53 protein-coding genes and 1 pseudogene (1 of these 54 running past the window's edge) are annotated in these 57515 nt (G+C 54.4%); 19 read left to right on the top strand and 35 right to left on the bottom strand.

Annotated elements, in window-relative coordinates; genetic code table 11:
- The 4 genes in view from gyrB to dnaA are tightly spaced (at most 28 nt apart) and all read right to left on the bottom strand, a layout consistent with a single transcriptional unit that may run on beyond the window.
- Positions 1 to 1011 carry the beginning of a DNA topoisomerase (ATP-hydrolyzing) subunit B gene (gyrB, locus tag FFS28_RS15090; protein WP_006177592.1) on the bottom strand. 1401 nt of this gene lie to the left of the window's left edge, so the window shows 1011 of its 2412 coding nt (coding positions 1-1011); the start codon lies at positions 1009 to 1011; its stop codon lies off the left edge, out of view.
- Between the two features lie 28 nt (positions 1012 to 1039).
- On the bottom strand, positions 1040 to 2113 hold the full coding sequence (gene recF, locus FFS28_RS15085; RefSeq protein WP_137849948.1) for a DNA replication/repair protein RecF: 1074 nt from the start codon (positions 2111 to 2113) through the stop codon (positions 1040 to 1042).
- A complete protein-coding gene (gene dnaN, locus FFS28_RS15080) occupies positions 2113 to 3213 on the bottom strand; it encodes a DNA polymerase III subunit beta (protein WP_137849947.1) in 1101 nt (366 codons plus the stop codon). The genes recF and dnaN overlap by 1 nt, the downstream gene beginning before the upstream one ends.
- Positions 3214 to 3217: 4 nt before the next feature.
- Positions 3218 to 4615 (bottom strand): chromosomal replication initiator protein DnaA, encoded by a 1398-nt coding sequence (gene dnaA, locus FFS28_RS15075; RefSeq protein ID WP_042321253.1) that lies wholly within the window; start codon positions 4613 to 4615, stop codon positions 3218 to 3220.
- 320 nt (positions 4616 to 4935) lie between these two features.
- On the opposite strand from dnaA, the pseudogene FFS28_RS21975 reads away from it, so the two are divergent.
- The 6 genes and pseudogenes from FFS28_RS21975 to mnmE all read left to right on the top strand — a co-directional run.
- Positions 4936 to 4986: pseudogene (locus tag FFS28_RS21975) on the top strand (hypothetical protein); the annotation flags it as partial.
- 228 nt (positions 4987 to 5214) lie between these two features.
- Positions 5215 to 5355, top strand: coding sequence for a 50S ribosomal protein L34 (rpmH, locus tag FFS28_RS15070; RefSeq protein WP_003849659.1), 141 nt, complete (start codon positions 5215 to 5217; stop codon positions 5353 to 5355).
- A 16-nt stretch (positions 5356 to 5371) separates the two neighbouring features.
- A complete protein-coding gene (gene rnpA, locus FFS28_RS15065; protein WP_003861126.1) occupies positions 5372 to 5731 on the top strand; it encodes a ribonuclease P protein component in 360 nt (119 codons plus the stop codon).
- Positions 5695 to 5952 carry a membrane protein insertion efficiency factor YidD gene (yidD, locus tag FFS28_RS15060; RefSeq protein WP_001307474.1) on the top strand — a complete coding sequence of 86 codons (258 nt, stop codon included), beginning with the start codon at positions 5695 to 5697 and terminating at the stop codon, positions 5950 to 5952. Before rnpA ends, yidD begins: the two co-directional genes overlap by 37 nt.
- Positions 5953 to 5954: 2 nt before the next feature.
- On the top strand, positions 5955 to 7598 hold the full coding sequence (gene yidC / locus FFS28_RS15055; RefSeq protein WP_006177585.1) for a membrane protein insertase YidC: 1644 nt from the start codon (positions 5955 to 5957) through the stop codon (positions 7596 to 7598).
- A gap of 107 nt (positions 7599 to 7705) precedes the next feature.
- Positions 7706 to 9070: a tRNA uridine-5-carboxymethylaminomethyl(34) synthesis GTPase MnmE gene (gene mnmE / locus FFS28_RS15050; RefSeq protein ID WP_137849946.1), complete on the top strand. Its 1365-nt coding sequence runs from the start codon at positions 7706 to 7708 to the stop codon at positions 9068 to 9070.
- Positions 9071 to 9277: 207 nt separating this feature from the next.
- Here mnmE and FFS28_RS15045 read toward each other — a convergent pair whose 3' ends face one another.
- Together FFS28_RS15045 and FFS28_RS15040 are read right to left on the bottom strand one after the other, a co-directional pair.
- Positions 9278 to 9529, bottom strand: a complete 252-nt coding sequence (locus FFS28_RS15045) for a hypothetical protein (protein WP_137849945.1) — start codon at positions 9527 to 9529, stop codon at positions 9278 to 9280.
- Entirely contained in the window at positions 9523 to 10650 is a 1128-nt protein-coding gene (locus FFS28_RS15040) for a hypothetical protein (RefSeq protein WP_137849944.1), read from the bottom strand. Before FFS28_RS15040 ends, FFS28_RS15045 begins: the two co-directional genes overlap by 7 nt.
- Positions 10651 to 10857: 207 nt before the next feature.
- Between FFS28_RS15040 and FFS28_RS15035 the strand changes: the two genes are divergently transcribed.
- The 4 genes from FFS28_RS15035 to FFS28_RS15020 all read left to right on the top strand — a co-directional run bounded on the left by FFS28_RS15035 (position 10858) and on the right by FFS28_RS15020 (position 14455).
- Positions 10858 to 12033, top strand: coding sequence for an MFS transporter (locus FFS28_RS15035; protein ID WP_137849943.1), 1176 nt, complete (start codon positions 10858 to 10860; stop codon positions 12031 to 12033).
- A complete protein-coding gene (yidZ, locus tag FFS28_RS15030) occupies positions 12002 to 12964 on the top strand; it encodes an HTH-type transcriptional regulator YidZ (protein WP_006177580.1) in 963 nt (320 codons plus the stop codon). Before FFS28_RS15035 ends, yidZ begins: the two co-directional genes overlap by 32 nt.
- A 141-nt stretch (positions 12965 to 13105) precedes the next feature.
- Positions 13106 to 13852: a 4'-phosphopantetheinyl transferase family protein gene (locus FFS28_RS15025; RefSeq protein WP_102891917.1), complete on the top strand. Its 747-nt coding sequence runs from the start codon at positions 13106 to 13108 to the stop codon at positions 13850 to 13852.
- A gap of 36 nt (positions 13853 to 13888) precedes the next feature.
- Positions 13889 to 14455, top strand: a complete 567-nt coding sequence (locus FFS28_RS15020; protein WP_006177578.1) for an NADPH-dependent FMN reductase — start codon at positions 13889 to 13891, stop codon at positions 14453 to 14455.
- A gap of 91 nt (positions 14456 to 14546) precedes the next feature.
- Here the strand turns inward: FFS28_RS15020 and adeP are convergent, their stop codons facing one another.
- On the bottom strand, positions 14547 to 15884 hold the full coding sequence (adeP, locus tag FFS28_RS15015; RefSeq protein WP_137903482.1) for an adenine permease AdeP: 1338 nt from the start codon (positions 15882 to 15884) through the stop codon (positions 14547 to 14549).
- A 166-nt stretch (positions 15885 to 16050) separates the two neighbouring features.
- Between adeP and yieH the strand changes: the two genes are divergently transcribed.
- A complete protein-coding gene (yieH, locus tag FFS28_RS15010) occupies positions 16051 to 16716 on the top strand; it encodes a 6-phosphogluconate phosphatase (RefSeq protein WP_006177576.1) in 666 nt (221 codons plus the stop codon).
- A 90-nt stretch (positions 16717 to 16806) separates the two neighbouring features.
- On the opposite strand, the gene phoU is transcribed toward yieH, so the two are convergent.
- The 24 genes from phoU to asnC form a co-directional block, all read right to left on the bottom strand.
- Entirely contained in the window at positions 16807 to 17532 is a 726-nt protein-coding gene (gene phoU / locus FFS28_RS15005) for a phosphate signaling complex protein PhoU (protein WP_006177575.1), read from the bottom strand.
- Between the two features lie 13 nt (positions 17533 to 17545).
- The gene (gene pstB, locus FFS28_RS15000; RefSeq protein WP_006177574.1) at positions 17546 to 18319 is read right to left on the bottom strand and encodes a phosphate ABC transporter ATP-binding protein PstB; all 774 of its coding nucleotides are present in this window, start codon (positions 18317 to 18319) and stop codon (positions 17546 to 17548) included.
- 47 nt (positions 18320 to 18366) lie between these two features.
- Positions 18367 to 19257: a phosphate ABC transporter permease PstA gene (pstA, locus tag FFS28_RS14995; protein WP_006177573.1), complete on the bottom strand. Its 891-nt coding sequence runs from the start codon at positions 19255 to 19257 to the stop codon at positions 18367 to 18369.
- The gene (pstC, locus tag FFS28_RS14990; RefSeq protein WP_006177572.1) at positions 19257 to 20216 is read right to left on the bottom strand and encodes a phosphate ABC transporter permease PstC; all 960 of its coding nucleotides are present in this window, start codon (positions 20214 to 20216) and stop codon (positions 19257 to 19259) included. Before pstC ends, pstA begins: the two co-directional genes overlap by 1 nt.
- Positions 20217 to 20344: 128 nt before the next feature.
- A complete protein-coding gene (gene pstS / locus FFS28_RS14985; RefSeq protein ID WP_058609904.1) occupies positions 20345 to 21385 on the bottom strand; it encodes a phosphate ABC transporter substrate-binding protein PstS in 1041 nt (346 codons plus the stop codon).
- Positions 21386 to 21632: 247 nt separating this feature from the next.
- Positions 21633 to 22685 (bottom strand): fimbrial protein, encoded by a 1053-nt coding sequence (locus FFS28_RS14980; RefSeq protein ID WP_137849942.1) that lies wholly within the window; start codon positions 22683 to 22685, stop codon positions 21633 to 21635.
- A 9-nt stretch (positions 22686 to 22694) separates the two neighbouring features.
- Positions 22695 to 25214, bottom strand: coding sequence for a fimbria/pilus outer membrane usher protein (locus FFS28_RS14975; RefSeq protein WP_137849941.1), 2520 nt, complete (start codon positions 25212 to 25214; stop codon positions 22695 to 22697).
- Positions 25214 to 25897, bottom strand: coding sequence for a fimbrial chaperone (locus FFS28_RS14970; RefSeq protein ID WP_137849940.1), 684 nt, complete (start codon positions 25895 to 25897; stop codon positions 25214 to 25216). Before FFS28_RS14970 ends, FFS28_RS14975 begins: the two co-directional genes overlap by 1 nt.
- 90 nt (positions 25898 to 25987) lie before the next feature.
- On the bottom strand, positions 25988 to 26506 hold the full coding sequence (locus FFS28_RS14965) for a fimbrial protein (RefSeq protein WP_088209049.1): 519 nt from the start codon (positions 26504 to 26506) through the stop codon (positions 25988 to 25990).
- Between the two features lie 330 nt (positions 26507 to 26836).
- Positions 26837 to 28666 carry a glutamine--fructose-6-phosphate transaminase (isomerizing) gene (gene glmS, locus FFS28_RS14960; RefSeq protein WP_137849939.1) on the bottom strand — a complete coding sequence of 610 codons (1830 nt, stop codon included), beginning with the start codon at positions 28664 to 28666 and terminating at the stop codon, positions 26837 to 26839.
- Positions 28667 to 29015: 349 nt separating this feature from the next.
- On the bottom strand, positions 29016 to 30386 hold the full coding sequence (gene glmU / locus FFS28_RS14955) for a bifunctional UDP-N-acetylglucosamine diphosphorylase/glucosamine-1-phosphate N-acetyltransferase GlmU (RefSeq protein ID WP_137849938.1): 1371 nt from the start codon (positions 30384 to 30386) through the stop codon (positions 29016 to 29018).
- A 768-nt stretch (positions 30387 to 31154) separates the two neighbouring features.
- Positions 31155 to 31574 (bottom strand): F0F1 ATP synthase subunit epsilon, encoded by a 420-nt coding sequence (locus tag FFS28_RS14945; protein WP_006177560.1) that lies wholly within the window; start codon positions 31572 to 31574, stop codon positions 31155 to 31157.
- Positions 31575 to 31594: 20 nt separating this feature from the next.
- Positions 31595 to 32977, bottom strand: a complete 1383-nt coding sequence (gene atpD, locus FFS28_RS14940; protein WP_137849936.1) for a F0F1 ATP synthase subunit beta — start codon at positions 32975 to 32977, stop codon at positions 31595 to 31597.
- 26 nt (positions 32978 to 33003) lie between these two features.
- On the bottom strand, positions 33004 to 33867 hold the full coding sequence (gene atpG, locus FFS28_RS14935) for a F0F1 ATP synthase subunit gamma (RefSeq protein WP_042321234.1): 864 nt from the start codon (positions 33865 to 33867) through the stop codon (positions 33004 to 33006).
- Between the two features lie 51 nt (positions 33868 to 33918).
- On the bottom strand, positions 33919 to 35460 hold the full coding sequence (gene atpA, locus FFS28_RS14930; RefSeq protein ID WP_006177557.1) for a F0F1 ATP synthase subunit alpha: 1542 nt from the start codon (positions 35458 to 35460) through the stop codon (positions 33919 to 33921).
- Positions 35461 to 35472: 12 nt separating this feature from the next.
- Positions 35473 to 36006 (bottom strand): F0F1 ATP synthase subunit delta, encoded by a 534-nt coding sequence (gene atpH, locus FFS28_RS14925; protein ID WP_006177556.1) that lies wholly within the window; start codon positions 36004 to 36006, stop codon positions 35473 to 35475.
- A 14-nt stretch (positions 36007 to 36020) separates the two neighbouring features.
- A complete protein-coding gene (gene atpF, locus FFS28_RS14920; protein WP_042321232.1) occupies positions 36021 to 36491 on the bottom strand; it encodes a F0F1 ATP synthase subunit B in 471 nt (156 codons plus the stop codon).
- Positions 36492 to 36539: 48 nt separating this feature from the next.
- Entirely contained in the window at positions 36540 to 36779 is a 240-nt protein-coding gene (atpE, locus tag FFS28_RS14915) for a F0F1 ATP synthase subunit C (RefSeq protein WP_000429386.1), read from the bottom strand.
- Between the two features lie 49 nt (positions 36780 to 36828).
- Positions 36829 to 37644 (bottom strand): F0F1 ATP synthase subunit A, encoded by an 816-nt coding sequence (atpB, locus tag FFS28_RS14910; RefSeq protein ID WP_006177554.1) that lies wholly within the window; start codon positions 37642 to 37644, stop codon positions 36829 to 36831.
- A gap of 8 nt (positions 37645 to 37652) precedes the next feature.
- A complete protein-coding gene (atpI, locus tag FFS28_RS14905) occupies positions 37653 to 38033 on the bottom strand; it encodes a F0F1 ATP synthase subunit I (RefSeq protein WP_006177553.1) in 381 nt (126 codons plus the stop codon).
- Positions 38034 to 38649: 616 nt separating this feature from the next.
- On the bottom strand, positions 38650 to 39273 hold the full coding sequence (gene rsmG, locus FFS28_RS14900; protein WP_058610888.1) for a 16S rRNA (guanine(527)-N(7))-methyltransferase RsmG: 624 nt from the start codon (positions 39271 to 39273) through the stop codon (positions 38650 to 38652).
- 107 nt (positions 39274 to 39380) lie between these two features.
- The gene (mnmG, locus tag FFS28_RS14895) at positions 39381 to 41270 is read right to left on the bottom strand and encodes a tRNA uridine-5-carboxymethylaminomethyl(34) synthesis enzyme MnmG (protein WP_137849935.1); all 1890 of its coding nucleotides are present in this window, start codon (positions 41268 to 41270) and stop codon (positions 39381 to 39383) included.
- Between the two features lie 375 nt (positions 41271 to 41645).
- Positions 41646 to 42095, bottom strand: a complete 450-nt coding sequence (mioC, locus tag FFS28_RS14890) for an FMN-binding protein MioC (RefSeq protein ID WP_137849934.1) — start codon at positions 42093 to 42095, stop codon at positions 41646 to 41648.
- Between the two features lie 90 nt (positions 42096 to 42185).
- Positions 42186 to 42644, bottom strand: coding sequence for a transcriptional regulator AsnC (asnC, locus tag FFS28_RS14885; protein ID WP_006177548.1), 459 nt, complete (start codon positions 42642 to 42644; stop codon positions 42186 to 42188).
- A 151-nt stretch (positions 42645 to 42795) separates the two neighbouring features.
- On the opposite strand from asnC, the gene asnA reads away from it, so the two are divergent.
- A complete protein-coding gene (gene asnA, locus FFS28_RS14880; protein ID WP_137849933.1) occupies positions 42796 to 43788 on the top strand; it encodes an aspartate--ammonia ligase in 993 nt (330 codons plus the stop codon).
- On the opposite strand, the gene viaA is transcribed toward asnA, so the two are convergent.
- Both viaA and ravA read right to left on the bottom strand, forming a co-directional pair.
- A complete protein-coding gene (viaA, locus tag FFS28_RS14875) occupies positions 43789 to 45240 on the bottom strand; it encodes an ATPase RavA stimulator ViaA (RefSeq protein ID WP_006177546.1) in 1452 nt (483 codons plus the stop codon). It lies immediately after the preceding gene.
- Entirely contained in the window at positions 45234 to 46730 is a 1497-nt protein-coding gene (gene ravA / locus FFS28_RS14870; protein WP_137849932.1) for an ATPase RavA, read from the bottom strand. Before ravA ends, viaA begins: the two co-directional genes overlap by 7 nt.
- A 222-nt stretch (positions 46731 to 46952) precedes the next feature.
- Here ravA and kup point away from each other — a divergent pair, with 222 nt between their 5' ends.
- The 7 genes from kup to rbsR all read left to right on the top strand — a co-directional run bounded on the left by kup (position 46953) and on the right by rbsR (position 54890).
- A complete protein-coding gene (kup, locus tag FFS28_RS14865; protein ID WP_088208918.1) occupies positions 46953 to 48821 on the top strand; it encodes a low affinity potassium transporter Kup in 1869 nt (622 codons plus the stop codon).
- A gap of 214 nt (positions 48822 to 49035) precedes the next feature.
- Complete coding sequence (rbsD, locus tag FFS28_RS14860) at positions 49036 to 49455, top strand: D-ribose pyranase (RefSeq protein ID WP_006177543.1); 420 nt, start codon at positions 49036 to 49038, stop codon at positions 49453 to 49455.
- A 7-nt stretch (positions 49456 to 49462) separates the two neighbouring features.
- Positions 49463 to 50968, top strand: a complete 1506-nt coding sequence (gene rbsA / locus FFS28_RS14855; protein WP_088208917.1) for a ribose ABC transporter ATP-binding protein RbsA — start codon at positions 49463 to 49465, stop codon at positions 50966 to 50968.
- A gap of 4 nt (positions 50969 to 50972) precedes the next feature.
- Positions 50973 to 51938: a ribose ABC transporter permease gene (rbsC, locus tag FFS28_RS14850; RefSeq protein ID WP_006177541.1), complete on the top strand. Its 966-nt coding sequence runs from the start codon at positions 50973 to 50975 to the stop codon at positions 51936 to 51938.
- Positions 51939 to 51965: 27 nt separating this feature from the next.
- Positions 51966 to 52856 (top strand): ribose ABC transporter substrate-binding protein RbsB, encoded by an 891-nt coding sequence (gene rbsB / locus FFS28_RS14845; RefSeq protein ID WP_006177540.1) that lies wholly within the window; start codon positions 51966 to 51968, stop codon positions 52854 to 52856.
- Between the two features lie 108 nt (positions 52857 to 52964).
- A complete protein-coding gene (gene rbsK, locus FFS28_RS14840; protein WP_137903481.1) occupies positions 52965 to 53894 on the top strand; it encodes a ribokinase in 930 nt (309 codons plus the stop codon).
- 3 nt (positions 53895 to 53897) lie between these two features.
- Positions 53898 to 54890, top strand: coding sequence for a ribose operon transcriptional repressor RbsR (rbsR, locus tag FFS28_RS14835; protein WP_137849931.1), 993 nt, complete (start codon positions 53898 to 53900; stop codon positions 54888 to 54890).
- Here the strand turns inward: rbsR and mdtD are convergent.
- Positions 54856 to 56289 carry a multidrug transporter subunit MdtD gene (gene mdtD, locus FFS28_RS14830; protein ID WP_006177537.1) on the bottom strand — a complete coding sequence of 478 codons (1434 nt, stop codon included), beginning with the start codon at positions 56287 to 56289 and terminating at the stop codon, positions 54856 to 54858. The genes rbsR and mdtD overlap by 35 nt on opposite strands.
- A complete protein-coding gene (locus FFS28_RS14825) occupies positions 56286 to 56993 on the bottom strand; it encodes a FadR/GntR family transcriptional regulator (protein WP_058610890.1) in 708 nt (235 codons plus the stop codon). Before FFS28_RS14825 ends, mdtD begins: the two co-directional genes overlap by 4 nt.
- Between the last annotated feature and the right edge of the window lie 522 nt (positions 56994 to 57515).

Here is a 57515-nt window from a genome sequence, read left to right as displayed (position 1 = left end):
TTTGGTCTGCGAGGAGAACTTCGGATCCGGGACCTTCACGGAGACAACGGCAATCAGGCCTTCACGGGCATCGTCACCGGTGGCGCTGACTTTCGCTTTCTTGCTGTAGCCTTCTTTGTCCATGTAAGCGTTCAGGGTACGGGTCATCGCCGCGCGGAAGCCCGCCAGGTGCGTACCGCCGTCACGCTGTGGAATGTTGTTGGTGAAGCAGTAGATGTTTTCCTGGAAACCGTCGTTCCACTGCAGCGCCACTTCCACGCCAATGCCGTCTTTCTCGGTAGAGAAGTAGAAGATATTCGGGTGAATTGGCGTTTTGTTCTTGTTCAGATACTCAACGAACGCCCTGATGCCGCCTTCGTAGTGGAAGTGGTCTTCTTTGCCGTCGCGTTTGTCTTTCAGGCGGATAGACACGCCGGAGTTCAGGAATGACAGCTCGCGCAGGCGTTTCGCCAGGATGTCGTATTCAAATTCGGTGACGTTGGTGAAGGTTTCGTGGCTTGGCCAGAAGCGTACCAGGGTACCGGTTTTGTCGGTATCACCGGTCACAGCCAGCGGTGCCTGCGGCACGCCGTGGGTATAAACCTGGCGGTGAATTTTACCTTCGCGCTGGATAACCAGCTCCAGCTTCTGCGACAGGGCGTTTACAACGGAGACGCCAACGCCGTGCAGACCGCCGGAAACTTTATAGGAGTTATCATCGAATTTACCGCCTGCGTGCAGAACGGTCATGATGACTTCCGCAGCAGATACGCCCTCTTCCGGGTGAATACCGGTTGGGATGCCACGACCATCATCGGTGACGGATACGGAGTTGTCCGCATGGATCGTCACCACGATGTCTTTACAGTGACCCGCGAGCGCTTCGTCGATAGCGTTATCTACCACCTCGAATACCATGTGGTGCAGACCGGTGCCGTCATCCGTATCGCCGATATACATACCAGGGCGCTTACGCACCGCATCCAGCCCTTTCAGGACTTTGATACTGGAGGAGTCATAAGAATTCGACATCAACGTTTCTCGCTCATTTAAACTTGGGTTAATCCGTTATTTTACCCTTTTCCACGGTAAACATCTTCGAATTTTCGTCCGACATGTCTATAACGTGTTCAGCGCTAATGGCACTGACGAAAACCTGCGACTGCGTGGCTTTTAAGCGGCTGGCAAGCAGCCCGCGCCGCGCGTCGTCAAGTTCCGAGGCAAAATCATCTATCAGATACAGGCAGCGTCGCCCGCTCTCGCGGGTAAGAAACTCCCCCTGCGCCAGGCGCAGCGCGCACATCAGCAGCTTAAGCTGCCCGCGCGACAAGGTATCTTCGACCGGCGCACCGTCTGCACGTATGCGAAAATCCGCTTTGTGCGGGCCGTGCGCAGTGTAGGTCAGCATGCGATCGCGCTCGAAACTTCTTTCCAGCACGTCGGCATAATCCGTCTCTTTCTCCCAGCCGCGCTGGAAGGAGAAGGTAAGAGAAAACTCGGGTAAAAACTGTTTGCAGGTATCAGCCATGTCTTCGGCGATCCCTGCACTGTATTCGGCACGCCAGCGGCTGATTTGTTCCGCAAGAGGAATGAGTTCTAAATCCCACGGACGCAGCTGGGCATAGCGCGTGACCTGACGCAACGCGGCGTTGCGCTGCTTAAGCAGACGCTTCAGGTTGCTCCAGGCGTTAAAGAAACCGACTTCATTGTGAAAGCATCCCCAGTCGAGGAAGGCTCTTCTGTATTTGGGGCCGCCGTTGAGTAAAGTAAACCCCTCCGGCGTGATCAGCTGCATCGGCATTAACAGCGCCAGCTCGGCGACCTTGTGGCCGTCGGTACCGTCGATGCGCACCTTACTGTCGCCCTGCTTATCTTTGCTCAGGCCGATGGCGGTTTCCCGCTCCGCGCCCTGTAAACGCCCGTGCAGAACAAAGGATTCCTGTTCGTGGCGAATGACGCGACCAATCTGCAAACTGCGAAACGCCCGGCCATGGCCGAGCGTATAGATGGCTTCCAGCACGCTGGTTTTGCCGCTGCCGTTCGCGCCAACCAGGAAATTAAAGCCAGGGGATAAAGCGAGATCCGCGCTTTCGATATTGCGAAAGTCGCGGATCAACAGACGGGTGAGCGACATTACAGTCTCATTGGCATAACAACATAAGCCGCGCTTTGGCTGGCCGCATCTTCAATCTGTACGCTCGACACGGAGTCGGTCAGCAGAATGCGAACGTTCTCGCACTTCAGCGCATTCAGCACGTCCAGCACGTAGCTGACGTTAAAGCCGATTTCCATCTCAGCCCCGGCGTAGGTGACGTCCAGAATCTCTTCTGCTTCTTCCTGCTCCGGGTTGTTGGCGGTGATTTTGATCTGGTTTTCGCTCACATACAGACGCACACCGCGGAACTTCTCATTAGAGAGGATGGCCGCACGCGCGAACGCCTGCTTGAGAATATCGCAGCCCGCTTCCAGCGTTTTGTCCGGGTTCTTCGGCAATACGCGGCGATAATCCGGGAAACGACCGTCAACCAGCTTCGAGGTGAAGACAAAATCACCCACGTGTGCGCGGATGTTGTTGCTGCCGATCTGCACGCGCAGCGGGGTTTCGCCGCCGTCGAGCATACGCATCAGTTCAATCACGCCTTTACGCGGCACGATCACCGAATGGTTTGGCAGTGAATCGCCAATCGGCATGGAGCAGACCGCCAGACGGTGTCCGTCGGTGGCGACGGTACGCAGCTCTTCCCCTTCGGTTTCGAACAGCATGCCGTTTAAGTAGTAGCGAACGTCCTGATGGGCCATGGAGAATTGCGTGGCTTCAATCAGACGCTTCATCGTTGCCTGCGGCAGGGTGAATTCAACTTCGCTCTGCCAGTCGTCCAGGTTTGGGAAGTCCGTAGCGGGCAGGGTGGAGAGCGAGAAACGACTGCGGCCAGAGCGCACCAGCATGCGGTCGCCCTCCAGCTGCACGGCGATTTCAGCGCCTTCCGGCAGGCCGCGGCAGATATCGAAGAATTTACGTGCCGGAACAGTGGTCGCGCCCGCGTTATGCGGCTGAGTCAGCGTAACGCGCGCGATCATTTCCATTTCCAGGTCCGTGCCGGTCAGCGACAGCGTACCGTCCGCGACCTGAAGCAGCAGGTTTCCAAGGATAGGCAGCGTTGGGCGACCACCTAATGGGCCACTCACCTGTTGCAGCGGTTTTAATAAATGTTCACGTTCAACGGTAAATTTCATAGCGTCACGATGATAGAGTTCTGATTAAATTGGAAAAATCTTCTTTTATGTCGTGGCTTTCTTCACGCAACTGCTCAATCTTGCGGCAGGCGTGCAGCACGGTCGTGTGGTCACGGCCACCAAACGCATCGCCGATCTCCGGCAGACTGTGGTTGGTTAACTCTTTTGCCAGCGCCATCGCCATCTGACGCGGACGCGCCACCGATCGGGAACGACGTTTAGACAGCAAATCTGCCACTTTGATTTTGTAATACTCGGCCACCGTCTTCTGAATATTATCGATGGTGACGAGTTTTTCCTGCAAGGCCAGCAGATCGCGCAGCGCTTCACGCACGAAATCGATGGTGATAGCGCGGCCGGTAAAGTTGGCATTTGCGATGACGCGGTTCAGGGCCCCTTCCAGCTCGCGCACGTTCGAGCGCAGGCGCTTGGCAATAAAGAAGGCCACTTCGCCCGGCAGACGAATGTCGTTCTCGTCCGCTTTTTTCATCAGGATCGCAACGCGGGTTTCCAGCTCTGGCGGTTCGATCGCCACGGTCAGACCCCAGCCGAAGCGGGATTTCAGACGATCTTCAACGCCGTTGATCTCTTTGGGATAACGATCCGAAGTCAAAATGATCTGCTGATTACCTTCCAGCAGTGCGTTGAAGGTGTGGAAAAACTCTTCCTGGGATCGTTCTTTATTGGCGAAGAACTGAATGTCATCGATAAGCAGGGCATCAACGGAACGGTAGTAGCGTTTAAACTCTTCGATCGCATTGTTTTGCAGGGCTTTTACCATGTCCTGAACGAAGCGCTCGGAGTGCATATACACCACTTTCGCATTGGGCTTGCGCGCCACGATGCCGTTGCCGACAGCGTGCAGAAGGTGCGTTTTACCCAGACCCGTGCCGCCGTAGAGAAACAGCGGGTTATAGGCGCCGCCAGGGTTGTCTGCTACCTGCCGTGCCGCAGCGCGTGCCAGCTGGTTTGATTTACCTTCAACGAAGTTATCAAACGTATGCTTCACGTTCACGTTAGAGCGGTAGGTCTGCTCGGCCGGTGCGGGAACATTGTCCCAGCCCGAACGGGTCGAAGGGAGAACGCGCGGTGCCGGGGCGGGAGTCACCTGAGCAGGTGCCGCAACATTCACGGTTTCGCGAACGGTTTGGGTAACCGGTTTTGTCCCCACTTCAAAGCGCAGTTGTGGGACATCAGAGCCGCAGAAATCATTCAGCAAGCCGTTGATGTTGTTCAGGTACTTATCTCTTACCCAATCGAGCACGAAACGGTTTGGCGCGTACAAAGCCAGCGTGTTATCGCTCAGTTCCGCCTGCAACGGGCGGATCCACATACTGAATTCTGTGGCTGGTAACTCATCCTGCAATCGGGCAAGACATTGCTGCCAAAGCGAAAGTGACACGGCGGACTCCACTCGAACAATAAAAGAAAACTATTGAATATTCATGATTGTTGACACACATCGACAAGACCCGATGTAGAAGGGTGATGTGTGAATTGCTGTCTGCAATTTTCCCCGATCGGGCCACTGGGATCCCGATCAGGACCGCGGATCATAGCGTAAACTGAACCAGAGATCTTCTGTTTCTCACAGATTCTTCCCGATTTATCCACAGGATGATCCGAAACCGGGTAAGTGTAATCGATCCTGGCGTGGGACCCCACGATTTAGCCCGCATATTGGAAAATTTAATGAGCACAGATAATTTTCTGCTTAAATGATCTAACGAAGATCCGGGACGATCCTTGCGCTTTATTGATGAGCCCGTATAATCCTCGACCCGGCGCGTGATGGTCATCTTCCTGCGTCGTCCGCTGCTCATTTTCCACGCGAAAACGTGCGGAAATACGCGGGAAATAAGGAAAGAGAATTGACTCCGGAGTGTACAATTATTACAATCCGGCCTCTTTAATCACCCACGCTGAGGCGTTAGTCGTTCGATATTCGTTCGGGTATACGCGAAAGTCAGTGAATTTATTCAAGTTTAGGTAAAAATCGCCATGAAACGCACTTTTCAACCGTCTGTACTGAAGCGCAACCGTTCTCACGGCTTCCGTGCTCGTATGGCTACTAAAAATGGTCGTCAGGTTCTGGCACGTCGTCGTGCTAAAGGCCGTTCTCGTCTGACCGTTTCCAAGTAATAAAGCTAACCCCTGAGTGGTTAAGCTAGCATTTCCCAGGGAGTTACGTTTGTTAACTCCCACTCATTTCACTTTCGTCTTCCAGCAGCCACAACGGGCTGGCACGCCGCAAATCACCATCCTCGGCCGCCAAAATTCGCTGGGGCATCCCCGCATCGGTCTCACTGTCGCCAAGAAAAACGTTAAGCGTGCGCATGAACGCAATCGGATTAAACGTCTGACGCGTGAAAGCTTCCGTTTACGTCAACACGAACTGCCTTCTATGGATTTCGTGGTGGTGGCTAAAAAAGGGGTTGCCGACCTCGATAACCGTGCTCTCTCGGAAGCGTTGGAAAAATTATGGCGCCGCCATTGTCGCCTGGCTCGCGGGTCCTGATAGCCCTTATAAGGGTCTATCAGCGCCTGATTAGTCCGCTACTCGGGCCGCACTGCCGTTTCACACCGACGTGCTCAAGCTACGGAATTGAGGCCTTGCGCAGGTTTGGAGTGATAAAAGGCAGTTGGTTGACGGTGAAACGCGTATTAAAATGCCACCCTTTACACCCCGGTGGAGACGACCCCGTCCCCCCAGGACCATTTGATACCAGAGAACACTAACGATGGATTCGCAACGCAATCTTCTTATCATCGCTTTGTTGTTCGTGTCTTTCATGATCTGGCAGGCTTGGGAGCAGGATAAAAATCCTCAACCTCAGCAGCAGACCACGCAGACCACGACCACCGCAGCGGGTAGCGCCGCCGACCAGGGCGTACCGGCCAGTGGCCAGGGGAAACAGATTACGGTTAAGACCGATGTGCTTGAGCTGACTATCAACACCCGTGGTGGTGATGTTGAGCAGGCGCTGCTGTTGACCTACCCGAAAGAGCTGAAGTCTACTGAACCGTTCCAGTTACTGGAAACCACGCCTGAGTTTATCTACCAGGCTCAAAGCGGCCTGACCGGTCGTGATGGCCCGGATAACCCGGCTAACGGTGCGCGTCCGCTGTATAACGTCGACAGTGATACCTTTGTCCTGGCCGATGGTCAGAACGAAATCGCCATCCCGATGACCTATACTGACGCGGCAGGCAACACCTTCACCAAAACCTTCACCCTGAAACGCGGTGAATATGCGGTGAACGTGGGCTACAGCGTACAGAACGCCGGTGAAAAACCGCTGGAACTGTCGACCTTTGGTCAGCTGAAGCAGTCCATCAATCTGCCGTCTCACCGTGACACCGGAAGCAGCAACTTTGCGCTGCATACCTTCCGTGGCGCGGCGTACTCCACGCCAGATACCAAGTATGAGAAATACAAATTCGACACCATCGCCGATAACGAAAACCTGAACGTCAGTTCCAAAGGCGGCTGGGTAGCGATGCTGCAACAGTATTTCGCGACGGCGTGGGTACCGAATAACGACGGCACCAACAACTTCTACACCGCGAACCTCGGCAACGGTATTGCAGCCATCGGCTACAAATCTCAGCCGGTTCTGGTTCAGCCGGGTCAAACCGGTAAGCTGGCAAGCACCCTGTGGGTCGGCCCGGAAATCCAGGACAAAATGGCTGCCGTGGCACCGCACCTGGATCTGACCGTCGATTACGGTTGGTTGTGGTTCATCTCTCAGCCGCTGTTTAAGCTGCTGAAGTTTATCCACAGCTTCCTGGGCAACTGGGGCTTCTCGATCATCGTTATCACCTTCATCGTTCGTGGCATCATGTACCCGCTGACTAAAGCGCAGTACACCTCCATGGCGAAGATGCGTATGCTGCAGCCGAAGATTGCGGCGATGCGTGAGCGTCTGGGCGATGACAAACAGCGTCAGAGCCAGGAGATGATGGCCCTGTACAAAGCAGAGAAAGTGAACCCGCTGGGCGGCTGCTTCCCGCTGCTGATTCAGATGCCAATCTTCCTTGCGCTGTACTACATGCTGATGGGTTCCGTTGAACTGCGCCACGCGCCGTTCGCTCTGTGGATCCATGACCTGTCTGCACAGGACCCGTACTACATCCTGCCGATCCTGATGGGCGTAACGATGTTCTTCATCCAGAAGATGTCGCCGACCACCGTGACCGACCCGATGCAGCAGAAGATCATGACCTTTATGCCGGTCATCTTCACCGTGTTCTTCCTGTGGTTCCCGTCAGGTCTGGTGCTGTACTATATCGTCAGCAACCTGGTGACCATCATCCAGCAGCAGCTGATTTACCGTGGTCTGGAAAAACGTGGCCTGCATAGCCGCGAAAAGAAAAAGTCCTGATTCGGTTGTAGGCCGGATAAGGCGAAGCCGCCATCCGGCAAACGGAACGAAAACAAAAGGCGGTCACATGACCGCCTTTTTTTATTGCAACAAAATAGAGACCAACCATGAGCCATAACGACACTATCGTCGCCCAGGCAACCCCACCGGGACGCGGTGGTGTAGGCATTCTGCGTATCTCCGGCCTGAAGGCGCGTGAGGTAGCCGAAGCGGTGCTGGGTAAGCTGCCAAAGCCGCGCTACGCTGATTATCTGCCGTTTAAAGACAGTGACGGCACGCCGCTGGATCAGGGCATTGCGCTGTGGTTCCCCGGCCCAAACTCCTTTACCGGGGAAGATGTGCTTGAGCTACAGGGCCACGGCGGCCCGGTGATCCTCGACCTGCTGTTAAAACGTATTCTGACCCTGCCCGGCCTGCGCATTGCGAAGCCGGGCGAGTTCTCCGAGCGCGCCTTTCTGAACGACAAGCTCGATCTGGCCCAGGCCGAGGCGATTGCCGACCTGATTGACGCCAGTTCTGAACAGGCGGCCCGCTCCGCACTGAACTCCCTTCAGGGAGCGTTTTCCGCGCGTGTGAACCACCTTGTGGAAGCCCTGACGCACCTCAGGATCTACGTCGAAGCGGCCATCGACTTCCCGGATGAGGAGATCGACTTCCTCTCTGACGGCAAAATCGAAGCCCAGCTTAACGAGGTGATGAAGGATCTCGACGCGGTACGCGCCGAAGCGCGTCAGGGCAGCCTGCTGCGTGAAGGGATGAAGGTGGTCATCGCCGGACGCCCCAACGCCGGCAAATCGAGCCTGCTGAACGCCCTGGCGGGCCGTGAAGCGGCGATCGTCACCGACATCGCCGGCACCACGCGCGACGTGCTGCGCGAGCATATCCATATCGACGGAATGCCGCTGCACATCATCGATACGGCCGGTCTGCGCGACGCCAGCGATGAGGTCGAACGAATTGGTATCGAACGCGCCTGGCAGGAGATCGAGCAGGCCGACCGCGTGCTGTTTATGGTGGATGGCACCACCACCGACGCCGTTGACCCAGCGGATATCTGGCCGGACTTTATCGCCCGCCTGCCTGCCAAACTGCCGATCACCGTAGTGCGTAACAAAGCGGATGTTACCGGCGAAACGCTGGGCATCAGCGATGTAAATAGTCACTCACTTATTCGCCTGTCAGCGCGTACCGGCGAAGGCGTGGACGACCTGCGCAACCATCTCAAGCAGAGCATGGGCTTTGATACCAGCATGGAAGGCGGCTTCCTGGCACGTCGTCGTCACCTGCAGGCGCTGGAAGAGGCGGCCAATCACCTTGTTCAGGGTAAAGCGCAGCTGATCGGCGCGTGGGCAGGAGAACTGCTGGCAGAGGAGCTGCGTCTGGCGCAGCAGAACCTGAGCGAGATCACCGGGGAGTTCACGTCGGATGATCTGCTGGGAAGGATTTTCTCGAGCTTCTGTATTGGTAAGTAATATTTGTCCGTGAACGTTCACTCACCCGCATTAACTGGCTGTTAATGCGGGTTTTTTATTGTCATACCAATACATGTTAATCAGGGGAGACGTCGTTTAATTGATCCCGAAGTAAGGGTGGCGCATAATTTTTTCCTTCTTCAACTTAAACGACAACCTCTCTTTCAGACAGTGTTATCGGATTATTACTTGCCCGGTAAATATCGTCTATTTAATACCCAGTTGTTTCAGGTATTCGCGCCCCATTTCTGATACACGATAACAGTCCATACCAGCAGGAGATTGGGGGATAATATCTACTAAACCAGCTCTAATGAGATTATCCACAAGCCTTGCAACATGACCAGTACCTTCGATTTTCTTGATGGTCATAGCACGATCGAGATTGTACCAGTTCCATTTAACGTCTTCGCTAGAAGCTATAAGTTTAAGTATATTTAACTCTACATTGTTTACCATAATGGGGCGTCCGGGTGATAAAGTTGATCGCCAGTTATTCTATAATCTTCAAGCGTGGCGGTATGGGTATTATTCCACAGTTCGTAAGCTTCTATGTTATCTGCGGGTCTACCTGTTTCCCATCCCAAATTACAGTAACGTTGATACTCTCGACATTCATGTGTGTAAAAATTTAAATCCACCTGCTCTGGTAAAATCTCGTCATTAGCTATTTTCTTAAGTCTGGCAATCATAAAATCATTACCGGGATCAGTATCAAAACGAGAGATATGTTTTTCAATGATATGTATTCCATCATAAGTTATGTTCGTACCTTCAGTTGTAAGGTATTCTACAGGTCCCCCAGCTTTTTCCGGATCAAACGGTCGTGATGTAAAAGTTCCCTTTGCTCCAAATGCTTCTAGCTTTTCTAACTCAGAACCGCCAACTCGCCCCATGGTAATCCCTGCAGCAATTGAAGCTCCAGCTATAAGCAATCCCTTTGTTTGATCACTCATTATCTGTTTATAACCTACTGCAGCATCTCCCCCGAGTTGCTCCGCAGTCTGCTGGAATCCCTCTATATTGCCGTTATAAATCCCACCTGCTGCCAGTAACCGTCCGGCAGCTTTGCTGTTAATGGTCTTTGTTGGCTGTGCAGGGGCATCGGTATAATGCTTTTTGATCGTTGGTGCGGGTTTCCTTCCGTGATGCTCGTTCAGGATGAACGCGTGAATATCTCTGACTTCCCGCTCAAACATTTCACTATAGTGGTCCATAAAGCAGTCATAGATCAGTTCACCGCGCTCATCAAAACTGAAAGGGTGGCGAATGTGATCCCATGGCTCTGTCGTATCAACTCCGATCATCCAGCCAAACTCAAGCTGCCATTTTACATTGTCAAAGAGTGCATCGTACTGGGTGGGATGTTTACGTAAGTAAGGATGTGCGCCAAAGCGATGATGCACCCCTTTCTTTCTCTCCGGTACTTCATTTGGAATAACACGGAAAGGATATGCCAGATAATCTAGTTCATAAAATATCGATGCCATTTTCATGGCTTCATCAGGTGAAAGGATGAATTGAATATCATCCAGTTTCAGTTCACATTTAGCATCCCATTTCATATAGAGGGTAAACATTCTTTTCCCTTTCCTTGGTTTTTTATGAATTTTCCGCTTAAAGTATTTAAAAATCAATTAGTTGAAAGTGTAGTAAAAAAGACTTTTATTGATAAGATAAGTATGAAAACACATCCATTTCCTCTCAGGAAATCACCATTGTCCAAATGGCAACTCGCCTAAACCTCTTTCTGCCCCTATTCTGCTTGCCTGTGTTTAGGGGGGGTTATGGCACGTTTTCTGTTTTGTAGTTTCGCGCTGGTTCTGCTTTATCCGTCGGGTATCGATATGTATCTGGTGGGGCTGCCGCACATCGCTCGCGATCTGAATGCCAGCGAAGCGCAGCTGCATATCGCGTTTTCGGCCTACCTGGCGGGGATGGCGTCGTCAATGGTGTTTGCCGGGCGCATCGCTGATAAAGCAGGTCGTCAGCCCGTCGCCATTACAGGCGCGGTGATTTTTGCGCTGGCTTCTGTGCTGTGTTCACTGGCTCAGGACAGCACGCTGTTCCTTACGGGTCGCTTTATTCAGGGCATTGGCGCAGGCGGCTGCTACGTGGTGGCCTTTGCAATTTTGCGCGACACCTTAAGCGCCCAGCGCCGCGCCAGGGTACTTTCCATGATGAACGGGATCACCTGCATCATCCCGGTGCTGGCACCGGTGGTGGGTTACCTGATCATGCTGAAATTTCCGTGGCAGAGCCTTTTCTGGACGATGGCGACCATGGGGGCGCTGGTCTTTATCCTGTCGATCGCCGTGCTGAAAGAGACGCATCCCGGCGCGCAGAAGGCAGGACATACCGCGACGATTCACCCGTCAGAGAAACTGCTGAACCGCTTTTTCCTCAGTCGCCTGGCGATAACGACGTTAAGCGTGGCGGTGATCCTCACCTATGTAAACGTTTCCCCGGTATTGCTGATGGAGATCATGGGCTTCGAGCGCGGTGAATATTCGGTTGTGATGGCGCTGAACGCGGTGGTCAGCATGACCGTCTCTTTCTCGATGCCTTTCGCCCTTAATATCTTCCGCCAGCGCACGCTGATGCTGACCTCTCAGGTCGTATTCCTCGTGGCGGGTGTGATCCTGGCGACCACCAGCTTACCCGCGATGATGCTGGTAGGCATTACGCTGATTTGTGCCGGCTTCTCCACCGGCTTTGGCGTGGCGATGAGCCAGGCGCTCGGTCCGTTCTCGCTGCGGGCCGGGGTGGCAAGCTCGGTGCTGGGCATTGCGCAGGTCTGCGGGTCGTCGCTGTGGATTTGGCTGGCGGCCATCATGGGCCTGAACGCGCTGAATATGCTGATCGGGGTACTGATTGGCTGTAGCATACTGTGCATTATCTTACTTTTAGCGACCCGGCCCGCAGCGCATTATGAAGAAGCCCCTCAGCAGTCTCGATCTTAACCTGTTGTTGTGCCTGCAGCTTTTGTTGCAGGAGCGCAGCGTCACCAAGGCCGCAAAACGGATGAATGTGACGCCGTCGGCGGTGAGTAAATCGCTGGCGAAGCTGCGCGACTGGTTCGACGATCCGCTGTTCGTCAAAACCCCGCTGGGGCTGCTGCCCACGCCGCTGACCGTGAGCCTCGAGCAGGATCTGGCCGACTGGATGCAGATAGGCAACCAGATCCTCGATAAGTTTCATCACGACACGCCCGGCGGCCTGACGTTTGAACTGGCGGCGGAAACGCCGCTGATGCTGATCCGGCTTAACGAGCTGCTGGCGCAGGTCAATCAGCGCTATCCCCAGGCCACGGTGAAGATGCGTCACTGGGATTACGACTCGCTGGACGCCATTACGCGCGGGGAAGTGGATCTGGGCTTTACCGGACGGGAAACGCACCCGCGCTCACGTGAACTGCTGAAGCTGATGCCGTGGTTTATCGATTACGAAATTCTGTTCAGCGATCGTCCGTGCGTCTATCTGCGGGACGATCATCCCGCGCTGGAGGAGGAGTGGAACCTGGAGACGTTCCTGCGCTACCCGCATATCAGCATTTTTTGGGAGCGCAGCGATACCTGGGCGCTGGACGAAGTGCTGCGCGAAATAGGCCGCGAGCGCAATATCGCCATGTGCTTGCCCGGGTTCGAACAGTCGATGTTTATGGCGGCACAGCCCGGCCATAACTACATCGCCACCGCACCGCATTATTGCCATCACTATAATCAGTACCACCAGCGCAAGCTGGTGAAGCTCCCCATTCCCGTTGATGACGCACAGGCGGAAAAGCTCACCGTGCCCTTCACTCTCATCTGGCATAAACGCAACAGCCACAATCCCAAAATCCTCTGGCTGCGCGAAACCATTAAAGCGCTTTATGGCGCTCCTCTGCGCTAAACGTCCCGATTTTGCCTAAGTAAATGTAAAGTTCGGTCCTAAGGCTTTTCTTAAAGCCATTTACTGATTAAAAGAAAGGCTAAGTTGAGCGATAATGATGTAACCGTTTAACCGACTACGACCATTATCAAGGAGCGAAAAATGGCTACGCATTTTGCACGTGGGACACTGACAGAAGGACGGCTTGTTTCGGCCCGCCTGTCGTCAGCGTGTCACCGTGAAGCACTGAAATTGCCGGAACATCGCAGGACGCGATATTTGGCCTCCAGAGCGCTTCTCGCAGAGCTGATGTTTATGCTGTACGGCACCATCGAACTGCCCGATATGATCACCCAACCCGAAGGCCGCCCGGTCTTTGCTGACCCCGACCTCCCTCGTTTCTCCATCGCCTATGCGGGCAATATTATCGGCCTTGCGCTCACCACCGAAGGTGACTGCGGGCTGGATCTGGAGCTTCAGCGTGCCACGCGCGGTTTTCACGTTATTAACCCGCATGAGGATTACCCGCTCTCCAGCAATGAAAAGCTGTGGATCCGAAACCAAAACGATCCCATTGAGGCCAAATCCCAGCTCATCACTCTGCGTCAGAGCATCCGCAAGCTGTGTGGCTGTGCGTCTGATGATGCCAGCCTGCTGCAGCTTCTGCCTGGCTCAGGACGGCTGCGTGCGGCGAAAGCCACGCGGGTCGAAGCGCTCAGCGACGCAGAAGACGTGCTGATCTGGTCCATCGCCGTCACGCCAGCGATTGAACGGCTGAAAATCTGGGAATTTGATAGTTTACGCGGGTGGCACTGCCTTCCGGATGTGCCCGATCGCGCCAACGAACCCGCGGCGCGTCTGATGAGATTAACCAGTTTACCGGCAGAAAAAGCATTTACCCTTAGCTGATCCATTCAGGGTCATCATGATGAAACAGGAGTAATCATGTCTGATACGTTGAAAGTTGTTACGTTACTGGGAAGCCTGCGCAAAGGTTCATTTAACGGCATGGTTGCCCGCACGCTGCCGCAGTTGGCACCGGCGGGGATGGACATCACCGCCCTGCCTTCTATTGGCGACATCCCGCTCTACGACGCCGACGTGCAGCAGGAAGAGGGTTTCCCGCAGAGCGTTGAGGCGCTGGCAGAGCAGATCCGCCAGGCCGACGGCGTCGTCATCGTTACGCCTGAATACAACTACTCGGTTCCCGGTGGCCTGAAGAACGCTATCGACTGGCTCTCTCGTTTACCGGAGCAACCGCTCGCGGGTAAACCGGTGCTGATTCAGACCAGCTCAATGGGCGCGATTGGCGGCGCGCGCTGCCAGTATCACCTGCGTCAGATCCTGGTGTTCCTGGATGCAATGGTGATGAACAAGCCGGAATTTATGGGTGGCGTGATTCAGAACAAGGTCGACCCGCAGACGGGTGAAGTGGTGGATCAGAGCACGCGTGACCATCTGTCTGGTCAGCTGACCGCGTTTGGGGATTATATTAAGCGGGTGAAAGCGTAATTGCCCTCACCCTGACCCTCTCCCACAGGGAGAGGGTATTCAGAACGTAGGTCAGGTAAGCAAAGCGCCACCTGACAACACAAACCGCACCTTAGTGCGCGTCAAGAAACACAATCTTCAGCACAAACAGCAGCGCCACGACGATCACGCACGGGCTGAGTTCGCGCAGGCGACCGGTCCCGATCTTCATTACGCAGTAAGATATAAAGCCCAGCGCGATACCTTCGGTAATCGAGAAGCTGAACGGCATCATCACCGCGGTAATAAACGCTGGCACCGCTTCGGTCAAATCGTCCCACTTCACGCGCGCCAGGCTGGACGTCATCAGCACGCCAACATAAATCAGCGCGCCAGCTGCCGCATACGGAGGCACCATGCCCGCCAGCGGAGAGAGGAAGATCACCAGCAGGAACAGCAGGCCGACGACAACCGCCGTCAGGCCGGTACGGCCGCCCACGGAGACGCCGGAAGAGGATTCAATGTAAGCGGTAACAGACGAGGTGCCGATGAAAGAGCCGGCGACGGAGGAGACGCTGTCCACAAACAGCGCCTGCTTCATGCGCGGGAACTTGCCTTTCTCATCCGCCAGACCCGCTTTGTCGGTCACGCCGATCAGCGTTCCGGAGGAGTCGAACAGGTTTACCAGCATAAACGAGAAAATCACGCCTGCCAGACCGAGGTTAAGCGAACCGGCCAGGTCTACGTGACCAATCACGGTCGACACGCTCGGCGGCGCAGAGACGATGCCGCTGTAGTGAACGTCACCCAGCATCCAGCCCAGCAGAGTAGTGACGATAATCGATACCAGCACCGCAGCGTGAATGTTGCGCGACGCCAGAATGGCGATGATAAAGAAGCCGAGCACGCCCAGCAGCACGCTGTGGGAGGTCAGGTTGCCAATGCTCACCAGGGTTTCCGGGTTCGCCACGATCACACCGGCGTTTTTCAGCCCCATCATGCCGATGAACAGGCCAATACCGCTGGTGATGCCCACGCGCAGGCTCACCGGGATATTCGCAATCATCCAGTAGCGCACGCGGAAAATGGTCAGCAGCAGCAGGCCAATCGCGCCCCAGAAGATGGCGCCCATACCAACCTGCCACGGCAGACCCATCGCCTGAACTACCACGAACGCGAAGAACGCATTCAGGCCCATTGCCGGTGCCAGTGCGACCGGCAGGTTAGCGAATACGCCCATCAGAATGCTGCCAAGCGCAGCGATCAGGCAGGTCGTCACGAAGACGGCGCTGGTATCCATGCCAGCCACGCCCAGAATTTGCGGGTTAACAAAAACGATATAGACCATCGTCAGGAAGGTAGTAAAACCGGCGATCACTTCGGTGCGTGCCGTTGTGCCGTGCTCGCGCAGTTTAAACACGCGCTCAAGCAGACCCTGACCAGATGTCTGGGTAGTGTGTTGTTGACTCATCATCAATTTCCGAACAAGGAGGGAAAATTCGTCGCTATCCTATACCAAAATGCGACAATAAGGGCGGTTACGGGATACTTTTTTTCATTGATTTTGCTTATACGGCAACGATTGCGTCTCGTAAATCTGCAGCACGTAAACGTTAAACTTGTTAAAAGGGAAAGGCATGTCCGGAATTGAAGCGGTATTTTTCGACTGCGACGGTACGCTGGTCGACAGTGAGGTCATTTGTTCCCGCGCGTATGTCGCCATGTTCCAGGAATTTGGCATTACGCTCGATCTCGACGAAGTGTTCAAACGCTTTAAGGGCGTCAAGCTCTACGAGATCATCGACATCATTAACGCAGAGCACGGCACGGATCTGGCGAAAGCGGATCTGGAGCCGGTGTACCGCGCCGAGGTCGCACGCCTGTTCGACTCAGAGCTGGAGGTTATTCCCGGCGCGAATGCGCTGCTGGATGCGATGACGGTGCCCATCTGCGTGGTCTCCAACGGACCGGTCAGCAAAATGCAGCATTCGCTCGGCAAGCTGGAGATGGTGCATCACTTCCCGGAAAAATTGTTCAGCGGCTACGATATCCAGCGCTGGAAGCCCGATCCGGCCCTGATGTTCCATGCGGCAAAGGCGATGAACGTGAACGTGGAGAACTGCATTCTGGTGGATGATTCCTCTGCGGGGGCGCAGTCGGGGATTGATGCGGGAATGGAGGTGTTTTACTTCTGTGCCGATCCGCACAACAAGCCGATCGATCATCCGAAAGTGACGACCTTTACCGACCTGGCGCAGCTGCCAGCGTTGTGGAAGGCTCGCGGGTGGGATATTACTCGCTGAAAAAACAAAGCCGGATGGCGCTAACGCTTATCCGGCCTACATGGCTCGTAGGCCCGGTTAGCGCAGCGCCACCGGGCATTTGAGTGCCGATCACTCTTTCGGATCTTTCCCCGCCAGCAGTTTGTCCAGCTCGTCGCCGCCCACGTGACGGAAATCCTGACCTTTCACGAAGTAGAAGATGTATTCACAAATGTTCTGGCAGCGGTCGCCGATACGCTCGATGGAGCGTGCGCAGAACAGGGCGGTCAGTACGCTTGGGATCGTCCGCGAATCTTCCATCATGTAGGTCATCAGCTGGCGCACGATACCTTCGTACTCCTGGTCGACTTTCTTGTCTTCACGGTAGATACGCACCGCTTCGTCCAGATCCATACGCGCAAAGGCATCCAGCACGTCGTGCAGCATCTGCACGGTGTGGCGGCCCAGCGACTCCAGGCTTACCAGCAGCGGCTGGTGCTGCTGGGAGAATTTCTCCAGCGCGGTACGGCAGATTTTATCGGCCACGTCGCCAATACGTTCCAGCTCGGCGATGGTTTTGATGATCGCCATCACCAGACGCAGGTCGCTCGCCGTTGGCTGGCGCTTGGCAATAATGCGCACGCAGGCCTCGTCGATGGCCACTTCCATCATGTTGACGTTCTGATCGCCTGCGATAACGCGCTTCGCCAGCTCGCTGTCCTGGTTGTGCATGGCAGTGATCGCATCAGAAAGCTGCTGCTCCACCATGCCACCCATGGTCATCACCTGGGTGCGGATGCTTTCCAGCTCTGCGTTGAACTGGCCGGAAATGTGTTTATTAAGATTGAGGTTGTCCATGGTTCACTCCAAATCAACCGTAGCGGCCAGTAATATAATCTTCAGTTTGTTTCTTCGCGGGGCGGGTGAACAGCGCATCCGTATCGCTAAACTCAATCAGCTCGCCCAGGTACATAAACGCCGTGTGATCGGAGCAACGCGCAGCCTGCTGCATGTTGTGGGTCACGATAACCACGGTGTAATCCTGCTTCAGCTCGGTGATCAGCTCTTCAATGCGGCCCGTGGAGATAGGGTCCAGCGCGGAACACGGCTCATCAAGCAGCAGCACTTCCGGGCGGATGGCGATGCCGCGCGCAATGCACAGACGCTGCTGCTGACCGCCGGAGAGAGAGTAACCGCTCTGGTGTAACTTATCTTTGGTTTCGTTCCACAATGCGGCCTTGGTCAAGGCCCACTGCACGCGCTCGTCCATATCGGCACGGGAGAGCTTTTCGAACAGGCGTACGCCAAACGCAATGTTGTCATAAATCGACATCGGGAACGGCGTCGGTTTCTGGAACACCATGCCCACTTTCGCGCGCAGCAGGGCGATATCCTGGGCGTGGGTCAAAATGTTTTCCCCGTCCAGGATGATTTCACCTTCGGCGCGCTGCTCCGGATAGAGCGAATACATCTTGTTAAAGGTACGCAGCAGGGTAGATTTACCGCAGCCGGACGGACCGATGAATGCCGTGACCTGGTTCTTCGCGATATCCAGGTTGATGTTCTTCAGGGCATGGAATTTGCCGTAGTAGAAGTTCAAATCACGAACCTGAATCTTACCCGGGGCAGTATCAACCATACTCATTGACTCATTTCCTCATTCGGCGCCGCGATGTGCCGCGCCGTAAAAATTTAACCGTGTTTCTTCTTCGCGAAAATGACGCGCGCCAGAATGTTCAGCAACAGTACGCAAAGGGTGATGATCAGCACCCCGGCCCACGCCAGTTGCTGCCATTCCGCGAATGGGCTCATCGCAAATTTAAAGATCGTCACCGGCAGGTTGGCGATCGGCTGCATCATGTCCGTGCTCCAGAACTGGTTCGAGAGCGACGTAAACAGCAGCGGTGCCGTTTCCCCGGCGATACGTGCCACCGCCAGCAGGATACCGGTCATGATCCCGGAGATAGACGCTTTGAGCGTAATCGCGGAGATCATCTTCCATTTCGGCGTCCCCAGTGCGTAAGCCGCTTCGCGCAGGCTGTCCGGCACCAGTTTCAGCATGTTCTCGGTGGTGCGGATGACGATGGGCACCTGCAGCAGCGCCAGCGCAATCACGCCTGCCCAGCCGGAGAAGTGTTCCATCTGCGCCACCACAACGGTGTAAACGAACAGACCAACGACGATAGACGGCGCAGACAGCAGGATGTCATTGATGAAGCGAATGACTTCAGCCAGCCAGGATTTCCGGCCATACTCCGCCAGATAAATCCCCGCCATGATGCCCAGCGGTGTACCAAAGACCGTCGCCCAGAGGATCAGCAGGCCGCTGCCCGCCAGGGCGTTTGCCAGACCACCGCCCGCCGTATTGGGCGGCGGCGTCATTTCGGTGAACAATGCCAGAGACATGCCGTCGATGCCGCGGGTAATGGTCGACATCAGGATCCAGATCAGCCAGAACAGGCCGAACGCCATCGTCGCCATGGAGAGCGTCAGCGCAATGCGGTTTTTGAAGCGGCGCTTCGCCTGCATTTTGCGGCGGGATTCTGCCAGCGCTGGGCTGCTTTGCATTTCGAGCGTTGCCATTAGCGTGCCCCCTCATTTTTAGCGAGACGCATAATCATCAGCTTGGAAATCGCCAGAACGATGAAGGTGATAACAAACAGGATCAGCCCCAGTTCCATCAGCGCCGCCACGTGCAGCCCGGATTCTGCTTCGGCGAATTCGTTCGCCAGCGCAGAGGTAATGCTGTTACCTGGCATGAACAGCGATACGCTGTCGAGCTGGTAGGTGTTACCGATAATAAAGGTGACCGCCATGGTTTCACCCAGCGCGCGGCCCAGGCCCAGCATAATGCCGCCGATGACACCATTTTTGGTGAACGGAAGAACGATGCGCCAGATAACTTCCCAGGTGGTGCAGCCGATGCCGTAGGCCGACTCTTTCATCATCACCGGGGTTTGCTCGAAGACATCGCGCATCACCGCCGCAATGTACGGAATAATCATGATGGCGAGGATCACGCCTGCCGCCAGAATACCGATACCAAATGCCGGGCCAGCGAACAGGGCGCCAACAAACGGGATGGTGGAGAGAACGTTGCCGACCGGCTCCTGGAAGTAGGTCGCGAACAGCGGCGCAAAGATAAACAAGCCCCACATGCCGTACACGATACTGGGGATCGCGGCCAGCAGTTCAATGGCGATGCCCAGCGGGCGACGCAGCCAGCCTGGTGCCAGCTCCGTCAGGAACAGGGCGATACCAAAGCTCACCGGAACCGCAATCAGCAGGGCGATAAACGAGGTCACCAGCGTGCCGTAAATCGGCACCAGCGCACCGTAGATGTCGTTTGGCGCATCCCACTCTTTGGTCCACAGGAAGGAGAAACCGAATTTCTGGATGCTCGGCCATGAGGAGAAAATCAGAGACACGATAATGCCGCCCAGCAGCAATAGCACAATCAGCGCAGCCAGTCTGACCAGCGCGCTGAAAATCATGTCACCTTTTTTACCCGGAGGGTTAAATACAGGCTTGGTTGCAGCCATAAATTACTCTTCTGTTTGAAACGTCTTACGAATATGCCCGGTGGCGCTAACGCTTACCGGGCCTACAGGTGGAGCCGTAGGACGGGATAGCATTAGCGCCACCCGCCATCTTCGTCAAAAATATCCTGTTAGTACAGCGCTTTACCGCTGCTGTCTTTCACGTTGGTTTTCCATGCAGCACGAATCTGCTCAACCACGCTGTCCGGCAGGCTGGCGTAATCCAGATCGTTCGCCTGTTTGCCGCCGTTTTTGTATGCCCAGTCGAAGAACTTCAGCACTTCAGCACCCTGCTCAGGTTTCTTCTGATCTTTGTGGACCAGAATGAAGGTGGTAGAGGTGATTGGCCAGGCGTCATCGCCTTTCTGGTTCGTCAGATCCTGAGCGAAGGATTTGCTCCAGTCAGCGCCTTTCGCGGCGTTAGCGAAGTTCTCTTCGGTCGGGCTAACCGGTTTGCCGTCCGCAGACATCAGTTTGGTATAGGCCAGGTTATTCTGCTTCGCGTAAGCGTACTCTACGTAACCGATGGAGCCCGGCAGACGCTGGACGAACGCGGCGATACCGTCGTTACCTTTGCCGCCCAGACCCGTTGGCCAGTTAACGGTAGAGCCAGAACCGACTTTCGATTTCCACTCTTCGTTCACTTTCGCCAGGTAGCTGGTGAAGACGAAGGAGGTACCGGAACCGTCAGCACGACGCACCACGGCGATGTTCTGCGAAGGCAGTTTTACGCCCGGGTTCAGTTTGGTGATGGCTTCGTCATCCCATTTTTTGATTTTGCCGAGGTAGATATCACCCAGGGTTTTACCGTCCAGCACCAGCTCGCCAGACTTCAGTCCCGGGATATTCACCGCCAGCACCACGCCGCCAATCACGGTAGGGAACTGGAACAGGCCTTCCTGCGCCAGCTTGTCATCAGACAGCGGAGCATCGGACGCGCCGAAATCGACGGTGTTTGCGGTAATTTGTTTTACGCCACCGGAGGAGCCGATACCCTGATAGTTAACCTTGTTGCCGGTTTCTTTCTGGTAGGTATCCGCCCATTTGGCATACACCGGCGCAGGGAAGGTTGCACCCGCGCCTGTCAGGCTTGCTGCTGCAAAGGCAGAGAAAGCGCTCAGAGATAAGGTCGCGGCGACAACAGTTGCGACAGTGGTACGCATAACTTTCATAATGTCTCCTGCAAGGATTTCGTAAATCATTGTTTAAGTGGCTACGATGAGCAAAATAGGACAAACAGGTGACAGATAAATGTACGAAATATGACAGTTTTATGACAATGGAAAGCGCGTGTTTAACCTGATGAAAAATAACAGTATTAATTCATGGCGCGGTCATTTTTTTGTCATATTTTTTTGAGAGACGGTAACGCTGAGAGGGCAAATATGACAACGGCTGTCATAAACAGCCGTTGAGACATCAGTTGATGATTTCTATCGTGAGCGTCGCCGTTGCGGAGAAAGGCCCCGGCTGAGGTTTGGCCCCGGTGGCGCTGGCTGGCGCACCTGAAAAAGTGAGCGTGCCCTGCATATCACCCAGTGTCTCGGGGGATTGTGTCGTTTCAGCCGCAAGTGCCCCGCCGTTAACGTTCACTTCCTTGTCCCGCTTATCGTAAATCTTAATGCCGACGTCCGGATTATTTGTCGCAACCATGGTGCCATCCGGGCTTGAGCCAGAGGCCTGTATCGTGGCCCCGAGTAGGTCGAGAGTAAACATATTTGAGCATTTAATATTAACCTGCCGCGTGATCTTATGCCGCTTCAACGCCTCGCCTTTTACAGAGGGAAACTCGGAGGCGAGGATTTTTTTGAAATCAAACATAATCGTCTGGCCTTCGTCTATTTCACAGGTTTGCGGAACCGTTAACGACCCCTCAACGATCACGTCAGAAATCACTTCATGCGAAACGGTAACAGGATCGATGGTGGCATAGATATTAGCCATAACCGTTCTCGGTATATTGACGACGCCCGTAAAATGCCTTTTGACGTATAAATAGATAATACCCGAGCCGCCGCTGTAAAAGGTGGTGGCTGAACTGATGCCGTCATGGCATCCGTAGTGCCCCCCCGTGTCATTAGGCATATGATCGAAGGGCACTGACACGTAGCCTTTTCCAAGAACGTAAACAATCAGGCCAATATCAAGCTGGGCGTTGAGATCGTAAAAATGCACGTTTCGTCTAACGGCAGTAGGCTTTAAGGAAGGATTAACGATACTGGTGATATAGGCATATTTATAGGTCTCGTCTTTTCCCGTCAGACAGTAGCACGTGCCTTTAAATGACAGTGTCCCGTTATCGATCATGATGTCTTCGAACATTCCGACAGAACTTGCCGTCCAACTGAGTTGTTTATTGAACTGGAAATTATTGTGGTAAACGCCGTTATCCGGCACGCAGTACCCCGTCGGCGCGGACCGCGCAAAAAAAGCGGCAAAAAAAAGGGCTAAAAGCCAGAAGCGTGATTTCATTTTTATCCTTTATCGACAAATGACGGGAAGCTGGACAAGCCCAAAATCGGGTTGCTGGTGGATGACGTAATCGGCCCGGCAGATCTTGCCGTCGCTCAGGGTGAGGGTGAACTGACCGGTTTCCGGCATCCCTGCAAGGTAGAGTTCACCCCCATCGCCCACGATGCCCGTCACGCTGCCGGTAGGTAGCGTTGCGGTGCCCATCGCACCGAAGGGGGCTGGTTTGCCACTGGCCAGCGCAACGTTAAACAAAACCCGGTAGCCGATGTGCGTGACAAATTCAGCCTTAACCACCGCGCCGCGCGTGGGCACAAGCTGCTGTACGCTTTTCTCAAGCTCGATATTGCCGGACGTGAAGTCATTATTGCCAAGCGCGATACGGTTTTCGTCGTAAGGCGATAGCTGCGTTTTAACGGTATAACCGCGCCAGTCGGTCGCTACTCCATTTTCGTTATCAACAGACAGCCCGGCCGCTCCCGGCGCTTTTATCAGCGCCACGGTTTCGCCCATCTCCTGGGAGAAGGTGATCCCCTCAGAGTGGACCAGCACGCCGCCGCTGACACCGTAGTTCACGCTTTGGCTTTCATCGCTCCAGGCATAGTTTGCCTTCATAGAACCATACGAAGCATCCCAGTTCAGGCCAGCGTTTCCGCCTGCGTTAGCGTTGTTTTCGTAATATGACTGCTGCAGGTTCCAGCTCAGGTTGTTATCTTCGAGCACGTTGCCGTTTAGCCCCACCTGGTGGGACGGGCTGCTGTGGCCGCTGTGAGCGTAGCTGTAGTTGGCGTAACTGTGCGGCAACCAGTCTGATAAGGGCAACGAGACGGAGAGCATAATCACATGCTCGCTTTCATCCTCATGCTGCCACTCTCCCACGCTGCTGCCCGCCGTATCGGTGTAGTTCCATGACAGGTTCCACATAATTTGCCGCCAGCTGTTGCTGTAGCCCACCTGAATCAGGCGCTCAACGTCATCCGTTTGCCAGTATTGCTCCCGGCTCAGCGTCAGATAAATGTTGCCGTAACCTTCCGTAAACGGCTGGGTCCAGGTGCCTTCAAGCCGGCTGCGACGGTTGCCCGTTTGCCAGAAACTGTCGCTGTCGCCGTTACGCGAAGCCCATTCATCCAGCGTATAGAAGCCTTCCGTCGAATAGCGATAGCCAACGATACGCAGGCTGGTATTACTGACATCAAAGGTTTTGGAGTACAGAAAACGCCAGGATTGCCCCTGCGTTTGGTCGTCGGAAAAGCGTGAGTCAGCGTGGGTCACATCGATCGACACCGCGCCGATGTCGCCCAAATCTTTACCGAGGCCCGCCGCAAAGGCGGAATAGTCTTCCGCCAGCTGGGTTCCGCCGTAGAGCGTCATCCCCCAGGGCATACCGCGCAGCATCTGCGCCTGCATGACGTCAGGTGAAAAACGATTATCGTTGCGATACTCGCCGACGCTGATATCCACATCCGTTTGGCCTTCGCGACGCAATATCGCCAGGGAAGCGTAAGGCTGCACAAAATGTTGTTCGCTGCCGTCTTCCTCTTTGATGGTGACGTCGAGGTCGCCGCCGCTGGAGGTAGTATTGAGATCGGTCAGCGCAAACGGCCCCTGCGGCACTGCCGACTGGTAAATCATGTATCCATTCTGGCGGATCGTCACCACGGCGTTCGATTTCGCCACGCCGCGAACGATGGGGGCAAACCCATTCATGCTGTCTGGCAGCATGTCGTTATCCGTATAAAGACGCACGCCACGGATCTGCGCGCTGTCAAAGAGGTCGTTCGCGGTCCAGGTGTCGCCTACCATAAACTGGCTGCGCAACGGTGCGATATCATGCTGTAAGTAAGTGCTTACTGAATGATAACTTCCGTGGCTGTTAACGGCATTGAGTGCACTGTAGTTGCGAAGCCGCCAGCCTCCCAGATTGATGCCGCTGCGCAGGTTAAGGTAGTAGAGATCGTCGCTGTTATAGTCTGACTTCAGGGTCTGCATGGTGGAAAAGTCATAGTTGAGCATCAGTGCATTGATGCCCTGATCCCAGCGCGACGGTGAAATGGCATCCCGAACCGACGCATCAAGATAGATTTGTGGCACAGAGACGTTAAGCGCCAGCTTTTCACCGTCGAATATCCATGCCGACCCCGGCAGCTCGGGGACGGCTTCACAGCGTTCGGCGTTGACGCGATCTAATGCTTTGATTGCGTCAACCTTCACCCCGAACCCGCTCAGCGTATTTTTTAAATCCGTGAAGCAAGGCGCAAGATCGCTCTGTTCATCTTTTCGCGAAAAAAGCACCTCGCGGCGCTCGACGAAGCGGTCGTTGACATAGATATCGACTTTATATGTCCCCTCAGGAAGCGTGTGGGGGCGGTCAAACTGGCTAATGTCGATATCAACGGGCTGATCCAACTCCAGCAAACGGGTATTGAATAAGGCCTCTTTGGCAGAAACCAGATGCGGATAGCCCGCCCACACGGCGATAAGCGGTAAAAAAGACAAACGAGAAAGCTTCAACGTATACCGTCCCATCTGCATTAAAGAGGTTGTCTGATAGCGTCGCTGATTGCGCCATAATCACTGATACAGTGCCATGTGAGGGTCTTTCCCAATGCGTCTGCGGGTAAGGCTATCTGTAGCGTGTCGAACGGTTTAATCATTGCCAGCTCAAGCGGTTTACCATCCACCGCAACGTCAATCACATTGATATGGATCGGCGTAGGATTGGTCACCACCAGCATTTTTCCCTGTCGCTGCCATTTCACTTTTTGGCTTGCCGTCTCCGGTTTTTCATTAATGCCTGCAGGCCGCCAGAAAAGTTTGATCCGGGTTTTAATGGCTATCTCAAGTTTGCTGCCTTCTTTATCGGGCGACGGGGGTATATTTTTTACGTTTAGCCAAAACACCGACTCCCGATCGGACGGTAATTCACCTTTGGTTTTGATAATGCGTAATACGCGCTCTTGCTTTGGCTCAAGACGAGAAACAGGAGGAATCACGGTAAACGGCGGTTTATCCTTACCTTGTCCGGTAAAAGGCTCAATCCACGTCTGAAGCAGATAAGGGATCGCAGCATCTTTATTGAGCACTGAAAGCGTGGTGTCAGCGCTCTCGCCTTTAAAGATAACCCGAGTGCCGCCGATAATTATCCCAGACCAGCACGGTGAAATACCAAAAGATAAAAACAGAGAGAGAATTAATATTATACGGCGCCCACGCATGTTACATCCTATATCAGGCCTGGCAGTTTTTTAGATGCAGTGGCCCAACCTTGCCAGGCCTGTTTACATTACAAACAAAGAAGAAAAAGATTAATTGCTGTAGCTGATCGTGAATTCAGAATCCGCGTTAGCTAAACCTGCCGTAACGGTAGATGAAGTTGCGATATAGCGAGCCATAAACGGCAGAGAAGCCGAGCCTTCAGCGCTAATATCCGCCGTTTTAGACTGGTTATACAGCTTCAGCAGGCTGTTGTCGGCGCGGTTATAAATCGCAATCGCCACACCCGCTGCGCCGCCGTTGTTCAGCTTCAGGTAACCGTCACCGTCTTCAGTGCCGTCAAAGCGCGCATTGGCTTTTTTGTAGGTTTGCGGACAATTGACCAGGTCGATCTGGAATGCCTGAACGGAAGCCGTAGAGCCAACGTCGGTAAAGGTCGATTTATTTACCTTACCCAAATCGACGTTCTGATCTTTGGTTCCCGTTGAGACTTCGCACGTGCTTTCAATAATCTCGCCGGTAAAATGTACAATCCCATTTGACGCAAACGCCTGCGACGTCAGTAATAAAGAGGAAACAAGTAACGCTCGCTTAAAAATATGTCCATTCATTACAATACCATCCATTATAAATAAAGATATATTATTTCCATGACAAATAATGTCAAAATGTTGAAGCGCGTGTATTAAACGCCTTAAAAAATAAAATAACAAGCAGAAATAATATTTTGATAATTACCAAGGGGCAAATAATGGAATATTTTCAGGCGAGGCTTTGGCTAAATATAATATTATTTAGCGGTATATCAGGGCGGGCATAATACAGTTATCCTTTAACTTTTATTTATACAGAGATCTACTTTCAGAATATATTTATATATTGATCAATAAATAGCCCCGTAATCATAGATTTACGAGGCTATTACATTTCAATATATTGAATTATTCAACGGTAACCGATTTTGCCAAATTGCGCGGCTGGTCAACGTCAGTGCCTTTGATCAGCGCAACGTGATAGGCCAGAAGCTGCAGCGGAACGGTGTAGAAGATTGGGGCAATAACCTCTTCCACATGCGGCATGTCGATGATGTGCATATTGTCGCTGCTGGTGAAACCGGCATCTTTATCAGCGAAAACGTACAGGACGCCGCCACGGGCGCGTACTTCTTCGATGTTCGATTTCAGTTTTTCCAGCAATTCGTTGTTAGGTGCCACAACGATAACCGGCATATCCGCGTCAATCAGCGCCAGCGGGCCGTGTTTCAGCTCGCCCGCCGCGTAGGCTTCCGCATGGATATAAGAGATCTCTTTCAGCTTCAGCGCGCCTTCGAGCGCGATCGGATACTGATCGCCACGGCCAAGGAACAGCGCGTGATGTTTGTCAGAGAAATCTTCCGCCAGGGCTTCAATGCGTTTGTCCTGAGACAACATCTGTTCGATACGGCTCGGCAACGCCTGCAGGCCGTGAACAATATCATGCTCAACGGACGCATCCAGACCTTTCAGACGCGCCAGTTTCGCCACCAGCATCAGCAGAACGGTCAGCTGCGTGGTAAAGGCTTTGGTGGAGGCCACGCCGATTTCGGTGCCTGCTTTGGTCATCAGGGCCAGATCGGATTCACGCACCAGCGACGAGCCGGGCACGTTACAGATGGCCAGAGAACCCAGGTAGCCCAACTCTTTAGAGAGACGCAGCGCCGCCAGGGTGTCCGCCGTTTCCCCGGACTGGGAAAGGGTGATCATCAGGCTGTTTTTGCGCACCGCGGATTTGCGATAGCGGAATTCAGAGGCGATTTCCACGTCGCACGGCACGCCCGCCAGGGATTCAAACCAGTAACGCGACACCATACCGGAGTTGTAGGAGGTGCCGCAGGCAACGATCTGGATGTGCTCAACGTTGCTAAGCAGGTCGTTGGCGTGTGCGCCCAGCTCGCTCAGATCCACCTCGCCGTGGCTGATGCGCCCGGTCAGGGTGTTTTTGATGGCGTTAGGCTGCTCGTAGATCTCTTTCTGCATGTAGTGGCGGTAAGCGCCTTTGTCGCCCGCGTCGTACTGCAGGTTAGATTCGATCTCGGTGCGTTTGACCTGCGCGCCAGTGGTGTCGAACACGGTTACGCTACGGCGCGTCACTTCCGCGATATCGCCCTCTTCGAGGAAGATGAAGCGGCGGGTCACCGGCAGGAGCGCCAGCTGATCGGAGGCGATAAAGTTTTCACCCATCCCCATACCGATAACCATCGGGCTACCGGAACGCGCAGCCAGCAGCGTGGACGGATCGCGGAAATCCATGATCACCGTACCGTATGCCCCGCGAAGCTGAGGGATCGCGCGCAGCACCGCTTCACGCAACGAGCCGCCCTGCTCCAGCTCCCAGTGGACGAGGTGAGCAATCACTTCGGTATCGGTTTCAGAGACGAAGGTATAGCCGCGCGCTTTCAGGGTTTCGCGCAGCGGTTCGTGGTTTTCGATAATGCCGTTATGCACCACCACAATGTGTTCAGACACATGCGGGTGCGCGTTACCTTCAGACGGCTCGCCGTGGGTCGCCCAGCGGGTATGTGCGATACCGGTACCACCGTGCAGCGGATGTTCTTCCGCGGCCTGGGCCAGCATCTGCACTTTACCGAGACGACGCAGACGGGTCATATGACCTGCTTCATCCACCACAGCCAGACCGGCAGAGTCATAGCCACGGTATTCCAGACGACGTAAACCTTCGAGAAGGATTTCAGCAATATCACGCTGCGCAACTGCGCCAACAATTCCACACATAGTTTTAGATTCCGAATTTAGGCATGATGCCTGCGTTGTCGCTGACCTGTATTTACCCTACGTCTTTCACGCTGCGGCTGCGTTGGCTTCTCGTACTCGCCACGGTCACTTACTTAAGTAAGCTCCCATGGACTCATACGCTTGCCGCCTTGCCACACCGCGAAATCCTTTGGGTAACGCCCTTTCCGGGCACCCCGAGCCTTGTAGAGAGTGGGGTTATAGTTATGGGTGCTGCTTGTGGGGGGAGATATATATTTATCTCCTCACCCGGGTTTGCCTGATGACGGCTACGCCTTATCAGGCCTACTCAATCACAGGGCGGGTAAGCGTAGCGCCACCCGCCTTGTTGTTACTTCTTCTTCACCGGGCGTTTCCAGCCCTGCTTGTGAACCTGCGGTACGCGGCTCAACACCAACTCGTTATCCGCTACGTCTCGCGTTACGGTTGTTCCGGCAGCAATGGTCACGCCGTTACCCACGGTGACGGGTGCGACCAGCTGCGTGTCGGAACCGACAAACACATCATCGCCGATAATGGTTTTAAATTTATTGGCACCGTCATAGTTACAGGTGATGGTGCCTGCACCAATGTTCACGTTATCGCCAATTTCCGCATCGCCCAGATAGGTCAAATGACCGGCTTTGGAGCCTTTACCCAGACGCGCTTTTTTCATTTCGACGAAGTTGCCTACGTGAGCGCCTTCCATCAGCTCTGCGCCAGGACGCAGGCGCGCGAAGGGACCGATGGTACAGGCCGCCTCAAGGTGGGCATCTTCCACGACGCTGTACGGGCTGATTTCGCAGTCGTCACCGATAACGCTGTTTTTAATCACGCAGCCAGCGCCAATTTTGACGCGGTTGCCAAGCTGAACCTGGCCTTCAAGGATAACGTTAGTATCAATTTCAACATCACGCCCGTGTGCCAAGGTGCCGCGCAGGTCGAAACGCGCCGGATCGCGCAGCATCACGCCCGCCAGCAGCAGCTTTTCAGCCTGCTCGGCCTGATAAATACGCTCGAGGCGGGAAAGCTGCAGGCGGTTATTCACGCCATCCGTTTCGCTGATGCGCGCCGGATGTACGGCGGCAATCTCGCGGCCTTCCTGATACGCCATCGCAATGATATCTGTGATGTAGTATTCACCCTGTGCATTGTTGTTATTGAGCTTAGAGAGCCAGCGCTTCATGTCTGCGCCATTGGCAATCAGGATACCGGTATTGATTTCCTGAATTTTACGCTGCTCATCGCTGGCATCTTTGTGCTCCACGATACCGGTGACGTTGCCGTTCTCACGGGTAATACGGCCATAGCCCGTTGGATCGTCGAGTACCACGGTTAACAGACCAATGCCGCCCTGCGGTTTGGCTTCACACAGGCGGGTTAAGGTTTCAACAGAGATCAGCGGAACATCGCCGTAGAGCATCAGGATATCTTCGTCATCGCCGAAGAACGGTGCCGCCTGCTGCATGGCGTGGCCCGTACCCAGCTGTTCTGCCTGAAGGACCCAGTTGAGCTTGTCGTCACGCAGCGTCTCTTTCAGCAGATCGCCGCCGTGACCGTACACCAGATGGACCTGGCGAGCGCCAACTTCATTCGCGGCATCAATGACATGCTGCACCATTGGCTTTCCTGCCAGCGTGTGCAACACCTTAGGAAGATCGGAATACATGCGGGTGCCTTTACCAGCGGCAAGGATGACCACGCTCATCGTATTGTTCAACATACGCGTCCTGACTGTAATTTAAGTGAGAAGTAAAACCCTTTGACGTTGAAAATTCTACATATTTTGCATCATGAAATGGAGTGGTGCGAAAACGTTCAACATCTGCCAATAACGGCTATTTGAGGCCGATTTTAAGGGGAGAGTAAATCACTTTTACTCTGGAAAATAGCATTCTCTCGGTAAGTCGCTAACCCACACAATAGCTTAGCTATTTTTTTGGATCATGAATAAAGATCTGTTTAAAACAAAACACTGTTTTAAATACTCAATAGTGTGACGGCCTGCGGTACAGAAAGACACGGAGCCTATGGTGCGCGGTATTCTCGGCGTACAGCACCGGGCAAGTACGACGATGCGGTGGTGGGGAATATTGATGCGACGAACTATTTTATCGTGAAAGGACAGAGCGTGAACAATAGCGGAGAGAGGCTGCCAGATGGCGCTTCGCGTATCACACAACGGTAAGCATGGCGCCACTCGGCATTCAGCGGATTAGTGGTTGAACGTACCGAAAGAAACGTTCATGTTGCTGAAAAGGGGGATGATTTTGTTGATCAGTTTCATGATGGCATCCTGATTTATTAAGGTTTATTTTGTGACACACTTCACAAAAAAGAAGTCTACGCCTCAATTTTTAACCGATCAACTTTTTTGTGATGTAAATCACAAAATAATAAAACACCTTTTCAGTTTCGCTTTTTCTGAAACGAAGGCATAAAAAAAGCCAGTCTGGTTGCCAGACTGGCTTTTGTGCTTTTCAAGCCGGTGTTACATCGCTTTTTTGGTCAACTCGATAACGCGCAGTTTGGCGATCGCTTTGGCCAGCTCCGCAGACGCCTGAGCGTAATCCACGTCACCATGAGAGCTGCTAATGTGCTCTTCAGCCTTACGCTTCGATTCCAGGGCTCGTGCTTCGTCGAGATCCTGGCCACGAATAGCGGTATCGGCCAGAACGGTCACACTGCCAGGCTGCACTTCGAGAATGCCGCCGGACAGATAGATAAACTCTTCGTGACCGAACTGTTTAACGATGCGGATCATACCAGGCTTAATGGCGGTGAGCAGCGGTGCGTGACCCGGGAAAATACCCAGTTCACCTTCACTACCCGTTACCTGGATTTTTTCGACCAGACCAGAGAACATTTGTTGCTCTGCGCTGACGACGTCCAGGTGGTAAGTCATTGCCATATCACCCTCCGATTAAGGCGTTAAAGTTTTTTGGCTTTTTCCACGGCTTCGTCGATGGAACCAACCATGTAGAACGCCTGCTCCGGCAGGTGATCGTATTCGCCTTCCATGATGCCTTTAAAGCCACGGATGGTGTCTTTCAGGGATACGTATTTACCTGGAGAACCGGTGAATACTTCCGCAACGAAGAACGGCTGGGACAGGAAGCGCTGGATCTTACGCGCACGTGCTACAACCAGTTTATCTTCTTCAGACAGCTCATCCATACCGAGGATGGCGATGATGTCTTTCAGTTCCTGGTAACGCTGCAGCAGGGACTGTACGCCACGCGCGGTGTCGTAGTGTTCCTGACCAACAACCAGTGGATCCAGCTGACGGCTGGTGGAGTCCAGCGGGTCAACGGCTGGGTAGATACCCAGAGACGCGATCTGACGGCTCAGTACCACGGTTGCATCTAAGTGCGCAAAGGTGGTGGCTGGTGATGGGTCAGTTAAGTCATCCGCAGGTACGTATACCGCCTGAACGGAGGTGATAGAACCGGTTTTGGTTGAGGTGATACGTTCCTGAAGAACACCCATCTCTTCCGCCAGCGTAGGCTGATAACCTACCGCTGAAGGCATACGACCCAGCAGTGCAGATACTTCGGTACCGGCCAGGGTGTAACGGTAGATGTTATCAACGAACAGCAGTACGTCACGACCTTCGTCACGGAACTTCTCAGCCATAGTCAGGCCGGTCAGCGCAACGCGCAGACGGTTTCCTGGTGGCTCGTTCATCTGGCCGTACACCAGGGATACTTTATCCAGAACGTTGGAGTCGGTCATTTCGTGGTAGAAGTCGTTACCCTCACGAGTACGTTCACCCACGCCCGCAAACACGGAATAACCGGAGTGCTCGATCGCGATGTTACGGATCAGCTCCATCATGTTTACGGTTTTACCTACACCCGCACCACCGAACAGACCGACTTTACCGCCCTTCGCGAACGGACACATCAGGTCGATAACTTTGATGCCGGTTTCCAGCAGTTCCTGAGAGCTGGACAGCTCTTCGTAGGAAGGTGCTGCGCGGTGGATAGCCCAACGATCTTCTTCACCGATGTCGCCTTTCATGTCGATTGGTTGACCCAATACGTTCATGATACGACCCAGTGTTGCTTTACCTACCGGGACTTCGATCGGGTGCTCAAGGTCTTTTACTTCCAGACCACGACGCAGACCGTCGGAAGAACCCATGGCGATAGTACGTACGATACCGCCGCCGAGCTGCTGCTGAACTTCCAGCACCAGGCTCTCGTTACCATTCTGTACCTCAAGAGCATCGTACACGCGCGGTACGGCATCCTGAGGGAATTCGACGTCAACCACGGCGCCGATTACCTGGACAATTTTTCCAGTAGCCATCTTGAATCCTCTACGAATTAACCTGGTTATACCGCGGATGCACCACCGACGATCTCGGTGAGTTCCTGAGTAATGCTGGCCTGACGAGCTTTGTTGTATACCAACTGCAGCTCTTTAATCAGGCTGCCGCCATTGTCGGTCGCGGCTTTCATCGCCACCATACGTGCGGCCTGCTCGCTGGCCAGGTTTTCTACTACGCCCTGATAAACCTGTGATTCAACGTAACGACGCAGCAAGGTATCCAGCAGCGGTTTCGGATCGGGTTCATACAGGTAATCCCAGGCTTTTTGCTTCAGCTCGGTATCGTCTGATGCCGGTAATGGCAGCATCTGAGTGAGCGTTGGAACCTGAGACATGGTGTTAATAAATTTGTTGCTGACAACGTACAGTCTGTCCAGACGGCCTTCATCGTAGGCCTGCAACATCACTTTAACCGGACCGATCAGTTCAGACAGGGACGGGTTATCACCCATACCGGTCACCTGAGCGACAATGTTGCCACCAACGGAGTTAAAGAAAGAAACGCCCTTAGAGCCGATCATTGCGATATCGCACTGAACGCCTTTATCGGACCAGACTTTCATATCCGCCAGCAGTTTTTTGAACAGGTTAATGTTCAAGCCGCCACACAGACCACGGTCGGTCGACACCACCAGGTAGCCCACGCGCTTAACGTCGCGTTCTTCCAGGTAAGGGTGCTTATATTCCAGATTACCGTTTGCAAGGTGACCAATCACTTTGCGCATGGTATCTGCATAAGGACGGCTGGCCGCCATGCGATCCTGCGATTTACGCATTTTGGAAGCGGCGACCATCTCCATCGCTTTAGTGATCTTCTGCGTGTTCTGGACGCTTGCGATCTTACTACGTATCTCTTTTGCGCCGGCCATGAGCTTCTCCTCAATGCCTGGCGGCTTGTCGTGAGACAAGCCGCCGGACGATTACCAGGACTGGGTTGCTTTGAAGGAATCGAGGATAGCTTTCAGCTTGCCTTCGATTTCATCGTTATAGCCACCGGACTGGTTGATCTCTTGCATCAGCGGAGCGTGATCACGGTCGACGTAAGCCAGCAGAGCGGCTTCGAAGCTACCGATTTTCGCCAGTTCCACATCTTCGAGGTAACCGCGTTCAGCCGCGAACAGTACCAGACCCTGCTGAGCAACAGACATCGGTGCGTACTGTTTCTGCTTCAGCAGCTCGGTCACTTTCTGACCGTGGCTCAGCTGTTTACGGGTTGCTTCGTCCAGATCGGATGCGAACTGAGAGAACGCAGCCAGTTCACGATACTGTGCCAGCGCGGTACGGATACCACCGGACAGTTTCTTGATGATCTTGGTCTGAGCAGCACCACCAACACGGGATACCGAGATACCTGGGTTAACTGCCGGACGAATACCGGAGTTAAACAGGTTGGTTTCCAGGAAGATCTGACCATCGGTAATGGAGATTACGTTGGTCGGAACGAACGCAGAAACGTCACCCGCCTGGGTTTCAATGATCGGCAGTGCGGTCAGAGAGCCCGTTTTACCCTTCACTTCACCTTTGGTGAAGTTCTCGACGTATTCCGCGTTAACGCGGGAAGCACGCTCCAGCAGACGAGAGTGGAGGTAGAATACGTCGCCCGGGAATGCTTCACGTCCAGGTGGACGACGGAGCAGCAGGGAAACCTGACGATAAGCAACAGCCTGTTTAGACAGGTCATCGTATACGATCAGTGCATCTTCACCGCGGTCACGGAAGTATTCGCCCATTGCGCAACCGGCGTAAGGTGCCAGGTATTGCAGTGCAGCTGATTCAGACGCGGTCGCTACAACAACGATGGTGTTAGACAGTGCGCCGTGCTCTTCCAGTTTACGAACCACGTTAGAAATGGTGGACGCTTTCTGGCCGATAGCCACGTACACGCATTTGATGCCGGAGTCACGCTGGTTGATGATGGCGTCGATAGCCATCGCGGTTTTACCGGTCTGACGGTCGCCGATGATCAGTTCACGCTGACCACGACCGATTGGGATCATGGCATCAACGGACTTATAGCCAGTCTGTACTGGCTGATCAACGGACTGACGGTCGATAACGCCCGGTGCGATAACTTCGATTGGGGAGAAGCCATCGTGCTCAACCGGACCTTTACCGTCGATTGGTGCACCCAGGGTGTTCACCACGCGGCCCAGCAGGCCACGGCCAACCGGCACTTCCAGGATACGGCCAGTACACTTAACCTTCATGCCTTCGGCGAGGTCAGCGTATGGACCCATAACTACAGCACCTACGGAGTCGCGCTCCAGGTTCAGTGCGATAGCGTAACGGTTACCCGGCAGGGAAATCATCTCACCCTGCATACAATCGGCCAGGCCGTGGATGCGGATAACACCGTCACTTACAGAAACAATAGTACCTTCGTTATGAGCTTCGCTCACAACATTGAACTGAGCAATGCGCTGCTTGATCAGTTCGCTGATTTCGGTGGAATTCAGTTGCATGCTCCAGTCCCCTTAAGACTGCAAGACGTCTGCAAGGCGTTCAAGACGGCCGCGTACGCTACCATCAATGACCATATCACCCGAGCGGATGATTACGCCTGCCATTACAGACTTATCGATTTTGCAATTCAGCTTAACTTTGCGTGACAGACGTTTTTCCATCGCGGCGGTGATTTTCGCAAGCTGTTCTTCACTCAGTTCCGTGGCAGAAGTGACTTCAACTTCGGCAGTGGCTTCACTGAGCGCACGTAAGTGCTCAAACTGCTCGAGAACATCCGGGAGCACACGGAGACGACCATTTTCTGCCATGACCTTAATCAGGTTCTGGCCGTTGGCATCCAGTTGCTCTCCGCACACGGCGATAAACGACGCGGCGAGAGTATCAGGCGCTAATGCACCGGACAGCAACTCAGCCATTTGTTCGTTTTTCGTTACCTCAGCGGCAAACGCCAGCATATCCTGCCAGCGATCGACATTTTGGTGTTCGACAGCAAAGTCAAAAGCTGCTTTGGCGTAGGGGCGAGCTACCGTAACAAATTCAGACATCAGCCCCTCCCTCCTTACAGTTCAGCGACAAGTTTGTCCACGATGTCGCTGTTAGCAGCTTCATCCACGGAACGTTCGATGATCTTCTCGGCGCCAGCAACAGCCAGAATCGCAACCTGCTTACGCAGTTCTTCACGAGCACGTTTACGCTCAGCTTCAATTTCAGCCTGAGCCTGTGTCACGATCTTAGTACGTTCCTGTTCTGCTTCAGCTTTGGCTTCGTCCAGGATCTGAGCACGGCGCTTGTTGGCCTGTTCAATGATTACCTGAGCTTCAGCTTTCGCTTTTTTCAGCTGGTCTGTCGCGTTGGCCTGTGCAAGGTCCAAATCTTTCTTAGCGCGTTCTGCGGAAGCCAGACCGTCAGCAATTTCTTTCTGACGTTTTTCGATGGCAGCCATTAAAGGCGGCCATACATACTTCATGCAGAACCAGACAAAGAGAATAAACGCGATGGCCTGGCCGAGGATTGTTGCGTTCATGTTCACAGCACAATACCTCTTAAATTTCTGTGGCTTTGGGTTTTAAATCAACTACTACGCGACAGCAAACATCACGTACAGACCCAGACCTACAGCGATCATTGGGATTGCATCCACCAGACCCATAACGATAAAGAACTGAGTACGCAGCAGAGGAATCAGATCCGGTTGACGCGCTGCGCCTTCCAGGAATTTACCCCCGAGGATGCCGATACCGATCGCAGCACCGATAGCCGCCAGACCCATCATCACAGCGGCAGCCATGTACAGCAGATCCATATTCAGGTTTTCCATGACAGTCTCCAGTTTGTTTCAATTAAAACGTAGTAGTGTTGGTAAAAAATCAGTGCTCTTCAGACGCCATCGACAGATAGACGATCGTCAGAACCATGAAGATAAAGGCTTGCAGCGTAATGATCAGGATGTGGAAAATGGCCCATGGCACATTAAGAATCCACTGTGACCACCACGGCAGAAGACCCGCGATCAGAATGAAAATCAGCTCACCCGCATACATGTTGCCGAACAGTCGCAGACCCAGTGAAACAGGTTTGGACAGCAGGCTAACGCCTTCCAGGATCAGGTTGACCGGAATAAACGCCCAGTGGTTGAACGGCTGCAAGGTAAGCTCTTTCACAAAGCCGCTTACGCCTTTCATTTTGATGCTGTAGAAAAGAATCAGGATGAATACGCCCAGTGCCATCGACAGGGTGATGTTCACGTCAGCAGACGGCACCACACGCAGAGCAGGCAGACCGAGAACGTGCTCGCCGATCCACGGCAGGAAATCGATAGGCAGAAGGTCCATCAGGTTCATCAGGAAGACCCAGACAAAGACCGTCAGTGCCAGCGGAGCAATCAGCTTGCTCTTGCCGTGGTACATGTCTTTGACGCTACCATGGACAAAGCCGATGATCATTTCGACGAACGTCTGGAATTTCCCTGGAACACCGCTGGTCGCTCGTTTAGCAACACCGCGGAACATGGCCAGGAACAGAAGACCCAACACCACCGAGAAGAACATGGAATCGATGTTGATCGTCCAGAAGGTGGCCGGGGGGTTATGTGGATCCACCAGCGAGAATGTACGCAGGTCCAGCTGAAGGTTATTCAGATGGTGTCCTATGTAATCCTGCGGCGTCATATTTTCTGAAGCCATGATGCCTTTTACCCTTTGTTATTGATTACAGCTGGAGCCAGAACTTGTACCACCAGCACCAAAACCCACGTTGCTATCAGCGGCATGAAAACCACTTTTAAAACCGCCAGCGCCATCACCAACAGAGCGAAGGTCAGCAACACCTTGCACACTTCGCCGAGAGCGAAGGACCAGGCCACACGGCCTTTTGCGGGTGTATGCGCCTGATGACGCCAGGCAAAAATCATAAACAGCATGTTTGGCAGTACCACTGCCAATCCCCCGCATACAGCGGAGATGCCCCAGAAGGGGTCTTTGAGGCTAAACAGCAGTCCACTTGCTATCACAGCCAGAAACTGAATGAACAGAAGCTTACGAGCAACGTTTCTACTCAAGAGCGACACTGACATCACGTTTTTACTCCTGCTCCCTTCGAGGTATGCCGCGTGTCGTATAAAACGTCCTTTAAGGCTCAGAGTCAAGCATCAAAAAGCGGTCAAATTATACGGTGCGCACCCGTGATTTCAAACATTAAGTAGCGAAATGGTGAATAAATGTTTAAATATTTTTCCCCACCGCTATTTTTTAACTTTTGATGAAAGCATCGACCTTCGGACAAAACTGCAAACCGCGCGAAAACGTTGGTGATAAAGCGTGCACGCGATCACAAAATACACATTTGCGATAAGGGGGTTTTTATCAAAGCAGTAAATCGCTTTATGTCATCCTTATGAAATTAAAGATAAAATATCGCAACTTTTTCCAAAACAACCCCATATACAACAAAAACCTTTTATTGACATTCTTAATAAAAATTTAACATCGCATTCTGGTTGCCTCAGCCTACTTTTAGCAGGCTGATATTTTCAGTGTTGACTATTTTCTGACTGAACCACAGGGGGAAAGTTAAGCGTAAGAAAATCCTTAGTAACAACATGGTTAAATTAGCACCGCTTAAATCGTCTTCGACGTGCTCGTTTTTAACACAACCAGAACAGCACAAATTCCACAATATTAATTAAATTTTTAAACTTTATTTGGTGCAATAATCACCAGGTGACGCTCCCCGTCGAGATGAGGAACGCGGAGTTTTTCGATTGATTCCACAGCAAATCCTTCCGGCAGCTGTTCAATTTCGTCCTCGGGCACCAGCCCCTTCAGGGCATAAAAACGGCCCTCGACGGCAGGCAGATGCTTGCACCAGCTCACCATATCGTTCAACGAAGCAAAGGCGCGGCTAATGACGCCGTCAAACGGCGGTTCTGCCGGAAACGCCTCTACCCTGCTCTGCACGGGCGTAATGTTCTCAAGCTTCAGTTCATGCTGAACCTGGCGTAAGAAGCGAATACGCTTACCCAGGCTGTCCAGCAGCGTGAAATGGCTTTCAGGACGGACAATGGACAGCGGGATCCCCGGCAGGCCCGGTCCCGTTCCCACATCGATAAAGCGCTCGCCCTTCAGATACGGGGCCACAACAATGCTGTCGAGGATATGGCGAATCAGCATCTCGTTGGGATCGCGTACGGACGTCAGGTTGTACGCTTTGTTCCATTTGTTCAGCATATCGACATAGGCCACCAGCTGATTTTTCTGGTGATCGGTGAGCGAAATACCTGCTTCATCCAGCAGACGAGAGAGTTTATTGAGCACGGTGAATACCTGTTGGAAAACTTAGGTGGCGGGTGGCGCTTCGCTTACCCACCCTATGGGTTCAGTAGGCCCGGTAAGCGCAGCGCCACCGGGCAATGTTCTGGCTATTACGCGCTGCGGCGCAGCATACCCTGCTTTTTCAACCACACCAGCAGAATTGAAATTGCCGCAGGCGTGACGCCGGAGATACGGGATGCCTGGCCGATCGACACAGGTTTATGATCGTTCAGTTTGGCGATTACTTCGTTGGAAAGGCCGGTCACCTGACGATAGTCCAGCATTTCCGGCAGCAGGGTGTTTTCGTTACGCTGCTGTTTTTCGATCTCATCCTGCTGACGCGCGATGTAACCTTCGTATTTCACCTGAATTTCGACCTGCTCGGCCGCTTCGGCGTCATCCAGACCCGGTGCAAACGCCGTCAGGTTAACCAGGCTTTCGTACGTCATCTCAGGACGACGCAGCAGATCTTCCCCGCTGGCTTCACGGGAGAGAGGTGCAGTTAAGTGAGTATTCACTTCAGCAGCTGTTTCTGCCTGCGGATTCACCCAGGTCGTTTTCAGACGCTGGCGTTCACGCTCGATGCGTTCCAGCTTCTTGTTGAAGCGCGCCCAGCGTTCGTCATCCACCAGACCCAGCTCGCGGCCCATCTCGGTCAGTCGCAGATCGGCATTATCTTCACGCAGCATCAGGCGATATTCCGCACGGGAGGTAAACATGCGGTACGGCTCTTTGGTACCCAGCGTACACAGGTCATCGACCAGCACACCCAGATAAGCCTGAGAACGGCCTGGCGCCCAGCCCTCTTTCTCAGCAGAGAAGCGCGCGGCGTTCAGACCCGCAAGCAGCCCCTGTGCTGCAGCCTCTTCGTAGCCGGTGGTGCCGTTAATCTGACCTGCGAAGAACAGGCCCTGGATGAATTTGCTCTCCAGCGTGGGCTTCAGGTCACGCGGGTCGAAGAAATCGTACTCAATAGCGTAGCCAGGGCGGACGATTTTCGCGTTCTCCATGCCCTGCATTGAGCGAACAATTTGCATCTGGACATCGAACGGCAGGCTGGTGGAGATGCCGTTCGGGTAAATTTCGTTAGAGGTCAGCCCTTCCGGCTCCAGGAAGATCTGGTGCTGGTTGCGATCGGCAAAGCGCATCACCTTGTCTTCGATCGACGGGCAGTAGCGTGGGCCGATCCCTTCGATCACGCCAGCGTACATTGGGCTGCGATCGAGGTTATTACGGATCACGTCATGGGTTTTTTCATTGGTATGCGTGATGTAGCACGGTACCTGCTGCGGGTGTTGCGCCGCATTGCCCATAAACGAGAAGACCGGCATCGGGTTATCGCCATGCTGCTGAGCCAGCACGCTGAAATCGATAGTGCGCGCGTCAATACGCGGCGGTGTGCCAGTTTTAAGGCGGCTGACGCGCAGCGGCAGCTCGCGCAGACGGCGAGACAGCGGGATCGACGGCGGATCGCCAGCACGGCCACCGCTGTAGTTATCCAGACCGATGTGAATTTTGCCGTCCAGGAATGTCCCGACGGTCAGCACGACGGCTTTGGCGCGGAATTTCAGCCCCATCTGGGTTACGGCACCCACGACGCGATCGTTCTCAACGATAAGATCTTCAACCGCCTGCTGGAAGATCATCAGGTTCGGCTGGTTCTCGAGCGCGGTGCGTACGGCCTGACGGTAAAGCACGCGATCCGCCTGTGCACGGGTGGCACGAACGGCCGGGCCTTTACTTGCGTTTAGTATCCTAAACTGGATGCCTGCCTGATCGATCGCTTTCGCCATCAGGCCGCCAAGTGCATCCACTTCTTTTACCAGGTGTCCTTTCCCAATGCCGCCAATCGCCGGATTACAGGACATTTGTCCCAGCGTGTCGATATTGTGTGTCAAAAGCAGGGTCTGTTGACCCATGCGCGCTGCGGCCATTGCAGCCTCAGTGCCTGCGTGACCCCCGCCAATGATGATGACGTCGAAAGGATCCTGATAAAACATGGTGGTCTGCCTCGCGTAAAGCGGTATGAAAAATGGATTGAAGCCCGGGCCGTGGATTCTACTCAACTTTAGTCTTTCGAGAAAGCATTGGGATCCTGGGCTATTAAAAAGAAGATCTTTTTATTTAGAGATCTGTTCTATTGTGATCTCTTATTAGGATCGCGGACCTTTGTGGATAAGTCCGATCTCACGAAGAAGATCATGCGTTTAAGAAGGATCGTTAGCTGTGAATGATCGGTGATCCTGGACCGTATAAGCTGGGATCAGATCGCGTATTTATCCACAGCTCAAAAACGAAGCAGCGGTTGTTATTTGGATAACTACCGGTTAATACGAGCTTTTAACCAGAGTTATCCACATCTGTTTGCGCGATCTTTAATCGTTTTTGAGTAAATTTTTCCAGTCACCCAGCCAGATCTCGGCTGGATCCTCAGGAATGTCATGATCGAGGATGTTGATCTTGAGCGTTTCGCCCACCTTTTTTGCACCGCAGGCGGTCACTGCGGCTTCGACTTTCTCTATTGCGCCACAGAAGGTGTCATATTCGCGGCTGCCGATCCCGATTGCACCGAAACGGACGCGAGAGAGATCGGGCTGCTGTTCCAGCAGGTCGTCATATAAAGGTTGCAGGTTATCCGGCAGATCGCCCGCACCGTGCGTAGAGGTGATCAGCAGCCAGACCCCATCAGCCGGGAGGTCGTCAAGCAATGGTCCGTGGAGCGTTTCCGTGGAAAACCCCACGTCTTCCAGCTTTTCAGCCAGATGCTCTGCAACATATTCGGCACCGCCAAGGGTGCTGCCGCTGATAAGAGTAATGTCCGCCATTGATCGCTCGCTCAGATTAAGAGGCGGACATTGTACGCTGTGAACGAGCTGGGATCTACCTGTGGAAAATGTGGGAATGAATTTGCCCGATCAGGGGCGGATGGTGCGCATGATCGGGTTTTGCAGGGAGATCAGCGTCTCGGTGGACTGAATTTCATCGATTGTTTGGATCTTGTTGATAAGTACCTGCTGGAGCGCATCGATAGAGCGGCACATCACCTTGATGAAAATGCTGTAGTGCCCGGTGGTGTAGTAGGCTTCGGTCACCTCATCCAGCGCGTTGAGCTTTTCCAGCGCGGAGGGATAGTCCTTCGCACTTTTGAGAATAATGCCAATAAAGCAGCAGACGTCGTAGCCGAGTTGTTTAGGGTTTACGTCAATGCGTGCGCCGGTGATGATCCCGGCCTGTTTCATTTTCTCTACGCGAACGTGAATGGTCCCCGGGCTGACGCCAAACTGTTTCGCCAGCTCGGCGTACGCGGTGCGGGCATTGGCCATTAAGGCCTCGAGGATGCCGCGGTCCAGATTGTCGATCTGATAATTTTCCATCGCTTTTTCTTATGATGATTAGTGAATCACTCTATTCTAGCGTTATATTTTGATGAATCAAAAGTGAAGCTGCCTTTTTGTTGATGGGTTATTGTATTGGATGCCCTTTCTGTTGCTTAATCAATACCAACAGGACGCAGGAGTAAACATAATGAAAACCGCTTACATCGCAAAACAACGCCAGATCAGTTTCGTTAAATCCCATTTCTCACGCCAGCTGGAAGATAAGCTTGGGCTGATTGAAGTTCAGGCACCGATCCTCAGCCGCGTGGGTGACGGGACGCAGGATAACCTGTCTGGATGCGAAAAAGCGGTACAGGTAAAAGTGAAAACACTGCCAGACGCCCGCTTCGAAGTGGTCCACTCCCTGGCGAAGTGGAAGCGTCAAACCTTGGGGCAGCACGACTTCAGCGCGGGCGAAGGGCTGTACACGCACATGAAAGCCCTTCGCCCCGATGAAGACCGCCTGACGCCGATCCACTCGGTCTACGTTGACCAGTGGGACTGGGAGCGCGTAATGGGGGATGGCGAACGCCACGTTGGTACGCTGAAATCGACCGTTGAAGCGATCTACGCCGGGATCAAAGCCACCGAAGCGGCAGTAAGCAAAGAGTTTGGTCTGGCACCGTTCCTGCCGGAAACGATCCACTTTGTTCACAGCCAGGATCTGCTGGCCCGCTTCCCGGATCTGGATGCCAAAGGCCGTGAACGCGCCATCGCGAAAGAGCTGGGTGCCGTGTTCCTGATCGGGATTGGCGGCAAGCTGTCCGACGGCAAGCGTCACGACGTTCGTGCGCCGGATTACGACGACTGGAGCACCGCCGGTGAGAGTGGATTGGCCGGTCTGAACGGCGATATTCTGGTCTGGAACCCCGTTCTGGAAGATGCGTTTGAGCTATCTTCAATGGGGATCCGCGTGGATGCCGACGCGCTGAAGCGCCAGCTGGCTATCACAGGAGATGAAGATCGTCTGCAGCTGGAGTGGCACCAGGCGTTGCTGCGCGGTGAAATGCCGCAGACTATCGGCGGCGGAATTGGCCTGTCCCGTCTGACCATGCTGTTGCTGCAGCTGGACCATATCGGTCAGGTGCAGTGTGGCGTCTGGCCGCAGCAGGTACGTGAAAGCGTCGGCTCTCTTCTTTAATTAGCGCCGCCAGCGTCTCAGCAGGCGGCTACGCAGCCCGGTATCAAAGCGCCAGATATGATCGAAGATGCGCATGATGCCGGGTTTTCCATGTGCAGACATCGCCACGGCATGGAACCGGTGCTGATGCACCCGCTGTAACTCCTTCACCTTATTTACCACGTCATCCGGCAGCCGCTGGGCAATAAAATCGGAAATGACTACGGCGTCCGCGTCGTACCAGTCGCCGCCCTGCATACGCTCGACGATGCTGCGAAAACAGCTCGCCAGATCGGTGCCGCCGCGGAATCGCTGGCTTAAAAAGCGGATCGCCTGCTCAAGGCCCTGCTGGTTTGTCAGTTCATAACCGACAACTTCGCTGGAAAAAAGCATGATAAAGCAGCGACGTCGGTCGGCGAGCGCCACGCGCATCAGGGCCAGGCAGAACGCTTTTGCGCACTGTTCGTTGAATCCGCCCATAGAGCCCGAAGTATCGACGCACACAATAAACGGCCCGCGCGGCTGCTCATCAAAATCCTGATGCACCACCGGACGCTGGCTGATCTTTTCGCGCCAGGCTTCGCCATGTAGCCGATAGGTCAGGAGCTGTTTCTCCACCAGCCGCCGGTAAAACTCATACTCCAGCTCGGTCATCCCGAGCGTGCTTAGCTCAGTGGGCAACAGGCGTAAAATGTCATCGCTTTGCTGTAGCCCGTCCACCTGCTCCGGCACGGTCGCCGGTTCACGCACCAGCGTGCGAAACGTCTCCATCGGCGCATCTTTCTTTGGGACGGATTTGGCCTCCCGCGAGCGGCCCAGCTGTTCTGCGAGTTTCATCAGTTCCGGCTGTTGCGCCAGAAAGTCGCCGTATTTCACGATCAGCTGATAGTCACCGCGCCTGAGCTGCCCGGCGCTCATATCCCACAGACGCCCGGCGGAATTTTCATTCTCCACCAGCACCTCTTCAAGCTGACCGCTCAGGGTCATGCGTTCCTGCACTTCACTGAGCAGCTGTTCGCGTTCTTCATCCAGCATCTGCTGGTTGAGGGTGGTGGCTTGCACCACCAGGCTAAGCCGCCAGCGCTGTAAAAAGAGGGTATGCAGCGCCGGGGTGAAGGTGGCGTTGTCCATTACCAGCGCCCGGGCCTGGCTGGCGAACGGCGAATGCACTTTGTCGAGCAGGGCCAGGGTTTGCGGAAGCTGGACGACAAACTGCGGCGTCGAGAGCCGCTGGCACTGCTGATAGCCAGCGACCTCCTCCGTTAACTCAGGCGGAACTTCGGTCTCCCTGAAACGCTGCCGGAGGTTGTCGCGCCAGCGCGGCAGATCGTCGGTCATGGCCTTTTTAAGGCGGGGAAATTTTTCAAAGAAGGCTGCGAGCTGCGGCGTTGCCAGCAGGGTGATGACCACCTCTTCGATCAACCCTTCCTCACTGACCGCCAGCATGACGTTGAGCGTGTCCAGCGTTAGCATTGACGCGCCTGTTTGATCTGCTCGCTTACGTCCTGCAGGCTGGCTTCGATGCGGCCCAGCCAGTCGCTATGTATAAAGAGACACTTTTGCTGCTCGCTGAAGCGCGTATGCTGCTGATGCCATTCGGTATCCAGCGCCTCCAGCTGCTGCTTAATCTCTTCCGGTACGCTGTCTGAAGCGGTTCCCGGTAGCGCAAGGCGCGAGCCTTGCAGGCTCACATCGCGGATCACCAGATGCTGGCTGCTATCCACTTCCATCGTAAGCGGTTGCGCAAACCCGATGCCGTTGAGCTTGCCGCGTATCTCGCCGCCTTTGTCGAGCCACTGCGACAGTGCCTCGCGCTCAATCGCAACGTGAACCACCTGCATATCGTGGAGCTTAAGCGGCTGCTGAAGCAGCAGGGTCATCGTCGTGTCGGTGAGCGTGGTCGGCAGTTCGTAGTGCGGTTTACGCGCGAACATGCCGCCTGCGCGGTTCACCTTCAGCGCCGTTTTGTCGCTTTGCTGCTGCTGAAGCTGGATGCGCCGCTGGGTAATTGCGCCCAACCGGGTGAGCATGGCCTGCTGTCCCCAGGCGTGTCCGGTCATCAATATTTCAAGCTGCTGCTGCATCAGGTTCATCCCTTCCGCATCGTGCCACAGGCAGTCTTTCAGCAGGATCAGATCGATTGGTGCCACGGCATCGCGTCCGCTGAACAGCGCGCTGGCCTGCAGCAGGCGGATCGCCTTTTTCCAGCGGCGATCGGAGACATAAGGCGCAGAGGGCAGCAAATCCAGCTGCTGGCGCAGCATGAAGATCAGCTCAAACACCGCGTCAGGCAGTTTGATTTTGCCGATATCTTCCTGCCACTGGTAATACTCCTCGTCGGAAACCTGCAGCCCCGGCGCGACCGGGTTTTCATTTTCATCCTGCTGGCTCACCAGCATGGAGCGGAAGTTCGATTTGTCCTGCACCTTGTCGAGCCACAGGCGGATAAGCATGCGGTCATACAGCGCTTCCAGACTGCTGTCTGCTTCCGGAAGTTCGTTCGACGCGGCCACCAGCAGGCGCATCGGGATCTTCTCTTCGCTGGCCCCGTTACGGAACCGGCGTTCGTTAATGGCGGTCAGCAGGGTGTTCAGAATGGCCGGGCCGGCTTTCCAGATCTCATCGAGAAACACGATTTCGGCTTCCGGCAGATAACCTTCCGTCAGACGTTGATAGCGCCCTTCATCTTTCAGCGCCTGAATGGATAGGGGGCCAAAAACCTCTTCCGGGGTCGAAAAACGGGTCATCAGGTATTCGAACGCGCGGGCATTCTGAAAGGCAAATTTCAACCGGCGGGCAATCAGGCTTTTGGCGATGCCCGGTGGGCCAAGCAGAAACACGCTTTCCCCGCTCAGGGCGGCCAGTAAACAGAGACGAATGGCGTGGCTACGCTCGTAAAGGCCTTTTTCCAGCGCGCTGCTGAGGCGGGAAATTCTTTCTGCTATTAAATGTGAGTGAGCCATAATAGTTTTGCATCCTTTCGCCGTCGTGGTGGCTAATTGAAGCGAGTATAGACGTTTCAGTCATGGCTGGTAATAGACTGAAGTGCGGCGCAATTTTCTTTGCGCTACATTAACGCGGTTGTATTTAGGGGTACGATTTTTCAATGAATCGTGCATACTGTGCGCTTTTTGTGGGCCAAGGGACTAAGCACACATTTGTTATATAAACGAAAAGACTAGTCTATGAGCACTGATAAAAAGCAATCATTACCCGCAATAACGCTTGCGGCGATCGGGGTTGTCTATGGTGATATTGGCACCAGCCCGCTCTATACGCTTCGTGAATGTTTGTCCGGTCAGTTTGGTTTTGGTGTGGAGCGCGAAGCCGTATTTGGTTTCCTGTCACTCATCTTCTGGCTGCTGATCCTGGTAGTATCCGTTAAGTATCTCTCTTTCGTTATGCGCGCAGATAACGCGGGTGAAGGCGGTATTCTGACCCTGATGTCCCTTGCCGGGCGCAACACGTCCCCCAGAATGACGTCGGTACTGGTGATTATTGGCCTGATTGGCGGCAGCTTCTTTTATGGCGAGGTCGTGATTACCCCCGCCATTTCGGTGATGTCAGCGATAGAAGGGCTGGAGATCGTTGCTCCCCAGCTTGATTCATGGGTCGTTCCGCTTGCCATCATCGTGCTGACGCTGCTTTTCGCCATTCAAAAACACGGTACCGGGCTGGTGGGCAAGCTCTTCGCGCCGATTATGCTGGCATGGTTCCTGATTCTGGCCGCGCTGGGCTTACGCAGCATAATCTCTAACCCGGACGTTCTGCACGCGCTGAACCCGATGTGGGCCGTGCATTTCTTCATGGAATATAAGGTCGTCTCTTTCGTTGCGCTGGGCGCTGTGGTGCTCTCTATTACCGGCGTGGAAGCGCTGTATGCGGATATGGGCCACTTTGGGAAACTGCCTATCCGCGTGGCGTGGTTCACCGTGGTGCTGCCGTCGCTGGTGCTGAACTACTTCGGCCAGGGCGCGCTGCTGCTTGAACATCCTGAAGCGATTAAAAACCCGTTCTTCCTGCTGGCCCCTGACTGGGCGCTGGTGCCGATGCTGATCCTCGCGACCCTGGCGACGGTTATCGCCTCGCAGGCGGTAATCTCTGGCGTGTTCTCCCTGACCCGCCAGGCGGTGCGCCTGGGCTATCTCTCCCCTATGCGCATTATCCACACCTCAGAAATGGAGTCGGGGCAGATCTACATTCCGTTTATCAACTGGCTGCTCTACTTCGCGGTGGTGATTGTTATCGTCAGCTTCGAGCACTCCAGCAACCTGGCGGCGGCGTACGGTATCGCCGTAACGGGGACGATGGTGCTGACGTCGATTCTCTCCACCACGGTGGCGTACCGCAACTGGCACTGGAACAAGTTCCTTGTGGCGCTGATCCTGATTGGCTTCCTCTGTATCGACGTGCCGCTGTTCTCGGCGAACCTCGATAAGATCGTTTCCGGCGGCTGGCTGCCGCTGACGCTCGGTCTGGTGATGTTTATCGTGATGACGACGTGGAAAAGCGAGCGCTTCCGCCTGCTGCGTCGTATGCATGAGCACGGTAACTCTCTGGAAGCGATGATAGCCTCGCTGGAGAAATCCCCGCCGGTGCGCGTGCCGGGCACGGCGGTGTATATGTCGCGCGCGCTGAACGTCATCCCGTTTGCGCTGATGCATAACCTCAAGCACAACAAAGTGCTGCACGAGCGGGTGATCCTGCTGACGCTGCGTACCGAAGATGCACCGTACGTTCATAACGTGCGTCGTGTGCAGATTGAGCAGCTGTCGCCTACCTTCTGGCGCGTGGTGGCCAGCTACGGCTGGCGCGAAACGCCGAACGTGGAAGAGGTATTCCACCGCTGCGGTCTGGAAGGGCTGAGCTGCCGCATGATGGAGACATCGTTCTTTATGTCGCACGAGTCGCTGATTATCGGCAAACGTCCGTGGTATCTGCGCCTGCGCGGCAAGCTGTACCTTATCCTTCAGCGTAACGCCCTGCGCGCGCCTGACCAGTTTGAGATCCCGCCTAACCGCGTGATTGAGCTGGGAACCCAGGTCGAGATTTAATCCTCACAACAATACCCGGCGGCGCTTCGCTTACCCGACCTACTAAACCTGTAGGCCTGTGCTAGCGAAGCGCCGCCGGGCTTTTTTTCTTTCAGCATTTCACTTAGCGAAACGTTTCGACGTCGATCACAATTCTGTTACCTCATGATGGTTTTCTGAGCACACTTCGGATTAAACTCATGAGAGCGAAACGTTTCGCTAGTGGAGCAAGAAAATGAAGAAAGGCGCTGTACTCAACTCAGAAATCTCGTCGGTTATTTCCCGTCTTGGGCATACCGATACGCTGGTGGTTTGCGATGCAGGCTTACCGGTTCCGCGCAGCACTACCCGTATTGATATGGCGTTAACGCAGGGCGTGCCCTCGTTTATGCAGGTACTGGATGTGGTGACGTCGGAGATGCAGGTTGAGACGGCCATTCTCGCGACGGAAATTAAACACCATAATCCGCAACTCCACGAAACGTTGCTCAGCCACCTTGAGCAACTGCAACAGCACCAGGGAAACACCATAGAAATTCGTTACACAACACACGAGCAGTTCAAACAACAAACCGCAGACAGTCAGGCGGTGATTCGCAGCGGGGAATGTTCCCCGTATGCGAATATCATTCTCTGTGCTGGCGTCACGTTCTGAGGCCATCATGGACGCATTACTGCAACTCAAAGGGATCGATAAATCGTTCCCGGGCGTAAAAGCCCTCTCCGGTGCGGCACTGAACGTTTACCCCGGGCGCGTGATGGCGCTGGTGGGCGAGAACGGTGCCGGCAAATCCACCATGATGAAAGTGCTGACTGGTATCTACCAACGCGATGCCGGCTCGCTGGTCTGGCTGGGTAAAGAGACCACGTTCACCGGCCCGAAATCCTCTCAGGAGGCGGGCATCGGCATTATCCACCAGGAACTGAACCTGATCCCGCAGCTGACCATTGCGGAGAACATCTTCCTTGGCCGCGAGTTTGTTAACCGGTTCGGCAAAATCGACTGGAAAACCATGTATGCCGAGGCGGACAAGCTGCTGGCGAAGCTGAACCTGCGCTTTAAGAGCGACCGCCAGGTGGGCGACCTCTCCATTGGCGATCAGCAGATGGTGGAAATCGCCAAGGTACTCAGCTTTGAGTCGAAGGTCATCATTATGGATGAACCCACCGACGCCCTGACCGATACCGAAACCGACTCCCTGTTCCGCGTCATCCGCGAGCTGAAATCGCAGGGGCGCGGCATTGTTTATATCTCCCACCGCATGAAAGAGATCTTCGAGATTTGCGATGACGTGACCGTCTTCCGCGACGGACAGTTTATTGCCGAGCGGGAAGTGGCCACGCTGACCGAAGATTCTCTGATCGAAATGATGGTGGGCCGCAAGCTTGAAGATCAGTACCCGCATCTCGATAAACTGCCGGGTGAGATCCGCCTGAAGGTAGACAACCTGTGCGGGCCGGGCGTGAACGACGTCTCCTTTACCCTGCGTCAGGGCGAGATCCTGGGCGTGGCGGGCCTGATGGGGGCGGGCCGTACCGAGCTGATGAAAGTGCTCTACGGCGCGCTGCCGCGTACCAGCGGTTACGTAACCCTCGACGGGCGGGAAGTGGTGACACGTTCTCCGCAGGATGGCCTGGCGAACGGCATCGTTTATATCTCCGAAGACCGCAAGCGCGACGGCTTAGTGCTGGGTATGTCGGTGAAAGAAAATATGTCGCTGACCGCGCTGCGCTATTTCAGCCACAGCGGTGGCAGCCTCAAACACAAAGATGAGCAGCAGGCGGTGAGCGATTTTATCCGCCTGTTTAACGTCAAAACCCCGTCGATGGAGCAGGCTATTGGCCTGTTGTCCGGCGGGAATCAGCAGAAGGTGGCGATTGCCCGCGGGCTGATGACGCGCCCGAAAGTGCTGATCCTCGATGAGCCTACCCGCGGCGTAGACGTGGGCGCGAAGAAAGAGATCTACCAGCTGATTAACCAGTTCAAAGCCGACGGCCTGAGCATCATTCTGGTCTCTTCCGAGATGCCAGAAGTCTTAGGCATGAGCGATCGCATTATCGTTATGCATGAAGGGCATCTCGGCGGTGAATTCACTCGCGAGCAGGCCACCCAGGAAGTTCTGATGGCTGCCGCTGTGGGCAAGCTTAATCGCGTGAATCAGGAGTAAGAAGATGACTACCCAGGCCGTTTCTGGTCGCCGCTATTTCACTAAGGCATGGCTGCTGGAACAAAAATCGCTGATTGCCCTGCTGGTGCTGATCGCCATTGTCTCCACCATGAGCCCGAACTTTTTTACCGTTAATAACCTGTTCAACATTCTTCAGCAGACTTCCGTAAACGCCATCATGGCGGTGGGGATGACGCTGGTGATTTTGACCTCGGGTATCGACCTGTCCGTCGGTTCCCTGCTGGCACTCACCGGGGCGATTGCCGCGTCGATTGTCGGGATTGAAGTCAACGCGCTGGTGGCCGTGGCTGCCGCACTGGCTGCGGGTGCGGCGATTGGCGCGGTAACCGGTGTGATCGTGGCGAAAGGCCGCGTTCAGGCATTTATCGCCACGCTGGTTATGATGCTGCTGCTGCGCGGCGTAACGATGGTTTACACCAACGGCAGCCCGGTGAATACCGGCTTTACGGATAATGCCGATCTGTTTGGCTGGTTCGGTATTGGTCGCCCGCTGGGCATTCCGACGCCGGTCTGGATCATGGGCATCGTTTTCCTGGCGGCGTGGTACATGCTGCATCACACCCGCCTGGGCCGTTATATCTATGCGCTGGGCGGTAACGAAGCGGCAACGCGCCTGTCCGGCATCAGCGTCAATAAAGTGAAAATTATCGTCTACTCCCTGTGCGGCCTGCTGGCCTCTCTGGCGGGGATCATCGAAGTGGCGCGCCTCTCTTCCGCTCAGCCGACGGCGGGGACGGGTTATGAGCTGGATGCTATCGCGGCAGTGGTGCTGGGCGGAACGAGCCTTGCGGGCGGGAAAGGTCGCATTGTTGGGACATTGATCGGCGCGCTTATCCTCGGTTTCCTGAATAATGGTTTGAATTTATTAGGTGTTTCCTCCTATTACCAGATGATCGTCAAAGCAGTGGTGATTTTGCTGGCGGTACTGGTAGACAACAAAAAACAGTAACTGACGACACTACAGGACATCTTAGATATGAACATGAAAAAACTGGCTACCCTGGTTTCTGCAGTCGCGCTGAGCGCAACCGTAAGTGCTAACGCGATGGCGAAAGACACCATTGCGCTGGTTATCTCCACGCTGAATAACCCGTTCTTCGTCTCTCTTAAGGACGGCGCGCAGAAAGAAGCCGACAAGCTGGGCTACAACCTGGTGGTGCTGGATTCACAGAACAACCCGGCGAAAGAGCTGGCAAACGTTCAGGACCTGACCGTGCGTGGCACCAAAATCCTGCTGATCAACCCAACCGATTCTGACGCCGTAGGCAACGCCGTGAAGATGGCTAACCAGGCGAACATTCCGGTGATCACTCTGGACCGTCAGGCTTCCAAAGGTGACGTGGTCAGCCACATTGCTTCCGATAACGTGCTGGGCGGTAAAATCGCCGGTGACTACATCGCGAAGAAAGCCGGTGATGGCGCGAAAGTCATTGAACTGCAGGGCATCGCGGGGACGTCTGCGGCGCGTGAACGTGGCGAAGGCTTCCAGCAGGCCGTCGCTGCGCACAAATTTAACGTCCTGGCGAGCCAGCCTGCTGACTTCGACCGCACGAAAGGTCTGAACGTGATGCAGAACCTGCTGACCGCGCATCCTGACGTGCAGGCCGTATTCGCTCAGAACGACGAAATGGCGCTGGGCGCGCTGCGTGCGCTGCAGACCGCAGGTAAATCAGATGTGATGGTCGTCGGATTTGACGGCACGCCGGATGGTGAAAAAGCAGTAAATGATGGCAAACTGGCTGCGACCATCGCTCAGCTGCCAGAGCAGATTGGCGCCACTGGCGTTCAGACTGCTGATAAAGTGCTGAAGGGCGAAAAAGTTCAGGCCAAATATCCTGTTGACCTGAAGCTGGTCATCAAGCAGTAAAAGGCGATTCAGGCAGTCGCTGGCTGCCTGAGGGACACCAAATAAAAGAAAAGTGTGGCATACGCCACCGGGTCACACCGGTGGCGCTCTCAGATGGACAGCTCAACCATGAAAACCGCAGGCAACCTCGTCGTCCTTGGCAGTATCAATGCCGATCACATTCTTAACCTTGAATCTTTCCCGACACCGGGCGAAACCGTCACCGGCAATCAGTACCAGGTGGCGTTCGGCGGTAAAGGCGCAAACCAGGCGGTCGCCGCCGGACGCAGCGGGGCGCATATCGCCTTTATTGCCTGCACGGGCGATGACGACACCGGCGAGCGCGTACGCCATCAGCTGGCAAGCGATAACATCGATATTGCACCGGTGAGCGTCGTTGAAGGGGAATCCACCGGCGTGGCGCTGATTTTCGTCAACGCGGAAGGGGAGAATGTTATCGGTATTCATGCGGGGGCTAACGCCGCGCTGACCCCTGAGCGGGTGGACGCGCAGCAGGAGCGGATCGCCAGTGCCGACGCGCTGCTGATGCAGCTGGAATCGCCGGTAGAAAGCGTAATGGCTGCGGCTAAAATTGCGCATGAAAATCATACCTCTGTCGTACTCAACCCTGCGCCTGCCCGTGTATTATCAGACGAACTGCTGACGCTGGTGGATATCATTACCCCCAACGAAACGGAAGCGGAAAAGCTGACCGGCATTCGCGTTGAAAATGATGATGATGCGGCGCGCGCAGCAAAAGCGCTGCATGATAAAGGCATTGGTACCGTCATTATCACCCTTGGCAGCCGCGGCGTGTGGGCAAGCGTAAACGGTGAAGGCCGCCGCGTGCCGGGCTTTAAGGTTAAAGCGATTGATACCATCGCGGCGGGAGACACCTTCAACGGTGCGCTGGTAACGGCGCTGCTGGAAGGCACGCAAATGGATGACGCGATTCGTTTTGCGCATGCTGCTGCGGCCATCGCGGTAACGCGTAAAGGCGCTCAGCCTTCCGTTCCATGGCGCAAAGAGATCGATGAATTCTTAAGTCAGCAGGGGTAACGCTTGGCCACAATGAAAGATGTCGCCCGCATGGCGGGCGTTTCTACGTCGACCGTCTCCCACGTTATTAATAACGATCGCTTCGTCAGCGAGGCGATTCGGGAAAAAGTCGAAGCGGCGGTAAAAGATCTCAACTATGCGCCCTCGGCGCTGGCGCGCAGCCTCAAGCTCAACCAGACGCGCACTATTGGTATGCTGATCACGGCCAGTACCAACCCTTTCTATTCTGAACTCGTGCGCGGCGTTGAACGCAGCTGCTTCGAACGCGGCTACAGCCTGGTGCTGTGCAATACCGAAGGCGACGAGCAGCGCATGAACCGTAACCTGGAGACGTTGATGCAAAAACGCGTCGACGGGCTACTGCTGCTGTGCACCGAGACGCACCAGCCGTCGAAAGAGATTATCCAGCGTTATCCGTCCATTCCCACGGTGATGATGGACTGGGCACCGTTCGACGGCACCAGCGATCTGATCCAGGATAACTCCCTGCTCGGGGGCGATATGGCCACTCAGCATCTGATCAACAAAGGCTATACCCGTATCGCCTGCATCACCGGTCCGCTGGATAAAACCCCGGCGCGTTTGCGTCTGGAAGGGTATCTCGCGGCAATGGAGCGGGCGGGGCTTGCCATACCCGATGGCTACCGGATCACCGGTGATTTCGAATTTAATGGCGGCTTCGAGGCAATGCAAACGCTGCTGACTCAAGCGGAGCGCCCGCAGGCGGTGTTTATCGGTAACGATGCGATGGCGTTTGGTGCCTATCAGGCGCTTTATCAGGCAGGATTGCGCGTGCCGGACGATATGGCGATCGTTGGCTATGATGACATCGAACTGGCGCGCTACATGACGCCGCCGCTGACCACGATTCATCAGCCAAAAGATGAGCTGGGCGAGCTGGCCATCGATGTCTTAATCCACCGTATGGCGCAGCCCACGCTGCAGCAGCAACGCCTGCAGCTTACTCCTGTTCTGATGGAACGCGGTTCGGTTTAGCCTTCGTTTTGTGGCGCTCTTTAATCAGGTTGCGGCCATCTTTGGGTTTTAGCAGCATAAAGACCAGCGCCGAAACGACGGTAAGTGCGCCCATGGTGATAAAGGTATAGTGGAACTGTTCCACCGTGTTGCTGCCGTCGAAGCCTTCATAAAAACGCAGCACGGCTGCACTTACGGCCACCCCCAGGCTTATCGACAGCTGTTGGGTCACCGCCAGCACGCTGTTGCCGCTGCTCGCGTTCTCGTCAGTCAGATCCGCAAGGGTAATGGTGTTCATTGAGGTGAACTGCGTCGACATCGCCATTCCCAGTACAAAGAGCGGCAGGATCAGCATCCAGACCGGCAGCGCGGCGGATTGTAGCGAGAACTGCGCAATCATCAGCCCGATAAACACCGTCACCCCAACCAGTGTCTTACGATAGCCAAACCAGCGCAGCACCTGCGTGACGGTCGATTTCGCCAGAATCGAGCCCATCGCGGTGGGAGCCATCATGCATCCGGCGATCAGCGCCGGGTAGCCAAAACCGACCTGCAGCATCAGCGGCATTAAAAACGGAACGCATCCAGTGCCCAGACGTGAGGCAATATTCCCTGCGACGCCGACCGAGAAGGTGCGGGTATTAAAGAGGGACAGAGAGATCAGCGGCGTCGGGTGACGACGGGCATGACGTATATAAAGAAGGAACAGCAGAATACCGCTGAGGATGACGGACAGCGCCAGCCATGTCGCGACGATTTTCTCGCCAAACAGTTCCATTCCGCTTGAGAACAGTACAAGGCTCAGGCCAAACAGGAAAAAACCACCCATGTCGAAGCTGCGCCGTGGCGTGGTGAAGTTCGGCATGTATTTTCGGGCATACAGCAGGCCGGCCACGCCAATCGGAATGTTAATCAGGAAGATCCAGTGCCAGCTCGCCCAGGTGACAAGCACACCGCCGAGTACCGGACCCAGGATGGGGCCGACCAGCCCCGGCATGGTCACGAAGTTAAGGACCGGCAGCAGTTCGCTGCGCGGATAGGCGCGTAGCAATGCCAGACGCGCCACGGGCATCATCATCGCCCCGCCTATCCCCTGAAGGACGCGAAAGATAACCAGCTCCGTCAATGAGGTGGAGAGCGCGCAGGCCAGAGAGCCGAGCGTGAACAGCGTTACCGCCAGCATGAACACTTTACGGGTACCGAAGCGATCGGCCAGCCATCCGCTGACCGGGATCAGCATGGCGACGGTTAAGGTATAGCTAATGATGGCAGACTGCATCGCCAGCGGAGAGCGGTTAAGGCTTTGCGCAATGGCGGGGAGCGCGGTATTAAGGATGGTGGCATCCAGCGCTTGCATAAAGAACGCCATGGCTGCAATCCACGGCAGCCCGGCCATACTGCGCGCTTTTTTCTCTGTCATTTATTTACCTGCTGGTGGTCTGGTGCGGCGAGTAACGTCTGACATGCGCTCAGGGCACGTGGCCCGTCGCTATCCTGAATGGCATCGACAATGGCCTGATGCAAATCGAGCTTCACCACTTCGTTTTGGGTAATCGAGGTGAAGTAGGTGTGGTACACCGAGTGGAATAATGAGGCAAAGGAGGTCAGGAACGGATTGGCGCTCATCGCGTAAATATGTTCATGCCAGGCCATATCGACTTCTACCCAGCGCTCGCGATTGAAGTGCTTTTTAAGGAAGACCATCTCTTCCATTAAGGTATTGAGCTGCGCTTTTTGCTCCGCAGTGCCGAGCGTGGCGGCAAGAAAACAGGCCTGAGGCTCAAGGCTGCTGCGCATCACCAGAAAATGATCCACGACCTGGTGGAAATTGTCTTCCGTCATCCACCATGACAGAAGCTCTTGATCGAGGAAGTTCCAGTTACTCTGAGGCATAACGCGCGTGCCGATTCGCGGACGGGGGAGAACCATTCCTTTTGCGGTTAACGTTTTCACCGCTTCGCGAACGGCGGTTCGGCTTACGCCAAACTGTTCGCCCAGCTCCATTTCACCCGGCAGGATGCAGCCAGGGGCATATTTGCCCGCTAAGATCAGCTGAGCCAGCTTTTCAGCCAGCACATACGATAAGTTTTTTTGTGCTGCCAGCTGCTGTGCGCTTAAGGGCATCGTTCTTATTCCTTAATTATTCATGCCGGTAATTATGCCATCTGAAGTGTGAATGTGGTTGCAGATACATCAAATAGAACAATTTGTAGCTTGAATTCACCGCTATTGGTGAAAAAAAACACGGTCGAAAACTTTTTTTAAATTTCCTCTTGTCACTTCAGAATAACTCCCTATAATGCGCCTCCACTGACACGGAACAACGGCTTACAGGCCGCCGGGTTAGCGGGGTTCAGCGATGAACGCCGGCAGAGGAAAGCGAAAATAAACGCTTGACTCTGAATGAGGAAAACGTATTATACGGGACCTCGCAACGGTGAGCGAAAGCCGCGTTGCACTGCTCTTTAACAATTTATCAGACAATCTGTGTGGGCACTCAAAGTGACATGGATTCTTAACGTCGCAAGACGAAAAATGAATACCAAGTCTCTGAGTGAACATACGTAATTCATTACGAAGTTTAATTCACGAGCATCAAACTTAAATTGAAGAGTTTGATCATGGCTCAGATTGAACGCTGGCGGC

Origin of the sequence: Enterobacter sp. 2VL (genome assembly GCF_005503595.1) — a bacterium.
In the GTDB taxonomy this organism is placed as follows: domain Bacteria; phylum Pseudomonadota; class Gammaproteobacteria; order Enterobacterales; family Enterobacteriaceae; genus Enterobacter; species Enterobacter cancerogenus.
The sequence above is the reverse complement of the archived record's forward strand: the minus strand, read 5'-3'. Positions and strand labels throughout refer to the sequence as shown.

What these genes read in the sequence shown, in the direction of transcription:
- recF (WP_137849948.1), bottom strand. Translation starts at nt 2,113, where the DNA reads ATGTCGCTCACCCGTCTGTTGATCCGCGACTTTCGCAATATCGAAAGC.
- dnaN (WP_137849947.1), bottom strand. Translation starts at nt 3,213, where the DNA reads ATGAAATTTACCGTTGAACGTGAACATTTATTAAAACCGCTGCAACAG.
- rpmH (WP_003849659.1), top strand. Translation starts at nt 5,215, where the DNA reads ATGAAACGCACTTTTCAACCGTCTGTACTGAAGCGCAACCGTTCTCAC.
- yidD (WP_001307474.1), top strand. Translation starts at nt 5,695, where the DNA reads ATGGCGCCGCCATTGTCGCCTGGCTCGCGGGTCCTGATAGCCCTTATA.
- yidC (WP_006177585.1), top strand. Translation starts at nt 5,955, where the DNA reads ATGGATTCGCAACGCAATCTTCTTATCATCGCTTTGTTGTTCGTGTCT.
- mnmE (WP_137849946.1), top strand. Translation starts at nt 7,706, where the DNA reads ATGAGCCATAACGACACTATCGTCGCCCAGGCAACCCCACCGGGACGC.
- FFS28_RS15045 (WP_137849945.1), bottom strand. Translation starts at nt 9,529, where the DNA reads ATGGTAAACAATGTAGAGTTAAATATACTTAAACTTATAGCTTCTAGC.
- FFS28_RS15040 (WP_137849944.1), bottom strand. Translation starts at nt 10,650, where the DNA reads ATGTTTACCCTCTATATGAAATGGGATGCTAAATGTGAACTGAAACTG.
- FFS28_RS15035 (WP_137849943.1), top strand. Translation starts at nt 10,858, where the DNA reads ATGGCACGTTTTCTGTTTTGTAGTTTCGCGCTGGTTCTGCTTTATCCG.
- yidZ (WP_006177580.1), top strand. Translation starts at nt 12,002, where the DNA reads ATGAAGAAGCCCCTCAGCAGTCTCGATCTTAACCTGTTGTTGTGCCTG.
- FFS28_RS15025 (WP_102891917.1), top strand. Translation starts at nt 13,106, where the DNA reads ATGGCTACGCATTTTGCACGTGGGACACTGACAGAAGGACGGCTTGTT.
- FFS28_RS15020 (WP_006177578.1), top strand. Translation starts at nt 13,889, where the DNA reads ATGTCTGATACGTTGAAAGTTGTTACGTTACTGGGAAGCCTGCGCAAA.
- adeP (WP_137903482.1), bottom strand. Translation starts at nt 15,884, where the DNA reads ATGAGTCAACAACACACTACCCAGACATCTGGTCAGGGTCTGCTTGAG.
- yieH (WP_006177576.1), top strand. Translation starts at nt 16,051, where the DNA reads ATGTCCGGAATTGAAGCGGTATTTTTCGACTGCGACGGTACGCTGGTC.
- phoU (WP_006177575.1), bottom strand. Translation starts at nt 17,532, where the DNA reads ATGGACAACCTCAATCTTAATAAACACATTTCCGGCCAGTTCAACGCA.
- pstB (WP_006177574.1), bottom strand. Translation starts at nt 18,319, where the DNA reads ATGAGTATGGTTGATACTGCCCCGGGTAAGATTCAGGTTCGTGATTTG.
- pstA (WP_006177573.1), bottom strand. Translation starts at nt 19,257, where the DNA reads ATGGCAACGCTCGAAATGCAAAGCAGCCCAGCGCTGGCAGAATCCCGC.
- pstC (WP_006177572.1), bottom strand. Translation starts at nt 20,216, where the DNA reads ATGGCTGCAACCAAGCCTGTATTTAACCCTCCGGGTAAAAAAGGTGAC.
- pstS (WP_058609904.1), bottom strand. Translation starts at nt 21,385, where the DNA reads ATGAAAGTTATGCGTACCACTGTCGCAACTGTTGTCGCCGCGACCTTA.
- FFS28_RS14980 (WP_137849942.1), bottom strand. Translation starts at nt 22,685, where the DNA reads ATGAAATCACGCTTCTGGCTTTTAGCCCTTTTTTTTGCCGCTTTTTTT.
- FFS28_RS14975 (WP_137849941.1), bottom strand. Translation starts at nt 25,214, where the DNA reads ATGCAGATGGGACGGTATACGTTGAAGCTTTCTCGTTTGTCTTTTTTA.
- FFS28_RS14970 (WP_137849940.1), bottom strand. Translation starts at nt 25,897, where the DNA reads ATGCGTGGGCGCCGTATAATATTAATTCTCTCTCTGTTTTTATCTTTT.
- FFS28_RS14965 (WP_088209049.1), bottom strand. Translation starts at nt 26,506, where the DNA reads ATGAATGGACATATTTTTAAGCGAGCGTTACTTGTTTCCTCTTTATTA.
- glmS (WP_137849939.1), bottom strand. Translation starts at nt 28,666, where the DNA reads ATGTGTGGAATTGTTGGCGCAGTTGCGCAGCGTGATATTGCTGAAATC.
- glmU (WP_137849938.1), bottom strand. Translation starts at nt 30,386, where the DNA reads ATGTTGAACAATACGATGAGCGTGGTCATCCTTGCCGCTGGTAAAGGC.
- FFS28_RS14945 (WP_006177560.1), bottom strand. Translation starts at nt 31,574, where the DNA reads ATGGCAATGACTTACCACCTGGACGTCGTCAGCGCAGAGCAACAAATG.
- atpD (WP_137849936.1), bottom strand. Translation starts at nt 32,977, where the DNA reads ATGGCTACTGGAAAAATTGTCCAGGTAATCGGCGCCGTGGTTGACGTC.
- atpG (WP_042321234.1), bottom strand. Translation starts at nt 33,867, where the DNA reads ATGGCCGGCGCAAAAGAGATACGTAGTAAGATCGCAAGCGTCCAGAAC.
- atpA (WP_006177557.1), bottom strand. Translation starts at nt 35,460, where the DNA reads ATGCAACTGAATTCCACCGAAATCAGCGAACTGATCAAGCAGCGCATT.
- atpH (WP_006177556.1), bottom strand. Translation starts at nt 36,006, where the DNA reads ATGTCTGAATTTGTTACGGTAGCTCGCCCCTACGCCAAAGCAGCTTTT.
- atpE (WP_000429386.1), bottom strand. Translation starts at nt 36,779, where the DNA reads ATGGAAAACCTGAATATGGATCTGCTGTACATGGCTGCCGCTGTGATG.
- atpB (WP_006177554.1), bottom strand. Translation starts at nt 37,644, where the DNA reads ATGGCTTCAGAAAATATGACGCCGCAGGATTACATAGGACACCATCTG.
- atpI (WP_006177553.1), bottom strand. Translation starts at nt 38,033, where the DNA reads ATGTCAGTGTCGCTCTTGAGTAGAAACGTTGCTCGTAAGCTTCTGTTC.
- mnmG (WP_137849935.1), bottom strand. Translation starts at nt 41,270, where the DNA reads ATGTTTTATCAGGATCCTTTCGACGTCATCATCATTGGCGGGGGTCAC.
- mioC (WP_137849934.1), bottom strand. Translation starts at nt 42,095, where the DNA reads ATGGCGGACATTACTCTTATCAGCGGCAGCACCCTTGGCGGTGCCGAA.
- asnC (WP_006177548.1), bottom strand. Translation starts at nt 42,644, where the DNA reads ATGGAAAATTATCAGATCGACAATCTGGACCGCGGCATCCTCGAGGCC.
- asnA (WP_137849933.1), top strand. Translation starts at nt 42,796, where the DNA reads ATGAAAACCGCTTACATCGCAAAACAACGCCAGATCAGTTTCGTTAAA.
- viaA (WP_006177546.1), bottom strand. Translation starts at nt 45,240, where the DNA reads ATGCTAACGCTGGACACGCTCAACGTCATGCTGGCGGTCAGTGAGGAA.
- ravA (WP_137849932.1), bottom strand. Translation starts at nt 46,730, where the DNA reads ATGGCTCACTCACATTTAATAGCAGAAAGAATTTCCCGCCTCAGCAGC.
- kup (WP_088208918.1), top strand. Translation starts at nt 46,953, where the DNA reads ATGAGCACTGATAAAAAGCAATCATTACCCGCAATAACGCTTGCGGCG.
- rbsD (WP_006177543.1), top strand. Translation starts at nt 49,036, where the DNA reads ATGAAGAAAGGCGCTGTACTCAACTCAGAAATCTCGTCGGTTATTTCC.
- rbsA (WP_088208917.1), top strand. Translation starts at nt 49,463, where the DNA reads ATGGACGCATTACTGCAACTCAAAGGGATCGATAAATCGTTCCCGGGC.
- rbsC (WP_006177541.1), top strand. Translation starts at nt 50,973, where the DNA reads ATGACTACCCAGGCCGTTTCTGGTCGCCGCTATTTCACTAAGGCATGG.
- rbsB (WP_006177540.1), top strand. Translation starts at nt 51,966, where the DNA reads ATGAACATGAAAAAACTGGCTACCCTGGTTTCTGCAGTCGCGCTGAGC.
- rbsK (WP_137903481.1), top strand. Translation starts at nt 52,965, where the DNA reads ATGAAAACCGCAGGCAACCTCGTCGTCCTTGGCAGTATCAATGCCGAT.
- mdtD (WP_006177537.1), bottom strand. Translation starts at nt 56,289, where the DNA reads ATGACAGAGAAAAAAGCGCGCAGTATGGCCGGGCTGCCGTGGATTGCA.
- FFS28_RS14825 (WP_058610890.1), bottom strand. Translation starts at nt 56,993, where the DNA reads ATGCCCTTAAGCGCACAGCAGCTGGCAGCACAAAAAAACTTATCGTAT.